Here is a 46,770-nt window from a genome sequence, read left to right on the forward strand (position 1 = left end):
TCGGAGCGGGTGGTGGAGCCGGGCGTGGACATGCGGAGGCCGTCTGCTTTCGGGTCGAGGGGTTCGCGAGTGCGAGCCGCCATCCTATCGGCGGGCGCGGGCCCGGACCGAAACGCGGCAGCCCCTTGTCGGCGTACTCCGTAAGTAGTAACTTACGGTAAGTGCAGACTTACCAGGATGGGCTGGCGGCGCTCGGCGACCCGACCCGCCGCGCCATCTTCGAGCTGCTCGCCGAGGGCCCGACGCCCGTCGGCGAGCTCGCCGCGCTCCTGCCGGTGAGCCGGCCCGCCGTCTCGCAGCACCTCCGGGTGCTCACCGAGGCCGGGCTGGTCCGGGTGCGGGCCGAGGGCACGCGGCGGCTCTACCACCTGGACCCGGCCGGCCTGGCCGCGGTCCGGGACTACCTCGACCGGTTCTGGGCGCGCGCCCTGGCCGACTTCAAGACCGCCGTGGAGGAGTCATGACGATCGTCCCCGTACGCCGCGAGGTGGTCGTCGCGGCCCCGCAGGAGAAGGCGTTCGACGTGTTCGTGCGCCGCATGGGCTCGTGGTGGAACCCCGCCCACAGCATCGGCGAGGAGGACCTGGCCGACGTCGTCGTCGAGCCGCACGTCGGCGGTCGCTGGCTGGAGGTGGGCAGCGGCGGCACGACGTGCCCGTGGGGCCGGGTGCTGGTCTGGGAGCCGCCGGAGCGGGTGGTGCTCACCTGGCAGCTTGACACCCAGTGGGAGTACGCCGCCGACCTCGAGACCGAGGTCGAGGTGCGGTTCGTCGTCGTGGACGAGGGCACCACCCGGGTCGAGCTGGAGCACCGCAACCTCGAGGCGTTCGGCGACGGCGCGGCGGAGATGCGCGTCACCTTCGACTCCGACGGCGGGTGGAACGGCCTGCTCGCGCGGTACGCCGAGGCCACCTGACCGGTTCCCCCCGCCGCCTAGGGTGGGGGGCATGGTCACCATCGCCACCACCACCCGGGTCGACCGCGAGGCGCTCCTCGACTTCGTGCGCGACCGCCACCGGTTCACGCTGATGACGATGCGCCGGGACGGACGACCGCAGCTCTCGCCGGTCACCGGTGGCGTCGACGCGGACGGCCACCTCGTGGTCTCGACGTACCCCGACCGCGCCAAGGCCGTGAACCTCCGTCGCAACCCGGCGACGTCCGTGCTGGTGCACTCCGACGAGTGGAGCGGCCCCTACGTGCAGGTGCACGGGACCGCCGAGGTCCTCGACATGCCCGACAAGGCGGCCGAGGACGGTCTGGTGGAGTACTTCCGCTGCATCTCGGGCGAGCACCCCGACTGGGAGGAGTACCGCCAGGCGATGCGGCGCCAGGGCAAGTCGCTGATCAGGATCACCGTCGACGACTGGGGCCCGATCGCGACCGGCGGGTTCCCACCGGACCGGGCCCCGCAGGGCTGACGGGTCCGAGGGGGCCGGACCGTGGCGTCCGTCGCTGGGCTGGGGTTGCCCGGGGGCATGTCTCGGATCCCGCTGCACTGCTTCGTCCCGCCGTACCTCCTCCGCCAGGTCGCCTCCTCCGTCGGCCTGGGGGTCGCCGTCGACCCGTACGCCGCCGACTGCTGCGGGCGCACGCTGCGCATCGACGAGTCGTTCCGGGCCGCCCGGGCGTCGTCGGCCGACTGGCGGGTGGCCGAGGGCGAGGAGGCGCTGTCCGGTCCTGCCTGGACCGTCCACACCGCGGGCAACGCCGCCACCCTGCCGGGCACCCCGGTCCGCACCGCCGACGACGCCGAGGCGTCCGGTGACGTCGCGGTCGACGAGGCCTGGGACGGCGTAGCCGGCTCGCTGGCGATGTTCCGCGAGATCTACGGCCGCGACTCCTACGACGGCCGCGGCGCGCACGTGTCGGCCACCGTGCACTACGAGCAGGACTACGACAACGCCTTCTGGGACGGCTCACAGCTGGTGTTCGGCGACGGCGACGGTCGCATCTTCGACCGGTTCACCAGGCCCGTCGACGTGCTGGGCCACGAGTTCACGCACGCCGTCACCGAGCACACCGCCGGGCTGGTCTACGAGGGCCAGTCGGGGGCGCTCAACGAGTCGGTCTCCGACGTGTTCGCGGCCTGCCTCAAGCAGCGTGTGCTCGGCCAGACCGCCGACCAGGGTGACTGGCTGATCGGCGCCGGGCTGTTCCTCCCGTCCGTCCACGGGCAGGCGCTGCGCTCGATGAGTGCTCCGGGCACGGCGTACGACGACCCGGCGCTGGGCAAGGACCCGCAGCCCGCCGACATGTCCGGCTACGTCGACACCACCGACGACAACGGCGGCGTGCACATCAACTCCGGCATCCCCAACCGCGCCTTCCACCTCGCTGCCACCGCGATCGGCGGTTCGTCGGCGGAGGGGGCCGGCCGGATCTGGTACGCCGCGCTGGGCAGCGTCGCCCCCGACGTCGACTTCACCGGGTTCGCCGACGCCACGGTGGCCGCGGCCGGGGAGCACGCCGACGCGATCCGGGCCGCGTGGGAGACCGTCGGTGTCCTCGGCGGCCCGGGGGCCGGCCCCGGTCCGGCCCCGGTGCCGGTCGGCGCCGACGTCGTCGAGGTACGCCGCTCCGGCGGTTTCGCCGGCCGCACGGTGACCGGCACCCTCGACCTGGCGGGCGACGACCCTCGGGTCGCCGAGGTGCGCGGCCTGCTCGACCGGGTCGACCTGGCCGCCGTCGCCGGCGGTCGCATGCACCCCGACGCCTTCGTCTACGACATCCGGGTCGGTGAACGCTCGGTCCGCGTGGTCGGCAGCGACCTCCCCGACGACCTCCGCCGGCTGGCCGAGCTCGTGCTCGCCGACGAGCGCTGACCGGAGCCGACCGGAAGGGAGCACCCCTGCGCGTCGTGGTCGTCAACCACCTCACCCTCGACGGCGTCCTGCAGGGGCCGGGACGTCCCGACGAGGACACCCGCCACGGGTTCCGGCGCGGTGGTGGGCTCAGCAGGCAGCGGCCGATCCAGCCATCGGCACCGCCCTCGGCGAGCGGATGGGACCTGAGTTCTGCTGGCTGTTCGGCCGGCGGAGCTACGAGGAGATGCTCGGCCACTGGAACGCGGTGGGAGGTCCCGGCGACGACACCACGGAGCGGAGGCTCGTCGACAGCTCCTCAACGTCGACGGGCATGATCATGGCGACGTACCGCCCCTGAGCATCTCGACGGACCGGCCGGGGCGAGGGTCGGATCAGGCCAGCGCGCGGTCCAGCGCGGCGGCGACGTGCAGCGTCGTGCACGGGAAGACGGGGATGTCGACGTCCGGCTGCTTCACCAGCAGCTCGAGCTCGGTGCAACCGAGCAGCACGCCGCCGACGCCGGCGTCCCACAGCTCGTCGATGATCTCGACCACCCGGCTGCGGGTGCGCGGCAGCACGTGCCCGTGCACGAGCTCCTCGTAGATCGCAGAGTTGAGCCACTCGTGGTGCTCGGCGGCGGGCACGACCGTCTTCACGCCGTGGGTGGCGAGCCGCTCGGTGAAGAACGCGTCCTCCATCGCGACCTTGGTGCCGATGAAGCCGACCGTGGTCACGCCCTGCGCCACGCAGGCCCGGGCGACCACGTCGCCGAGGTGGACCAGCGGGATCCCGACCGCTGCCTCCACCTGGTCGGCGACCTTGTGGAACGTGGTGGTGCAGAGCATCAGGAAGTCGGCGCCGGCGCGCTCGACCCCCCGGGCGGCCTCGGCGAGCAGCTCGCCGATCTGCTGCCAGCGCTCCTCGTCCTCGAGGTGGGTGACCTCGGCGAAGTCGACGGTGCTCAGCACGAGCTTGGGCGAGGACAGTCCGCCCAGCCGCTGCTGCACGCCGAGGTTGAGGTCGCGGTAGTAGACGGCGCTGCTCTCCCAGCTCATGCCGCCGATCAGTCCGATGGTCTCCACGTCGGCAGTCTGCCACTGGCAACCGTGGTCGTGCCCGGCTCAGTTCACCCGGTGGACCTTGTGCTGCGCGGCCTGGGCGCGCGGCCGGATCACCAGCTCGTCGATGTTCACGTGGCTGGGCCGGGTCGCGACCCACGCGACGGCGTCGGCGACGTCCTCGGCCAGCAGCGGGTCGGGTACGCCGGCGTACACGGCGTCAGCCTTCTCCCGGTCTCCCGCGAACCGCACCATCGCGAACTCGTCGGTGCGCACCATGCCCGGTGCGATCTCGGAGATCCGGATCGGCTCGCCGACCAGCTCGAGCCGCAGGGTCTCGGTCAGCACCTGGGTGCCGTGCTTCGCCGCGGTGTAGCCGCCGCCGCCCTCGTAGGCGATCCGCCCGGCGGTGGAGCCCATGTTGACGATCAACGCGTCTCCGCTGGCGCGGAGCGCCGGGAGCAGGGCCTGGGTGACGTGAAGGGTGCCGAGCACGTTGACGTCGTACATCGCGCGCCACTGCTCGGGGTCGGCCTTCTCGACCGGGTCGGAGCCGAACGCGCCGCCGGCGTTGTTGACCAGCACGTGCACGACCGGGCCGGCGGCCTCGGCGAGCCCGGCGACCGAGGTGGCGTCGGTGACGTCGCAGGTGACCGCGAGGCCGTCGATCTCCGCGGCCAGCTCGGCCACCCGGTCCGCGCGGCGTGCGGCGCAGACCACCCGGAACCCTTCGGCCGCGAGCGCCCGGGCGGTGGCCGCCCCGATCCCGCTGGAGGCCCCGGTCACCACGGCAGTGCGCTGCGTTCCCATGTCGAGTGATTGTGCCGGACGGGTCAGTGACGGCAGACTCGGGTGGTCTCGTTGACCGGTGAGGGGTTGAAGATGCGTGCGCTTGCCTGCGCCACCGCGATCCTGGGTGGTGCCTGCTGGGTGGTCCAGTACTTCGTGGACCAGGACATCCTCTACTGGATCGGACTCGGGTTGCTGGGGATCACGGCCCTGCTCGCGGGGCTCGCCTCGGTGCCTCATGCGCCGATCTGGCTGCAGCTGATCGTGGGGGCCGGGTCGGTCGGGCTGTTCGCCGCCGTGCTCACGACGCTGCACTCCGCGGCCGACGAGACGACGGTCAACCTGGCCCTGGGGGCGGTCGCGATCGTGGTGTTCGCGATCGTTGCGTTCCGGCTCCCGCGCGCCGAGAAGCCGCCACGCCACGTCGGCACCCACGCCCGCTGACCCGGCACATCCTGTGCCGACTCACCCTGGTTCGGTTGGGTCAGGCGGCGTCGCGGGGCGGCAGGCCGCAGGCGTCGCTGGCGCCGGGGAGCCGGTGCCGGTTGCGGGCCACCCACGCGTAGACCGGTACGGCGAGCGGCCGGGCCGCCCGGCTGCCGACGAACGCACCGAGCCAGCGGACCGGGGCGTGCCGGGAGGTCCGCAGCGTGGCCGCGATCGCCTCGTGCCCACGCAGGCGCCGGTCACCCTCGACGAACCAGGCGGCCTCGATGACGTCGTCGAAGGTCAGGTCGTACGCCGCGAGGTCGACCGCGTGGGCGGGGCGGTGCTCGCAGGTGACCCCCAACCGCAGCGCCCAGCCGAGGCTCCACTGGCAGAAGCCGCAGTCGCCGTCGTAGATGAGCATGCCCACGGCTCCAGCCTAGGTCCGGCGGCCGTCAGCCGTCCGGGGATCGGGCCGTGAGCCGGGCAACTTTGCCGAAGGTAAGCCTTACCTAATAAAGTGCAACCGTGCCCCGCCCGCTCTCGCTCACCGCGCGCCCGGGCCTGCGGACCTCGCTGCCGCCGGCCGGCGACCGGACGCGCCTGGCGGGACGGGTGGCCGGCCACCTCGCCGGCTTCGGTGACCGGGTCGCCCTGGTCGGCAGCGGCGCCGGGCCGGGCCTTTCCTACTCCGCGCTGGCCGGCCGGGTGCGCGACGCTGCCGCCCGTCTCGGCACCACGCGCCGGCTGGTACTGGTCGAGGGCGCCAACCACGCCGACGCGCTGGTGGCCTACCTCGGGGCGCTCGAGGCGGGCTGCCCGGTGCTGCTGACCGCACCCGGTGCCGCGCCGGCGCTCGCGGCGGCGTACGACCCCGACGTCAGCTGGAGCCTCGAGGCCGGCCTGGCCGAGCACCGCGACGCACCCGCCACCGACCTGCACCCCGACCTGGCGCTGCTGCTGTCGACCTCGGGGACCACCGGCTCCCCGAAGCTGGTCCGGCTCTCGCACGCGAACCTCCTCGCCAACGCCCGCGCGATCGTGGACTACCTCGCGATCACCGTCGACGACGTCGCGCCGACCGTGCTGCCGATGCACTACTGCTACGGCCTGTCGGTCGTGCACAGCCACCTGCTGGCCGGCGGTCGGCTGCTGCTCACCGAGGCCTCCGTGGTCGAGGACGGGTTCTGGGAGCAGGCCCGCGAGCAGCGGATCACGTCGATGGCGGGCGTCCCCTACACCTTCGAGCTGCTGGACCGGGTCGGGTTCGGCAGCCTCGACCTCCCGCACCTGCGCTACGTCACCCAGGCCGGGGGCCGGCTCGCTCCCGACGACGTACGCCGTCATGCCCGGCTCGGGCGCGAGCGCGGCTGGGAGCTGTACGTCATGTACGGACAGACCGAGGCGACCGCCCGGATGGCCTTCCTGCCGCCGCTGCTGGCCGAGGACGCACCCGAGACCATCGGGATCCCGGTCCCCGGCGGGTCGTTCACGGTCGAGCCGCTGCCGGAGCGCCCGCTGGCCGGTCCGTCCGAGCCGGAGGTCGGCGAGCTCGTCTACCACGGCCCCAACGTGATGCTCGGGTACGCCGAGTCCCCGGCCGACCTGGCCCTCGGCCGGACCGTGACCGCGCTGCGCACCGGCGACGTCGGGCGGCAGCGCGAGGACGGGCTGTTCGAGATCGTCGGCCGCCGGAGCCGGGTCGCCAAGGTCTTCGGGCTGCGGGTCGACCTCGACCACGTCGAGACCCGGCTGGCCGCTCGGGGCGTGGTCGCTGCCGCCGCCGACGGCGGCGACCGGCTGGTGCTCGCGGTGTGCCGGGGGGCGAAGCCCGTGGACGCGTCCGCGGTGGCGGCGGTCGTCGAGGCCGAGACCGGGCTGCCGCCGAGCGGCGTCCGCCTGGTCACGCCCGACGAGCTGCCCCGCCTACCGACCGGCAAGACCGACTACCGCGCGGTGCGCGCGCTGGCCGACGCCCCGGAGCCGGTGCGGTCGGCCGACCCGGCCGGCGTCGACGTCGTCGGCCTGGTCGGCGGGCTGCTGCGCCACCCCGACGCCACCGCCGACGACACCTTCGTCGGCCTCGGCGGTGACTCGCTGTCCTACGTCGAGGTCTCGCTGAGCCTGGAGGCCGTGCTCGGCACCCTCCCGTCGGACTGGCCGACCCGACCACTCGGGACGCTGACCGGCGCCGGACCGCGCCGCGGACGCCGGGTCGAGGGCAGCGTGCTGCTCCGCGCGCTCGGCATCGTCGCGATCGTCGGCACCCACGCCAACCTGTTCACCCTGGCCGGCGGCGCGCACGTCCTGCTGGCGGTGCTCGGGTTCAACTTCGCGCGGTTCCACCTCCGCACGGAGCGGCGGCAGCGGACCCGCCACGTGCTCCGGGCGGCCGCGCGCATCGCCGTACCCTCGATCGCGGTGATCGGCCTGGTCTCGCTGTGGACACCCGGGCTGGGGTGGCGACAGGCGCTGCTGCTCAACGGGCTGGTCGGGCCGGACTCGTGGGCGGAGCCGGCCTGGCACTACTGGTTCATCGAGACCGCGCTGGTGCTGATGCTGGCCGCGGCCGCGCTGCTCGCCGTACCCCGCGTCGACGGGTGGGCCCGCCGGGCACCGTTCTGGCTCCCGTTCGCGCTCTGCGTGGCCGGGCTGCTGACCCGCTACGAGCTGGTCGAGCCGTTCGACGGCGACAACCGGCACCGAGCCCACGTCGTCCTCTGGCTGTTCGCGCTCGGCTGGGCGGCCGCCGAGGCCACCCGCCGCCGGCACCGGCTGCTGCTCTCGCTGGTCGCCGCCGCCACCGTCCCGGGCTTCTTCGAGGACCCCGCCCGCGAGGGGATGGTCGTCGCCGGACTGCTGGTGCTGGTCTGGATGCCCGCGGTCCGCCTCCCCGCCCTCGCCGCCCGTACCGTCGGCGTGCTCGCCGCCGCCTCGATGTGGATCTACCTGCTGCACTGGCAGGTCTACCCCTACTTCGAGTACTCCCACCCCTGGCTGGCCACCCTGCTCGGCCTGGGCATCGGGGTCGTCGGCTGGCACCTCGCCGAGGGCCTCCGGGCCCGCCTCGCCCGTTGAGTCGCGCCTCCCTGACCGTTGAGTTGCGCCTCTCTGGCTGGTGTCTCCTGCGAGGCGCGACTCGACCCCCAGCGAGGCGCCACCCAGCCCCTAGCGGGGCGCGACTCAACCCCCAGCGAGGCGCAACTCAACGACGGGGTGTGGGGGAGGTAACGCAGGGGCGGTGGAATGAGATCGGGGCGTGCGTGGTTGTGCACTCTCGGACGAATGACGCACCGGCAACGGAGGTACGACGCACGTATGGGTCGCATCGCGATGATCAGCCTGCACACCTCCCCCCTCGACCAACCGGGCACCGGGGACGCCGGCGGCATGAACGTCTACGTGATCGAGCTCGCCAAGCAGCTGGCGCGCCGTGACATCGGCGTCGACATCTTCACGCGCGCCACCTCCTCGTCGCTCCCGCCCATCGTCGAGGCCTCCGACAACGTGCTGGTGCGCCACGTGCACGCGGGCCCGTTCGAGGGCCTCACCAAGGGCGAGCTGCCCGGGCAACTGTGCACCTTCGCCCGTGAGGTCATGCGCGCCGAGGCCATGCACCTGCCGGGCCACTACGACGCGATCCACTCCCACTACTGGCTCTCCGGCCAGGTCGGCGCGCTGGCCCGTGACCGCTGGGGGGTGCCGCTGGTCCACTCCATGCACACCATGGCCAAGGTCAAGAACGCCGCGCTCGCCGAGGGTGACACCCCCGAGCCGAGCGCCCGGCTGATCGGCGAGGAGCAGGTGGTCGAGGCCGCCGACATGCTCATCGCCAACACCGACGACGAGGCCCGCCAGCTGATCGACCTGTACGACGCCGAGCCGGCCCGCGTGGACGTCGTCCACCCCGGCGTCGACCTCGGCCTGTTCACGCCCGGCCCCCGCAAGGACGCGCGCCGGCGCCTCGGGCTGCCGGTCGACGCCGACGTCCTGCTGTTCGCCGGCCGGATCCAGCCGCTGAAGGCCCCCGACGTGCTGCTCAAGGCCGTGGCCGTGCTGCTGCACGAGGACCCGTCACTGCGTGACCGTCTCGTGGTGCCGGTCGTGGGCGGCCCCTCCGGCTCCGGCCTCGAGCACCCCGAGGCGCTGGCCGACCTCGCCGACGACCTCGGGCTGGACGGCGTGGTCCAGTTCGTGCCGCCGGTCGACCAGGCCGAGCTCGCCGAGTGGTGCCGGGCCGCGACGCTGGTGGCCGTGCCGTCGTACAACGAGTCGTTCGGGCTGGTCGCCGTCGAGGCCCAGGCCACCGGTACCCCGGTCGTCGCCGCCGCGGTCGGTGGCCTGCCCACCGTGGTCCGCAACGGCCACTCCGGGCTGCTGGTCGACACCCACGAGCCGCGCGACTGGGCGCACGCGCTGCGCCAGGTGATCGACGACCCCGGCTATCGCGACGCGCTGTCCGCCGGCGCGCTGGAGCAGGCCCGCCAGTTCTCGTGGGAGCGCACCGCGGACCGCACGCTCGACGCCTACCGTCGTGCCGTGGAGATGATGCGCGACGAGGTGACGGTCGGTGGCTGATGCCGCGGACACCGGGTCCGCAGCAGCGGAGACGGTCCGTGCCTGGCTGACCGAGAACGACGTCGCCTACGACGAGGGCACCGCTGGCGTCTTCTCGTTCGCGCTGCCGGGCGAGCGCAAGCTGCAGACCCCGGTCCGCGTCGACGTCGGCAACCACGCGCTGGGCGTGCACGCGTTCGTCTGCCGCAACCCCGACGAGAACCACGAGGCGGTCTACCGCTGGCTGCTGGAGAAGAACCTCCGGCTGTACGCGGTGGCGTTCGCGGTCGACGCCACCGGCGACATCTACCTCGACGCCCGGCTACCGCTCGACGCCGCGATCGCGGACCTCGACCGGATCCTCGGCACCGTGCTGGCCACCGCCGACGAGTCGTTCAACACCATCCTCGAGCTCGGCTTCGCGTCCTCGATCCGCAAGGAGTGGGCGTGGCGCAACGCGCGCGGCGAGTCGACCGCCAACCTCGAGGCGTTCCGCGGCTGGCTGGAGGCCGAGGACGCACAGCGCGACGGGTGAGCGTCAGGCCGCCGCAAGCACTGCGAGCAGCGCCAGCACCGCCGGCACCGCCTGCACGACGAGGATGCGCCGGTTGACCGTGGCCGCGCCGAACACGCCGGCCACGACCACGCAGGCGAGGAAGAACACCTGGACGTCGGTCTTGTCGGCGAAGAGGCCCCACATCAGGCCGGCGGCGAGGAACCCGTTGTAGAGCCCCTGGTTCGCGGCCAGCACCTTCGTCTCCTCCGCGAACGCCGGCTCGAGGCGGAAGACCTGCCGTCCAGCGGGACGCGTCCAGAGGAACATCTCGAGGATCAGGAAGCCGACGTGCAGCGCGGCGACGAGGCCGATGAGGAGAGCGGCGAGCGCGGTCACCTCTTCAGCATGGCAGCCTCGGGCGCCGCCGCGACCTTCTTCGACGCGCTGCGTGGCTTGCGGCGCGCGACCGCGACGCCGACCAGCGCGAGCGCGCCCCCGGCGTACGCCATCGTGGGCGGTGCCTCGCTCAGGAAGACCACGCCCATCACGATCGTGATCGGGGGGACGAGGTACGTCGTGACGCCCAGGTTGCCGGCGGTCATGTGCCGCAGGGCATAGGCGTACGTCGTGAACGCGATCGCCGTCGGGAACACCCCGAGGTAGACCAGCCACCAGATCGAGGCCGCCGGTGCGTCGGCCGCCTCGGACACCAGTTGTCCCGCGAACGGCAGGCACACGATCGCGCCGATGGTGCAGGCCAGCCAGGTGACGTGCACCGCGGCCAGCCGGCCGACCAGCGGCTTCTGCAGGATCAGGCTGACCGAGTAGACCGCGGCCGACAGCAGGCACAGCGCGACACCGAGCACGTCACGATCGCCGCCGGGGGAGGTGGAGAGCGCGATCACCGCGACGCCGCTGAACGCCAGGGCCAGCCCGACGCCGAGGTGGACGGTGAACCGCTCGCCGAGGAAGACCGCCGCCAGCAGCGCGATCAGCACCGGCGAGACCTGGATCAGCATCGCGGCGGTGCCGGCGTCGACCCGGCGCTCGCCCTCGTTGAGCGCGACGTTGTAGACCCCGAACCAGAGGATCCCGATCGCCACCAGCGAGACCCAGTCGCCCTTCGACGGCCGCGGGACGCCCCGGCCGAGCGCGACCACCCCGAGGCACAGCGACCCCACCACGAGCCGGCCCAGCGACAGCGCTCCCGGGGAGAAGTCGTGGCCGAGGTGCCGGATCGCGACGAACGCGGAGGCCCAGAACACCAGCGTGCAGCTGACCGCGGCCACGGGCAGCCAGGCGCGAGGGGTCGTCGTACTCACCGGACCAGCGTAGGTACCACCACTGACACCGGACACGCGGTTTTCAGACGTCGATGCGCGACATCCGGCCAGCCACATCCGTCACACCGGACAGGCAGTTCTGTCGCATGTCGGGCGTTGCACTGCCCGTCGAGTGACGGATCCCCCGGTCAACCGGGGAATCCTGCAGCTGCGGCCGTCACAGGTCGAGCTTGTAGCCGAGCCCACGCACGGTGACGAGGTACTTCGGCTCGCCCGGGTCCGGTTCCAGCTTCGCCCGCAGTCGCTTCACGTGCACGTCGAGGGTCTTGGTGTCGCCGACGTAGTCGGTCCCCCAGACCCGGTCGATCAGCTGCCCGCGGGTGAGCACCCGGCCGGGGTTGCGCAGGAACATCTCGAGCAGCTCGAACTCCTTGAGCGGGAGCCGCTGCTCGGTGCCGTCCACGGTGACCACGTGCCGCTCGACGTCCATCCGGACCGGCCCGGCCTCCAGCGTGGGCGGCGCCTGCTCGGGCTCCTGGCCGCGGCGCAGCACCGCACGGATCCGGGCCACCAGCTCGCGCGGGGAGTAGGGCTTGGTGACGTAGTCGTCGGCGCCGAGCTCGAGGCCGACGACCTTGTCGACCTCGTCGTCCTTCGCGCTGACCATGATCACCGGCACCGACGAGGTCTGCCGGATCTGGCGGCAGACCTCGGTGCCCGGGAGGCCGGGGAGCATCAGGTCGAGCAGCACGATGTCGGCACCGTTGCGCCCGAACTCCGTCAGCGCGTCCGGTCCGGTGTTCGCGACCGCCACCTCGAACCCCTCCTTGCGCAGCATGTAGGCCAGCGCGTCGGAGTAGCTCTCTTCATCCTCGACGACGAGTACCCGCGTCACGGGCTTCCCTCCTGGTTCTTGCGGGGGAGGGTCAGGGTGAAGGTGGATCCCTGCCCCTCGACGGACCACACGCGGATGTCTCCGCCGTGGGTGGCTGCGACGTGCTTGACGATGGACAGGCCGAGCCCGGTGCCACCGGTGGAGCGGTGCCGGGCGGGGTCCACCCGGTAGAACCGCTCGAAGATGCGGTCGATCTCGCCGGAGGGGATGCCGATGCCCTGGTCCGTCACGGAGATCTCGACCATGTCGTCGTCGGCTGCCCGGGTGGCCACCAGCACCGACGACCGGTCGGGGGAGTAGTTCACTGCGTTGGCCACGAGGTTGCTGATCGCGACCGTCACCTGCTCCCGGTTGCCGAGCACCTTGAGGCCCTTCTCGCCGGAGGCGACCACCGAGATCCCGCGCGCCTGCGCGTCGATGGCGGTGGTGTCGACCGCGGTCGCCACGGCGTCGTCGAGCGAGACCGGCACCGGCTCGTCGAGCGGGTCGTCGGACTGGAGGCGGGACAGCTCGATGATCTGCTGCACCAGCCGGGTCAGCCGCTCGCTCTCGGTGATCATCCGGCCGGCGAAGCGCTCGACCGCCTCGGGGTCGCCGCTCGCGTCCTGGACGGCGTCGGCCAGCAGCCGGATCGCGCCGACCGGGGTCTTCAGCTCGTGGCTGACGTTGGCGACGAAGTCACGGCGGATCGCCTCGACCCGGCGTTCGCGGGTGCGGTCCTCGACCAGCGCGAGCACCAGGCGGCTGCCGAGGGGCGCCACGCGTGCGGTGACGTGCCGTGGCGGGGACGTCGGCGTACGGCCGATGACCAGCTCGGTCTCGCGGATCTGCCCGTCGCGGCGTACGGAGCGGACCAGGTCGGCCAGCTCCTGGTCGACCATCTCGTTGTTGCGCACCAGCCCGAGGGCGAACGCCGGCGCGGAGGCCTTGAGGACCACGTCCTCCTCGTCCACGATGACGGCACTGGAGCGGAGCACCGACAGCACGGCCCCCACCTCGGGGGGTACGGCGGGAGCGTCAGCGGCCTCGATCCGCTGCTGCTGCCTCTCGCTGACGTACCACGCCAGGAAGACGCCACCGGCGAGGACGGCTCCGAGCAGCGCAAACAGCAGTGCCTGCGTCGTCGTCACGCCCCGATCGTACGCAGGGTTTCACGGCGAGTTCGCCCACGGACCGCCGCGCTGCCCACTGTTCATTCCTCGTTCACCGGACTTCGCCTGCCCGTCACCTGGGGCGCCTAGAGTCAGTCCTATGCGCGAGGCTTTCCACGACCAGCTCGACTCCATCTTCATCGACCTCTCCGGCATCGCCCGGCAGGTGCAGGAGGCGGTGGCCCAGGCCACCGAAGCCCTGCTCGAGGGCAGTGCGGAGATCGCCGAGCAGGTGATCAGCAACGACGTCAAGATCGACCTCGCCCGCGAGCGGGTCGAGGACCAGACCTTCAGCCTGCTCTCCCTGCAGCAGCCGGTGGCAGGCGACCTGCGGACGCTGGTGGCCGCCCTGCGCATGGTCAGCGACCTCGAGCGCATGGGAGACCTGGCGGTGCACGTCGCCAAGATCGCCCGGCTCCGCGTGCCCGAGCGGGCGGTCCCGGAGGACGTCGAGCCGACCATCCGCAAGATGGCCATGGTGGCCGAGCTGATGACCGGCAAGGTCGCCGACATCATCGCCGACCGTGACGTCGCGGCCGCCGCGGACCTGCACGAGGTCGACGAGAAGATGGACCAGCTGCGCCGCAAGTCCTTCCGCGAGCTGCTCGGCGCCAACTGGACGCACGGCATCGAGCCTGCCGTCGACCTGGCGCTCCTCGGTCGCTACTACGAGCGGATCGCCGACCACGCGGTCTCCGTGGCGGACCGGGTCCACTACGTCGTCACCGGCGAGCTGGCCAGCACCGACGCCTGACCCTGCCCGGCGGCGCCCGTTCTTGCGCGTCGGGCGGCCGGGTCGCGCACCCCCCGGCCGCCCGACGCGCAACTCCTGGCCGCTCGGGCCGCAATGGTTGGCCGCTCGTCGCGCTGGCTTCGAGACGCTCGCTGGGGCTCGCTCGTCGACCAGCGGCCGACCGGCGGTGAGGGTCAGCGGCCCTGGTTGGCGACCGCGGCAGCGGCCGCGGCGGCCGCCTCGGGGTCGAGGTACTCGCCACCGGGGACGGTCGGCTTCATCTCCTCGTCGAGGCGGTAGACCAGGGGCATGCCGGTCGGGATGTTGAGCCCGGCGATGTCGGCGTCGCTGATCCCGTCGAGGTGCTTGACCAGCGCCCGCAGGCTGTTGCCGTGCGCGGCGACCAGGACCAGGTGGCCGTCCTGGAGGTCCGGCACGATGTCGGACTGCCAGTAGGGCAGGAAGCGGGCGATGACGTCCTTGAGGCACTCGGTGCGCGGCATCTCGTCGCCGAGGTCGGCGTAGCGGGGGTCGCCCACCTGGCTGAACTCGTCGTCGTCGGCCAGCGGCGGCGGGGGTACGTCGAACGAGCGGCGCCAGAGCATGAACTGCTCCTCGCCATACTGCTCGAGCGTCTGCTTCTTGTCCTTGCCCTGGAGCGCGCCGTAGTGCCGCTCGTTGAGCCGCCAGGACCGGCGTACCGGGATCCAGTGCCGGTCGGCCGCGTCGAGCGCGAGGTGCGCGGTGGTGATCGCGCGACGCTGCAGCGAGGTGTGGACGACGTCGGGCAGCAGACCGGCCTCGACCAGCTGTCGACCGCCCTCGACCGCCTCGGCCCGGCCCTTGTCGGTCAGGTCGACGTCGACCCAGCCGGTGAAGAGGTTCTTGGCGTTCCACTCGCTCTCGCCGTGGCGGAGCAGGACGAGCGTGTGGGTCATGCCGTCACTCCTCGCCCTCGCCGACCGTGCCGTTGCCGGGCTCGTACCCCGACGGGATCTCGGTGGGGGTCAGGGAGCTGCCGTCCTGGTCGGCGAAGTCGCCCGCGTTGGCGACCACAGGGATGGTCATCGTGACCGGGTCGGCGTTGGAGAACGTGAGCTGCACGGTCACGAAGTGGCCGAGCTTGATGCTGTCGCCCTCGACCGGGATGCCGTTGCCGTCGGCGAGCTTCACGAGGCTGGCGCTGGGGATGTCCACCGGGGCCGACAGGTCGGCGGTCACCGTGGAGCCGTCGACGCCCGTGAGCCCGGTCAGGGAGTCGTCGTTGTCGGAGACCTGACCGTTCTCGACCGTCGGGACCTCGTTGTTGACCAGGCTGGCGACGAACGTGCCCTTGCCGTCCTCGGTGGCCACGATGACGGCGTTGAGCACGTCGACGCGGCTGTCGCGCTGGTTGACGCCCTCGGCCGGCGTGTAGACCTTGTCGGTCGCGTAGTTGAAACCGCACGCGGACAGGGCGGTGGTGGCGAGCACGAGCACGCCGGCCGCGGTCACGCGGGTGATCCTCGAGCGAGTCAGCATCTGTGGGCCTTCGGTTGTCGTCGGCGGCCCGGTCCTCCGGGGCGCAGCGGCAAGGTGCGGGTCACAGCCTAGCGTTCACCGGACCAGCCCGACCCTCAGGGCCGCGACCACGATCCCGGCGCTCACGGCGGCGGTCCACAGGCCCCCGATCACCAGCAGGCGCGGGGCGCCGGTGTGCAGCGCGACCCGCAGCGGGAAGGTGCGCCACCCGTCCTTGTTGTCGTCGACCAGGCCCGGCAGCGAGCGCAGCACGTGCACCCCGATCCCGAGCAGCGCGGCCAGCACCGTCACCTCGGTCGTGGGCGGGCCGCCGGCGCCCTCGCCCGCGTAGCCGCCGTACGACAGGAACGCGGGGAGCAGCGCGAAGCCTGCCGCCCAGGGCAGGAACGAGAAGGCGGTACGGCGCAGCACGCCGGCGTTGGTCAGCAGCGCCAGCAGCAGGAACCCGCCGTGCGCGCCGGCCGCCTCGAGCCCGTTCGCGACGGAGAGGGGTACGACGAGCAGCAACGCCAACGCCATCGCGAACGTGGCCGTCCCCTTGTCGAGGATCCCCAGCGCGATCGGCTTGTCGTCGCGGGCGTGGGACCGGTCCCGGGCGGCGTCGACGACGTCGTTGTGCCAGCCGACCAGCAACTGCCCGACCAGGATCGTGGCCGCCACCAGCCCGACCTCCGGAAGGCTGCGCCCGGTCAGCGCGGCGGCCGTGCCCATGACCAGCGTGAGCAGCAGCGCCTGCCGGAGGTGCCCGGCACGCAACAGTGCCACCGGCCACGACCGGCGTACGTCGAGTCCCCGCTCGGCGCGGGGGCGGTGCGGGTCCTTCCCGGACCGGGCGCGAGGACGCTGTGCCCGCGCCTGCGCGGGCTCGTCGATGGTCGGCGACACGGTGCCCAGTATCGACCAGATGGACTAGTCATGTCGTCCGGTCCGGACCATCCGATGGCCCCGGAACCCGGCCTTTCCGTCCTGTTGCAGCACGCAAGTGCCCGTTCTGTCAAGCCCTGAAGTGGCCCCTGACCTGCGCAAACGTGGCGGGACCACCCGTCCGGGCGTGTTAGACTAGTCACCTAGGAAGGGGTACTTGGCACATGACATTCACCGTCGGCGAAACGGTTGTTTACCCAAATCACGGAGCAGCGGTCATCGAGGACATCGAGACCCGCACCATCAAGGGAGAGGACAGGCAGTACCTGGTTCTCCGCATCGTCGCCCAGCAGGACCTGGTCGTCCGGGTCCCTGCCTGCAATCTCGATCTCGTGGGTGTGCGTGACGTCGTCGACAAGGACGGTCTCGACCGTGTCTTCGACGTCCTGCGGGCTGCGCACGTCGAGGAGCCGACCAACTGGTCGCGCCGCTACAAGGCGAACCTGGAGAAGCTCCACTCGGGAGATGTGATGAAGGTGGCCGAGGTCGTCCGCGACCTGTGGCGCCGGGAGCGTGACCGTGGCCTGTCGGCCGGCGAGAAGCGGATGCTGGCGAAGGCCCGCCAGATCCTCGTCTCCGAGCTGGCGTTGGCCGAGCACACCAACGAGGACAAGGCCGAGGCCCTGCTCGACGAGGTGCTCGCCTCCTGAGGCACCACATCTGACGACATCGAGGACCCCCGGGCACGGCCCGGGGGTCCTCGTCGTTCCCGGTGCTCGGCGGCCGCTGTGAGGTCGTGAGCACAAGTTGACACCTGCGTGAAACAAACGCGCGATCCTCCGAAACGCGCGGTTCCTAGGTTCCTCGGCAACCCGTTCCCGAGGAGGACCCGTGACCGCGACCGAGACCCCGACCGCCCCGGCCCCGCCGACCGGCGCGACCGCCCGCGGCGGCACCTGGATCGACGACTGGCGCCCCGAGGACCCGGCGTTCTGGGAGGCCGGCGGCCGCCGGGTGGCCCGCCGGAACCTGCTCTGGTCGATCTTCGCCGAGCACCTCGGCTTCTCCGTCTGGCTGCTGTGGAGCGTCAGCGCGGCCATGCTGCTCAAGGTCGGCTTCGACTTCACCCCGCAGCAGCTGTTCCTGCTGGTGGCGGTGCCGAACCTGGTCGGGTCGCTGATCCGGCTGCCCTACACGTTCGCGGTGCCGAAGTTCGGTGGCCGCAACTGGACCGTGGTGAGCGCCCTGATGCTGCTGATGCCCACGCTGCTGTTCGCGTGGGCAGTGCAGCGGCCGGAGACGCCGTACTGGGTGTTCGTGGTGATCGCCGCGACCGCCGGTGTCGGCGGCGGCAACTTCGCCTCGTCGATGGCGAACATCAACTTCTTCTACCCCGCTGCCCGCAAGGGCACCGCGCTCGGCCTCAACGCCGCCGGCGGCAACCTCGGCGTCGCGGTCATCCAGCTGTTCCTGCCGGTCGTGGTCGGCGCGGCCGGGATCTTCGGCCTGGTGAAGGCCAGCGAGGACGGGCTGGCGCTGCAGCGTGCCGGCTACCTGTACGCCGGGCTGGCGCTGCTCGCCGCTGCCGGCGCCTTTCTCTTCATGAACAACCTGACCACTGCCAAGTCCTCGCCGCGCGAGCAGCTCGCCGTGCTCCGGTACAAGCACACCTGGGTGATGTCGTTCCTCTACATCGGCACGTTCGGCTCGTTCATCGGCTACTCCGCCGCCATGCCGCTGCTGATCAAGCTGAACTTCTGGGTGCCCGAGCCGGAGCCGCTCGGCACCGGCATCAACTTCGCCTACTACGCGTTCCTCGGCGCCCTGGTCGGGTCCGTCGCGCGGCCGTTCGGCGGCTGGCTGGCCGACCGGTACGGCGGGTCCCGGGTCACCTTCTGGACCTTCGCCGCGATGATCGTCGGCACCCTCGCGGTGCTCGCCACCCTGAGCCGACTGACCCCGAACCCCGGTCAGGACCCGGCGATCGCACAGGACAACGCGGCCCTCTTCCCGTGGTTCCTCGCCGCGTTCCTGTTCGTGTTCGCCGCCACCGGCATCGGCAACGGGTCGACGTACCGGATGATCCCGCTGATCTTCCAGAGCCAGGCGAAGCGCACGGCCACGCCCGGGACGCCGGAGTACGACGCCGCGCTGGGCCGCGCGACCAAGGAGTCCAGCGCGGTCATCGGGATCGCCGGCGCGATCGGCGCCCTGGGCGGCTTCCTGATCCCGCTCACGTTCGGGGCGCCGTGGATCGACGACCCGGCCGGCGCGGTGACCGGCGCGTTCGTGGCCTTCACCAGCTTCTACGTGGTGTGCCTGACGGTGACCTGGTTCTTCTACACCCGCCGCACCTTCCTGGTCTCCCGAGCGCCGAGCCTCGCCTCGGCCCGCATCTGACGTCCCCGGAGGACACCATGACCGCGACCGAGACGCACTGCCCCTACTGCTCGCTGCAGTGCGGCATGCGGCTGGAGGGTGCCCGCACACCCGAGGTCGTGGCGTGGGAGGAGTTCCCGGTCAACCGGGGCGGGCTGTGCCGCAAGGGCTGGACGGCGGCGGGCCTGCTCCGGCACCGGGAGCGGCTCACCCGGCCGCTGGTCCGCGACCCGGCCACCGGAGAGCTGGCCCCGGCGACCTGGGACGCGGCGCTCGACCTGGTCGCCGGCCGGTTGGCCGCGCTGCGGGCCGAGCACGGCCCGGACACCGTCGGCGTGTTCGGCGGCGGCGGGCTCACCAACGAGAAGGCCTACCAGCTCGGCAAGCTGGCCCGGGCCGCGCTCGGCACCAGCCAGATCGACTACAACGGCCGCTGGTGCATGTCGTCCGCGGCGTCGGCCGGCACCCGGGCGTTCGGGCTGGACCGCGGGCTGCCGTTCCCGCTCGCGGACCTGGAGCGGACCGACGTGCTGGTGCTGGTCGGGTCGAACCTCGCCGAGACCATGCCGCCGGCGGCCCGGCACCTCGACGCCCTCCGCGAGCGCGGCGGGCGGGTCGTGGTGGTCGACCCGCGGCGCACCCCGACCGCGGACCGTGCCGACGTCTTCGTCCAGCCGGTCCCCGGCACCGACCTCGCCCTCGCGCTGGGGCTGCTGCACCTCGTGGTCGCGGCGGGCGTGGTCGACGAGGAGTACGTCGCCACGCGGACCTCCGGGTTCGACGACGTGAAGCGGTCGGTGGCCGCCTGGTGGCCGGAGCGCGTGGAGCGGGTGACCGGGGTGCCGGTGCCCGAGCTGCGGGCGCTCGCCCGCCTGCTGGTCGACGCGGAGCGGGTCATGGTGCTCACCGCGCGCGGTGCCGAGCAGCACGCGACCGGCTCCGACACCGTGCTGGCCTGGATCAACCTGGCGCTGGCGCTCGGGCAGCCGGGCACGCCGTACGCCGGCTACGGATGCCTGACCGGGCAGGGCAACGGCCAGGGCGGGCGCGAGCACGGGCAGAAGGCGGACCAGCTGCCCGGCTACCGGATGATCGACGACCCGGCGGCCCGTGCGCACGTGGCTGCGGTGTGGGGCGTCGACCCGGACACCCTGCCGGGCAGGGGGCGCTCGGCGTACGAGCTGCTCGACGCGCTGGGCACCGACAGCGGACCGAGGGCGCTGCTGGTGTTCGGCAGCAACATCGTGGTGTCCGCCCCCAACGCGCGGCACGTCTCCGAGCGGCTCGACGCGCTGGACCTGCTCGTGGTCGCCGACGTGGTGCTGTCCGAGACCGCGGCCCGCGCGGACGTGGTGCTGCCGGTGACCCAGTGGGCCGAGGAGACCGGCACCATGACCAACCTCGAGGGCCGGGTGCTGCTGCGGCAGCGCGCAACCCGGGCGCCCGAGGGGGTGCGCAGCGACCTCGACGTGATCGCGGGCCTGGCCGAACGGGTGGGCTCCCCGGTGCCGTTCGCGACCGACCCGGAGGAGGTCTTCGCCGAGCTGGGCCGGGCCTCGGCCGGCGGGAAGGCCGACTATGCCGGCATCGACTACTCGCGGATCCGGGCCGAGCACGGCGTGTTCTGGCCCTGCCCGTCTCCCGACCACCCCGGCACGCAGCGGATGTTCCTGGACGGGTTCGCCCACCCCGACGGCAGGGCCCGCTTCCATGTCGTCGAGCACCGCGGGCCGGCCGAACAGCCCTGCGCGGACTACCCGGTGCACCTGACCACCGGCCGGGTGCTCGGGCAGTACCAGTCCGGCGCCCAGACCCGCCGGCTCCGCGACCTCCCCGACTCCGGCCCGTTCGTCGAGATGCACCCCATGCTGGCGCGGCGACTGGGCACCGCGGACGGCGAGCCGGTCACGGTCGCCACCCGACGCGGCGCGATGACCGCGGCCGCGCGGGTGGTCGGCACCATCCGGCCGGACACGGTCTTCGTGCCGTTCCACTGGGTCGGGGCGAACCGGCTCACCAACGACGCCCTCGACCCAGCATCGCGGATGCCGGAGTTCAAGGTGTGCGCCGCGGTGGTGAGACCGGCATGAGCGCGCACGAGCGCCTGGTCGTGGTCGGCAACGGCATGGCCTCGGTGCGGCTGTGCGAGGAGCTGGTCGCCCGCGGTTACGACGGCCACGTCACGGTGCTGGGCGACGAGGCCGGGCCGGCGTACAACCGGATCCTGCTGTCCGCGGTCCTCGAAGGCACGCACCCGCTGGACGCCCTGGTCCTGCGCGAGCCGGGATGGTACGCCGGCCACGGGATCGACCTACGCACCGGCGCCCGGGTGCTGGAGGTGGACCGGGACGCCGCCGAGGTGATGCTGGTCGACGGCACCCGCATCCCCTACGACCGGCTGGTCCTCGCCACCGGCGCGATCCCGACCCTGCCGCCGATCCGCGGGCTGGTCCGGCTCGACGGCAGCCTGCACCCCGCGGTGCACACGTTCCGCTCGATGGCCGACTGCCTCCGCCTGCTCGGCGCGGTCCCCGAGGCCGGCCGGGCGGTCGTCGTGGGCGGCGGTCTCCTCGGGCTCCAGGTGGCGCGGGCACTGTCGGTGCGCGGCGTGGCCACCGAGGTCGTCGAGGGCACCGACCACCTGCTCAGCCGGCAGGTCGACGAGCGCGGCGGCGCGGTGCTGGAGCGGGACCTGCGCCGGCTGCGCACCGAGGTCTACACGGGCTCGCGGGCGGTGCGGCTGACCGACGCCGGGCTCCGGCTGGACAACGGGTTCACGCTCGAGACCGACCTGGTGGTGCTCGCCGCCGGCGGCCGTCCGTCGACCGCGCTGGCCCGGCGGGCGGGCCTGTACTGCCGCCGCGGGATGGTGGTCGGTCGGCACCTGGAGTCGGTCACCGACGACAGGGTGCACGCGATCGGCGACTGCGCCGAGCACGCCGGACGCGCACCCGGGCTGGTGCCGCCGGCCTGGGAGCAGGCGGCCGTCCTCGCCGACCACCTCACCGGCGGGGACGCGAGGTACGACGGGTCCCGGACGGTCGCGCGGCTCCGGGCCACCGGACTCGACGTGGCGGTCCTCGGTGATCCCGAGCGCACCGACGGCGAGGTGGTCGAGGTGACCAACCCGATCGCCCGCACCCACCGCAAGCTCGTGGTCCGCGGCGGCGTGATCGTCGCGGGCACCCTGGTCGGCGACCTGTCCAGGGTCGGGCTGATCACCCAGCTCTACGACCGGCGCACGGTCCTCGGGCCGCACGAGCCGGGTGAGCTGCTCATGGCCGAGCGGCCACCCGGCGACTCCTCGACCCTGCTGCCCGACGACGCCGAGGTGTGTGCGTGCGCCGGTGTCTCGGCAGGCCGGATCCGGGCCTGCGCCTCCCTCGAGGAGGCCCGGACGACGACCCGTGCCACCACCGGCTGCGGGGGCTGCACCTCCGCGGTCCGCGACCTGCTGGGCGCCCGCGACCCCGCCGCCGTGTGAACACCTGTTTTCACGCGCGAAACAAACCGAAAACCGCCCCTTGACACACCGACCCCAGACTCGGTCCATCGAAAGGAACCTCCCATGACGCACACCCGCAAGACGTTGGTGGTCGCCGGACACGGCATGGTCGGCCACCGCTTCGTGCAGGCGGCGATCGAGCGCGGGCTCACCGAGCGCTTCGACGTGGTCGTCGTGGGGGAGGAGCCGCGGCCGGCGTACGACCGGGTCGCGCTCACCTCCTTCTTCTCCGCGTCGACCGCGGACGAGCTCTCGCTGCTCCCCGAGGGGCAGTACGACGACCCGCGGGTGCGGCTGCTCCTCGACACGACGGTCACCGCCGTCGACCGCGACACCCGGACCGTCGCGCTCGACGACGGGCAGCTGCTCGGCTTCGACGTCCTGGTGCTGGCCACCGGGGCGGCGCCGTTCGTGCCGCCGGTCCCGGGCCGGGACCTCGACGGGTGCTTCGTCTACCGCACCATCGAGGACCTCGAGGCGATCCGGGAGGCGGCAGCCATGGCCACCACCGGCGCCGTCATCGGCGGCGGCCTGCTCGGGCTGGAGGCGGCGAACGCGCTGGTCCAGCTCGGGCTCGACACGCACGTCGTCGAGATGGCGCCGCGGCTGATGCCGGTCCAGCTGGACCCGGCCGGCGGCGCCACCCTGGTGCGGCACATCGAGAAGCTCGGCGTCACGGTCCACACGGGGGCGGCCACCTCGTCGGTGCTCGGGTCCGACGAGGCGGCCGGCGCACCGGCCGGCCGGGTGACCGGGCTGGCGCTGGCCGAGGGTGCCACGGTCCCGGCCGAGGTCGTCGTGTTCTCCGCCGGCATCCGGCCCCGCGACGGCCTGGCCCGCGAGTGCGGCCTCGACGTCGCCGAGCGCGGGGGCGTGCTGGTCGACGAGCAGTGCCGCACCCGTGACGCCGGCATCTTCGCGATCGGCGAGTGCGCTGCGCCGGCCGGGCGGATGTACGGCCTGGTCGCGCCGGGCTACCAGATGGCCGAGGTGGTGGTCGACGTGCTGCTCGACGGGCTCGGCGGGTTCACCGGCGCCGACATGTCCACCAAGCTCAAGCTGCTCGGCGTCGACGTGGCGTCGTTCGGCGACGCCTTCGCGACCACCGACGGCGCGCTGGAGCTCGTCTTCGCCGACGCCGTCGCCGGCATCTACAAAAAGCTGGTGGTCTCCGCGGACGGGAGCCGCCTGCTCGGAGGCGTCCTGGTCGGCGACGCGTCGGCGTACGGCGTGCTCCGGCCGATGGTCTCCTCCGGCATGGACCTGCCCGAGAACCCCGAGGAGCTGATTCTCCCCGCAGCCCGCGGGACTGCTCAGGTGGGCATGCCCGACGGGGCGGTCGTGTGCTCGTGCAACAACGTCACCAAGGGCACGATCTGCTCGACCATCGACGCGCAGGGCTGTGCCGACCTGCCGTGCGCCAAGGCGTGCACCCGGGCCGGTACCACGTGCGGCTCCTGCCTGCCGGTGGTGAAGAACCTGCTGACCGAGCGGCTCGAGGCCGGCGGCCGCAGGGTCGCGACCGGCATCTGCGAGCACTTCGACCTGACCCGGCAGGAGCTCTTCGACCTGGTCTCGGTGCACGGCTACCGCAGGTTCGACGACATCGTCGAGGCGCACGGCCGCGGGCGCGGCTGCGACGTGTGCAAGCCGGCGATCGCCTCGATCCTGGCCAGCCAGCTGAACGGCCACGTGCTCGACGCCGACACCGCGGCGCTGCAGGACACCAACGACGCCTACCTCGCGAACATCCAGCGCAACGGCACCTATTCCGTGGTGCCGCGGGTCCCCGGCGGCGAGATCACGCCCGAGAAGCTGATCGTGATCGGCGAGGTGGCCCGCGACTTCGGGCTCTACACGAAGATCACCGGCGGCCAGCGGATCGACCTGTTCGGCGCCCGGATGGAGGAGCTGCCGGCGATCTGGCGGCGGCTGGTGGACGCCGGCTTCGAGTCCGGCCACGCCTACGGCAAGTCGCTGCGCACGGTGAAGTCCTGCGTCGGCTCGACCTGGTGCCGGTACGGCGTGCAGGACTCCGTACAGCTGGCCATCGACCTCGAGCTCCGCTACCGCGGGCTCCGGTCGCCGCACAAGCTCAAGGGCGGCGTGAGCGGCTGCGCCCGCGAGTGCGCAGAGGCCCGGAGCAAGGACTTCGGCGTCATCGCCACCGAGAAGGGCTGGAACCTCTACGTCTGCGGCAACGGTGGCGCCACCCCGGCGCACGCCCAGCTGCTGGCCGGCGACCTGTCGACCGAGGACCTGGTCCGCTACCTCGACCGGTTCCTCCTCTACTACGTCCGCACCGCCGACCGGCTGCAGCGCACCTCGACCTGGCTCGGGACCATCGACGGCGGCCTCGACCGGGTCCGGGAGATCGTGGTCGACGACGCGCTCGGGCTCGGCGCCCAGCTCGAGGCCGACATGGCCCGGCACGTGGACACCTACGTCGACGAGTGGAAGGCGACGCTCGACGACTCCGACAAGCTGGCCCGCTTCGTCTCGTTCGTGAACGCCCCCGGGACCCCCGACCCCAACATCACGTTCACCACCGAGCGCGGCCAGATCCGTCCGGCGACCCTCGACCAGCCGGTCGACCTGGGCGCCTCGATCCCCGTGGGAGCCCCATGACGCAAGAGGAATGGCAGCCCGTGTGTCCCGTGGAGGAGCTCGAGGTCGAGCGCGGCGTCACCGCGCTCGTGCACGGCCAGGCACTCGCGATCTTCCGGACCCACGACGACAGCGTCTACGCGCTCGGGAACTACGACCCGTTCGCGAAGGCCTCCGTGCTGGCACGCGGCATCGTCGGCACCCGGGGTGACGTGCCGTTCGTGGCGTCCCCGATGCACAAGCATGCCTTCGACCTGCGCACCGGACGCTGTCTCGACGACGACCACGTCGCGGTGCCGTCGTACGAGGTGAAGGTGGTCGACGGGCTGGTCCACGTCGGTCCGCGGCTGCTCGCATGAGCGGCACCGAGGCGGCGCCGCTGCGCGACTACCGGATCGGCGTCACCGCCGCCCGCAAGGCCGACGAGCAGACCGCGCTGCTGGTACGGCGCGGGGCCGAGGTCGAGTGGGCGGCCGCGCTGTCGGTCGAGCCCAACCGGATCGACGAGGCGGCGCTGCGAGCGGCCACCGAGGCCGTCCTCTCGGCACCGGTCGACATGTTCATCGCCACCACGGGCATCGGGGTGCGGTCGTGGATCGCGGCCACCCAGCCGTGGGGGCTGCAGGTGCCGTTGCTCGAGGCACTGGACCGTGCCGAGATCCTGGCCCGCGGTCCCAAGTCGGTGGGCGCGCTGCGCCGGGCCGGGCTGCGCGAGCTGTGGGCACCGGAGTCCGAGTGCTTCGAGGACGTGCTCGCACACCTGCGGGGCCGGGACCTCAGCGGGCTGCGGATCGTCGTGCAGGAGCACGGGCAGTCGCTCTCGACCGTCGCCCACGCGCTGCGCCGGCAGGGCGCGACCGTCGAGGTGGTGACCGTCTACCGGGTCGAGGGGGCGGCGGACCCGGCGCCGGTGTTCCGGCTCGTCGACCTGATCGCGGAGCGCAAGCTGGACGCGGTCACCTTCACCTCGGCCCCCGCCGTGGCCGCGCTGATGGAGGTGGCCGGTGCCGTGGGGCGCCGCGACGAGGTGGTCGCCGCCTTCCAGGCCGACGTGGTCGCCACGTGTGTCGGGCCGGTGACCGCGGCGGCGTTCGAGCTGTGGGGCGTGCCCACCATCCAGCCGGAGCGGTCGCGGCTGGCCGCGATGGTCAAGCTCATGGAGACCGAGCTGCCGCTGCGCCGGTGCGGCCAGGCCATCGAGACCGGCGGCCACCAGCTGCTCCTGCACGGCGACACCGTCTACCTCGACGGGGTCGCGCTGCGGCTCTCCCCGGCTCCGCTGGCAGTGCTGCAGGCGCTCGCGGTCAACCCCGGCCACGTCGTCGGCCGGCGCGAGCTGCTCGCGGCCCTGCCTACCGGACAGGCGGCCACCGAGCACGCCGTCGAGATGGCGGTCGCCCGGCTGCGGGCGGCGGTCGGCACCCGGGTCGTGCAGACCGTGGTCAAGCGCGGCTACCGGCTGGCGGCGGCATGACCGCGCCCTCCCTCGTCACCGTCGCCCACGGCACCCGGGTCGCCGCCGGCAACCGGGTCGCGGCAGCGGTCACCGCGCACGCAGCCCGCCGGCTCGGCGTCCCCGCGACAGGTTCGTACGTCGAGCTGTGCGCGCCGAGCCTCGACTCCGTCGCCCGGTCCCTCGACGCTCCGGCGGTCGTGGTGCCGCTGCTGCTCTCGACCGGATTCCACGTCCGCTGCGACCTGCCCGCCGCGATGTCGAGGGCAGGCGCACCCGTGCAGCTGGCTCGCCCGCTCGGGCCGCACCCGCTGCTCGCCGAGGTGATGTGCCTGCGGCTGCGCGGCGCCGGCGCCCGCCCCCGTGACCCCGTGGTGCTGGCGGCGGCCGGCTCCCGCGACCCCGACGCCCTCATCGACCTGGCCTCCGCCGGCCGCATGCTCCAGGCCCGTTGGGGCGCGCCGGTCCGGGTCGCCACCGTCAGCGGCGACGGGCCGCCGGTCGGCGACACGGTGGCGGAGGCGCGGGCCGACGGTCGGGTGGCCGTGGCGCCGTACCTGCTCGCGGACGGGCACTTCGCCCGGCTGGCCGCCCATCTCGGCCGGCTCGCCGGCACCGGAACCGTCGCCGGCGTGCTCGGGCCGCACCCGCTGCTCGTCGAGCTGGTCGTACGCCGCTACCGGGCGCTCGCCGCCCGACCTGAGGCGGGCCGGGTCACCACAGCCGCGTAGCGCTCAGTCCCGGGTGAGCAGGGCGGTCGCGATCGCGGCCACGCCCTCGCCCCGCCCGGTCAGCCCGAGCCCGTCGGTCGTGGTCGCCGCCACCGAGACCGGCGCGCCGACCACGTCGGTCAGCACCCGCTCCGCCTCGGCCTTGCGGGCGCCCATCCGGGGCCGGGTGCCGATGACCTGGATCGCGACGTTGCCGACCTCGAAGCCCGCGGCGCGCACGCGGCGCACGGTCTCGACGAGCAGCGCGCTGCCCGCGGCGCCCGCCCACTCCGGCTCCGCGGTGCCGTAGTTCGAGCCCAGGTCGCCGAGCCTCGCGGCCGAGAGCAGCGCGTCACAGGCGGCGTGTGCAGCGACGTCGCCGTCGGAGTGGCCGACCAGGCCGGCCGTCTCCTCCGGCCACGCCAGGCCGGCCAGGCGCATGGGCACGCCGTCGGCCAGCCGGTGCACGTCGGTCCCGATGCCGACACGGAGAGTCGGGTTCACGGGACGATCATGCCTGAGCAAGGATGGGTGGGTGAGCGCGCCCCGCGGCATCTGGAGTGCCGCCGGAGTCCTCGCGGGCCTGGCGGGGCTGGCGGTCAGCCATGCCGCCACCATGGCGCTCACGCTCCGGGTCTCGCCGCCGGTCGCGGTGGCCGAGCTGGTCGTGCAGTACGTCCCCGGCGTCCTTGCCGAGAAGGCGATCGCGATCCTCGGCCACTGGGACAAGCCGGTGCTCGTGCTGATCATCTTCCTGCTGCTGGTGGCCTGCTGGGCGTACGCCGGCACGCTCGCCGCGCGCTCGTGGTGGCAGCCGATCATCGTGTTCGCGGTGCTCGGCGGGATCGGCCTCTACGCCGCGATGACCCGGTTCGACGCCCGAGCCGTCGACACGCTGCCCGTCGCCGCCGGGACCGTCACCTCGATCGTGGTGCTCTCGTTCCTCACCGACCCGCTGAGGGTCGCCCACGAGGACGACGCGCGCCGGGCCCGGGAGGACACCGAACGCATCCCGGAGCAGCGCCGGCACACCCGTCGTACCTTCCTGGTCCGGGCCTCGGTGGTCGCCGTGCTCGCCGGCGCGGTCGGGAGCTTCGGCGAGCGGCTGGGGCGGCGCCGCCGGCACGTGGAGATGAGCCGTCGACTGCTGAAGCTCCCGATCAGCGACCCGGCGACCCCGGCGGGTGCCCGCGTCGACGTCGAGGGCATCAGCCGCTGGAAGACCCCGAACGAGCGGTTCTACCTCATCCACACGGCGATCGCAGCACCGGCGATCGAGCCGTCGGAGTGGAACCTGCGCATCCACGGGATGGTCGACCGCGAGGTGAACCTGACCTACCAGGCGCTCATCGACCGCGAGATCACCGAGGACTGGATCACGCTCAACTGCGTCTCCAACCCGGTCGGCGGGCCGCTGATCGGCAACGCGTGGTGGAGCGGCGTGCGCCTGGACGCGCTGCTCGCCGAGGCCGGCGTCCGGCCCGGCGCCGACGCCGTGCTGCAGACTTCCTGGGACGGCTGGACCTGCGGGACGCCGATCGACGTCCTCACCGAGACCGGCCGCAACGCGATGCTGGCCATCGCGATGAACGGCCAGCCGCTGCCCATCGACCACGGGTTCCCGGTGCGCACGATCGTGCCCGGCCTCTACGGCTTCGTGTCGGCGTGCAAGTGGGTCACCGACATCGAGGTGTCCCGCTTCGAGGACTTCACGGCGTACTGGACCGACAAGGGCTGGTCCGAGCGTGCCCCGGTCAAGATCGCCTCGCGCATCGAGTCGCCCCGCGGCGGCGACGAGGTCCCGGCCGGCCGGGTTCGGGTCGGTGGCTCCGCCTGGGCGCAGAGCGTGGGCATCCGGGCCGTGGAGTACTCCCTCGACGGCGCCGGCTGGCGCGAGGCCGAGCTCGGCACCGTGCCCAACAACGACACCTGGCGGCAGTGGGTGGCCACCCTCCACCTCGACGAGGGCGACCACCGGCTCCGGGTGCGTGCCGTCGGTGCCGACGGCCAGGTGCAGACCGGCGTCGAGCAGGACGTGCGCCCCGACGGTGCAACCGGGTGGCACGAGGTGGAGTTCTCGGCGACGCAGGCATGAGGGGCTGCAGGATCCCCCGGTCGACCGGGGAATCCTGCACATGACGGGCAGAACTCCGCCCGACATGTGCGGCTTCTGCCCGTCAAGTCTGGATTCCGGGCAGGGGCCGCACCGCCCTTAGGATTGGCGAGTGCCTCTCCGCTTCTACGACACCGCCACCCGCGAGGTCCGTGACTTCGTGCCCCTCGAGGAGGGGAAGGTCGGTATCTATCTGTGTGGGCTGACCGTGCAGTCCGAGCCGCACGTCGGGCACATCCGGTCCGGGGTGAACTTCGACGTGCTCCAGCGCTGGCTGCGCGTGAAGGGGTACGACGTCACGTTCATCCGCAACACCACGGACATCGACGACAAGATCCTCGCGAAGTCCGCCGAGCAGGGCCGCCCCTGGTACAACCTCGCCTACGCGATGAACCGCGAGCTGCAGAAGGCGTACGACGCGCTCAACGTCGCCCCGCCGACCTACGAGCCGGCCGCGACCGGGCACGTGCCCGAGATCATCGAGCTGATCAACGAGCTGATCGCCCGCGGCAACGCCTACGCCGCCGAGGACGGCTCCGGTGACGTCTACTTCGACGTCCGCTCCTGGCCGGCGTACGGCGAGCTGACCCGCCAGCGCATCGACGACATGGAGGCGGCCACCGACGCCGACCCGCGCGGCAAGCGCGATCCGCGCGACTTCGCGCTCTGGAAGGGTTGGAAGAAGGAGACCGAGCCCGAGACCGCGGCCTGGCCGTCCCCGTGGGGACCGGGCCGGCCGGGCTGGCACATCGAGTGCTCGGCGATGGCCGGGAAGTACCTCGGGCCGGCGTTCGACATCCACGGCGGCGGCGTCGACCTCCGCTTCCCGCACCACGAGAACGAGCAGGCGCAGTCCCGGGCCGCGGGCCGCCCGTTCGCGTCGTACTGGCTGCACAACGCGTGGATCACCACCTCCGGCGAGAAGATGAGCAAGTCGCTCGGCAACTCGCTGCTGGTGCCGTCCGTGCTGGAGCGCGTGCGCGCGATCGAGCTGCGGTTCTACATGGTCGCCGCGCACTACCGCTCGCACGTGGAGTTCTCGTTCGAGGCGCTGGACGAGGCGGCGGCGGGCTTCCGTCGGATCGAGGGGTACCTCGACCGGGCCGCCTCGGTGCTGGGCTCCGTGCCGGACGGCGGGATGCTGTGCGCGGAGTTCCTCGAGGCGATGGACGACGACCTCGGCACCCCGGCGGCGGTCGCGGCCATCCACGACGTCGTGCGTGAGGGCAACAAGCTGCTCGCGGGTGGCGCGTCCGAGGCGCTGCGCGGCAACGCCGCCTCGGTGCGCGCGATGCTCGACGTGCTCGGGCTGGACCCGGCCGACCCGGCGTACGCCGGCTCCGGCGGGTCCGACGACGGCAAGCTGTCCGCGGTGGTCGACGCGCTGGTGGGCGGCCTGCTCGCCGAGCGCGACGCGGCTCGGGCGGCGAAGGACTACGCGGCGGCCGACGCGATCCGCGACCGGATCAAGGCCGCCGGGATCGAGATCGAGGACACTCCCAACGGGCCGAGGTGGACCGTCTGATGGCAGGCAATTCGCAGCGCAAGGGCGCGATCCGCAAGTCCGGCAAGGGCAACCCGACCGCCGGGTCCGGCGGCCGGGTCAAGCGCGGGCTCGAGGGCAAGGGCCCGACGCCCAAGGCAAAGGACCGCCCGAACCACAAGGCGTACAAGTCGCGCCAGCGGGCCGAGGCGGCCGCCGCGCGCGGTCCGAGGAAGCGCGTGGCCAAGGGCGGCGACTCCGAGTGGGTGGCTGGTCGCAACTCCGTGGTCGAGGCGCTGCGGGCGCAGATGCCGGTGACCGGGCTGTACGTCGCCGAGGGCACCGAGCGCGACGGCCGGCTGCGCGAGGCGTTCCACCTGGCCGCCGAGCGGGGGCTGTCCCTGCTCGAGGTGCCGCGGGCCGAGCTCGACCGGCTGACCGGTGGGGCGGTGCACCAGGGGCTCGCGGCCCGGGTCCCGCCGTACGAGTACGCCCATCCCGACGACCTCCTCGACGCCGCCTCCGAGGCCGGTGAGCCGCCGCTGATCGTGGCTCTGGACTCGGTGACGGACCCGCGCAACCTCGGCGCCGTCGTACGCTCGGCTGCCGGGTTCGGCGCTCATGGCGTGCTCATCCCCGAGCGCCGCGCGGCCGGCATGACCGCGGCCGCGTGGAAGACCTCCGCCGGTGCCGCGGCGCGCGTCCCCGTGGCGCAGGCGGTGAACCTGGTGCGACAGCTGAAGGCGTACCAGGACGCCGGCTGCATGGTGATCGGCCTCGCCGCCGACGGCGACGTCTCGCTGCCCGACCTCGACCTCGCCGACGGCCCGCTCGTCGTGGTGGTCGGCGCCGAGGACAAGGGCCTCTCCCGCCTCGTCGCCGAGACCTGCGACCAGCTCGTCTCCATCCCCATGGCTGGTGAGCTGGAGTCCCTCAACGCCGGCGTCGCCGCTTCCGTCACCCTCTATGCCGTCTCCCAGTCCCGCCGAGGTGCCCGGTCTTGATGGTCGAGGTGCCCGGTCTTGATGGTCGAGGTGCCCGGTCTTGATGGTCGAGGTGCCTGGTCTTGACGCGTGACCGGTGTCAGAAGGTACGTCGGGAAGCGCGCTCGCCGCGGGCGTAACGAGCCTTGATCTTGCGCGGCATCCGCTCGTCGAGGGCCGCGCGCAGCTCGTGGAGCCATGATCCCGACGCCTCGGTGCGGAAGTCCTCCTTGGTGACGACGATGACGATCCACCCGTGCCGCCGGAGCCAGTCGCGTCGCGCGGCGTCGTGCGCTCGGTCATCCGGCGACGTGTGGTGGTCGGCGCCGTCGTACTCGATGGCGACCTTCCACTGCGGGTAGGCCAGGTCCAGCCGGAACTTCTCCACCCCATTCACCCTGATCGAGCACTGCGGCGTGGGTGCCGGGAGCCCGGCATCGATGATGTCGGTGCGCGTCCAGGACTCTCCGGTCGATTCCGCCAGCGGTGTCGCAATGGGAACGAGGTTGCGGAGCTGGGTCACTCCGCGACGGCCGGCAAACCGTGTGACCAGAAGGTCGAGCTCGTCCCGCGTGACATGGCATGTGCGCATGAAGGCATCGAGTACGGCGACGGCCTCGCGTCGGCCGAACAGGCACGCAAGATCTGCAGCTGTGCGCGCCGGCGTCGTGGCCCGCACACCTGCGATCTGGCAGATGTCGCTCGGATCGAGGTCCCGCTTGCCACCGCGAGCACCCCGTCGCCGGGTCGCGTTGGGACCACCCACCGAAACGACGTCGAGACTGGGAACGCCCGAGAGATCGTCCAGTCGGTAGTGGTCCACGCCGTGCAACCACGCAGCAGTCCGGTCAGCCAGGACCATGTGGTCCGCCAGCACGAGCGCGGCTCCCGCAGCGCGAAGCTCGATGGTGTCCTCGAGGTCGGCGGGTGCGTAGATGCCCTGGATCATACGGCGAATGGCCCGGCTCTCGAGGAGGTGCCGCAGCTCGTATTGGGAAACGCCCAGCTGAGGCAGCTCGAACCAGGCGAACGGTCGTTGAGGAATCGTCATGGCGTTGGGATCCCCGGCCGCGCCGTACCGAATCACGTGCTTTGCGCCGCTGTGGAGAACCAGACCACTCTCCTCGCCCGTGCACGAAAAGTGGTCCGGTACTGGGTGCTTGTGAGCAATTGGAGGCACTTCGGCCATCAAGACGGGGCACTTCGGCGGAGAATTCGGGGGACCGCGACGAGCGGTGGTTAGGGTCGATGACGTGACGGACACGGGCCAGCGGGCGGAGACGGCGGAGGAGTCACGGGCTTCTCGCGCCAGCCGGTCGAGCGCGGCCGCACGGGCCGCGGGGCGTGGGGCGCGGGGCGCTGGACGGGCCGCCGGGAACGGTGCGCGGGCCACCCGGCAGGCCGGTGGGTGGGTGCGCGCCCGGATCACCCGGCGGCGGGCCCTCGTCGCCTGCGCGTACGCCGTCGCGTGGCTGGCGTTCGCGGTCCCGATCGCGCTGGTCCTGTTCTTCACCTCGTCGGCGACCACCACCGTGGCCAGCCACGACTCGGTGGTGCGGCCGACCACCGACCACTACGCGACGCTGCACACCGGCCCGTTCCTGCCCGACGTGCGGGCGCCGGTGTCGGGACCGGTCGGCGTCGACATCACGCTCGGCAAGACCGAGACCACCTCGGCCGAGGGCCTCGTCGAGCGCTACGCGTTCATCGCCAGCCAGCCCGACGCCCAGGTCGAGCGCGTGGAGCGGCTGGTCAGGCGGATGGCGTACGACGCGGCGCTCCGCGGCGCGGTCCTCGGGGCCGTACCGATCCTGGTCTGGGTCGCGGTCGGCAAGCGGCGGCGCCGCGAGCTGGTCGGCAGGCTGGACCCCCGCCATCCCACGGGGGTGCTGCTCGGCGTGGGCCTGGCGCTGGTGCTCGCGGCGGTGCTGGTCTCCCAGCCGTGGGAGTCCCGCGACCCGATGCTGGCCGACACCACGGACTGGCAGTCGCTGCCCGACTACGTCCCCGAGGTCACCGTGCCCCGGGAGGCGCAGCAGGTCCAGGTCTCGGTCAACTCCACGACGTACGAGACGAAGCGGCTGGTGCTCAGCGCCATCGACACGTTCCGGCGGAGCAAGCAGTTCTACGCCGCGGCCGCGCTGGCCACCGAGAACCTCGACCTGCGCCAGCCGGCGGAGGGCGAGACCGTCGCGCTGATGGTCTCCGACCGGCACGACAACATCGGCATGGACCCGGTGGCCCGGGCGATCGCCGACAAGGCGGGTGCGACCGCGATCCTCAACGCCGGCGACGACACCTCCACCGGCCAGGCGTGGGAGGCGTTCAGCCTGGACTCGCTGGACAAGGCGTTCCGCGACTACGACCAGCGGTTCTCAGTGCTCGGCAACCACGACCACGGCAGCTTCGTCGAGGCCTACCTCGAGGACCTCGGCTGGACCGTGGGCACCGGCGAGGTCGTGGAGGGCCCCGGCGGCGGCCGCCTGTTGGCCTTCAACGACCCTCGCTCCAGCGGGCTCGGAAACTGGCGCGACGAGCCCGGGCTCTCCATCGACGAGCTGGCGTCGAAGATCGCGGACGTCGCCTGCGAGTCCGACGTGCGCGTCAACACGCTCCTCGTGCACGACTCCGACATGGCGACCGAGGCACTGCGCCGCGGCTGCGTCGACATCGCGCTCTCCGGCCACGTGCACGTGCAGGTCGGCCCGAACCCGGTCCGCGGCCTCGACGCGCGCCGCGGCTACACCTACACGAACGGTACGACGGGTGGCGCGGCGTACGCCCTCGCCGTCGGGTCCAAGCTGCGCCGACCGGCCGAGGTGACCCTCGTGACCTACCGCGACGGACGCCCCGTCGGGCTGCAGCCGGTGACCCTCCAGACCAACGGCGTCTTCGAGGTCGGCGATTGGCTGCCCCTGCACTTCGACTGACAGGATGGACGATCGTGACCACGACCGTTGACCGTCTGCTCCCCAGCGAGGACGCGGAGGCACTGCTCGCCCTCACCCGCGAGATCTGCACCAGGGAGCTCGCTCCGCAGGTGCCCGCGATGGAGGAGAAGTCGGAGTTCCCCGAAGCGGCGTACCGCCTGCTCGGCCGCAGCGGCCTGCTCTCGCTTCCGTTCGACGAGGAGCAGGGTGGCGGCGGCCAGCCGTACGAGGTCTACCTCCAGGTCATCGAGGAGATCGCCACCGCCTGGCCGAGCGTCGGCGTCGGCACCAGCGTGCACAGCCTCACCGCCAACGTGGTCGCCACCAACGCGGCCGACGCGATGCGCGAGCAGTGGCTGCCGCGGCTGCTGTCCGGCGACTGGCTAGGTGCCTACTGCCTGAGCGAGCCGCAGGCCGGCTCGGACGTCAGCGGGATCCGCACCCGGGCGGTCAGGGACGGCGACCACTACGTCGTCAACGGCACCAAGCAGTGGATCAGCAACGGCTCCTGCGCCGACTACTACATCCTCTTCGCCCGCACCTCCGACGACGCCAAGCGCGGTCTCTCGGCGTTCCTGGTCCCGGCCGACACCCCGGGCATGTCGTTCGGCGCTCCCGAGAAGAAGATGGGCCTGGCCTGCGACGTCACCACCCAGGTGATCTTCGAGGACGCCCGGATCCCGGCCGGGCAGCTGATCGGCGAGGAGGGCGCGGGCATGCGCTACGCCCTCGGCGCGCTGGACGCCGGCCGGCTCGGCATCGCCGCCTGCGCCACCGGCATCGCCCAGGCGGCGCTGGCGCACGCGGTCACGTACGCCGGGGAGCGGCAGCAGTTCGGACGCTCGATCGGTGACTTCCAGGGGATGCAGTTCCTGCTCGCCGACATGGCCGCCGAGGTCGAGCGGGCCCGCGCGACGTACCTCCTCGCGGCCCGGCTCAAGGACGCCGGCCGCCCGTTCAGCCGCCAGGCCAGCATCGCGAAGCTGACCGCGACCGACGCCGCGATGCGGGTCACCACCGACGCGGTGCAGGTGCTCGGCGGCAACGGCTACACCCGCGAGTACCCCGTCGAGCGGCTGTTCCGCGACGCCAAGGTCACCCAGATCTTCGAGGGCACCAACCAGATCCAGCGCATGGTGATCGGCCGCGACCTGCTGCGCTGAACCCCCCGCACCCGTCGTACGGCGGGTCCCGGCGTCAGGCAGGCACCACCCGCGGCTTCTCCGGCAGCACGTTCGCGATGTAGTCGCGCGCGCTGTCGAAGATGCCGATCTCGCGGCCGGCCCGCTCGGAGAGGTACCACCGGTGGTCGAGGATCTCGTGGAAGATCTCGGCCGGCTCCAGCTTGCCGCGCAGCTCGGAGGGCACCATCGCCATGATCGGCTCGTACACCTTGGTCATCCAGCGGCTGGCAGTGACCGTCGGCTCCTCGTCCTGCATCCCGAAGTGGTGGGTGAACGCCGCGAGGTCGTTGAGCAGCCGCCGGGCCTGGTTCTCCTCGACCGACAGGCCGGTCAGGCCCTGCAGCTCGCGGGAGTGGTGGCCGAGCTCGACCACCTTGGGCCGCAGCAGCATCCGGTCGCCGGCGTCGGTGGAGTCCATCTCGATCTCGTCGACGTCGAAGCCGAGGTCGTTGAGCCGCTGGATCCGCTGCTCGACCCGCCACATCTCGGTGCTCCCGAACTCCTCCTCGCTGGTCAGCTCGGTCCACAGCGCGGCGTACTGCTCCTGCAGCCGCTCGATCACGTCGTGCGGGTCGACCGAGGCATGGACGTCGCCGCTCTCGAGCAGGTCGAGCATCTCGGCGAAGACGTTCTCGTAGGCGATGGTGAGGTCGTACTCCCGCATCTGTTCCGACATCGTCGGTCGCAGCTCTCCGGTCTCGGCATCCACGAGGTACGCCGCGAACTCGCCGGCGCTGCGCCGGAACAGGACGTTGGACAGGGAGACGTCGCCCCAGAAGAAGTTGGCCAGGTGCAGGCGGACCAGCAGCACCACCAGCGCGTCGATCAGTGCCGGCAGCTTCGCGGAGTCCAGGCCGTGGGAGAACAGCCAGCGGTAGGGCATGGAGTACTGCAGGTGCCGGGTCACCAGCATCGCCGGCAGCTCGTCGCCCCCGGAGGTCTCGCGGCCGGTCACCACGCACTGCGGCACCACGACGGGGAGCCCGAGCCGGCCGAGCTCGCGCAGCACGCGGTACTCCCGGTGCGCCATCTCGGCCTGCGTCTCCTTGGCGACGTACGTCGTGCCGCCGGGGCCGGTCCGGATGATGCGGACGATGTGTCGGGACAGGCCGCGCGGGAGCGGCACGAGGTAGCGCTCGTCCCACTCCTCCAGGGGTGTGTCCCAGGGCATGGGGAAGAGCGCGGGATCGGGTCGGGTCGCCACGAAGTGGAGCGCCATGGCGCTCATTATGGCGAGTGCGGCCGGGCGGGGGCCGGTCGTGTCAGGTCGCGGGTCAGTGCGCGCGTCAGGGCTCGGGTCAGGGCTCGAGGCGGACCGGGCCCGGGCCTTCCTCGGCGAGCGCGTCGTCGGGGTTGTAGAGCCGGCACTTCTGGAGGCTGAGGCAGCCGCAGCCGATGCACCCGTCGAGGTTGTCGCGGAGCTTCTCGATCCGGTGGATCTGCTGGTCGAGGCGGGACCGCCACGAGGAGCTGAGCCGGCCCCAGTCGGCCTTGGTCGGGGTGCGCCCGCGGGGCAGCGTGGCCATCGCGTCGGCGATCTCGTCGAGGGTGAGGCCGACCCGCTGGGCGGCCCGGATGAACGCGACCCGGCGGAGCGTGGCCTGGGCGTAGCGGCGCTGGTTGCCGGTGGTGCGCTCGGACTCGAGCAGCCCGCGTGACTCGTAGAAGCGGATGGCGGAGGTCGCCACCCCGGAGCGCTCCGACAGCTGCCCGATCGTCAACATGCCTCCACTATCCCTTGACTTCAAGCGAACTTCAAGTTCCATGATCGTGCGCATGACGATCATCGACGAGCGCATGACCGGCCCGGACGGAGCCGCCGACCGCGGCGACCGGGCCGCCGAGCTGCACCGGCTCATGTCCCTCATGACCGGGGACGAGAAGCACACGGCGGCGGCCACCTCGACCCTCGACGTGGTCCGGGTGCTCTACGAACGGGTGCTCGACGTCAGCCCCGACCGGGCCGGCGACGCTGCGCGCGACCGCTTCTACCTCTCCAAGGGGCACGGGCCGATGGCCTACTACGCGGTGCTGGTCGACCGGGGGTACCTGCCCGAGGCGTGGCTCGAGGACTGGGGGTCGTGGGACTCGCCGCTGGGCCACCACCCGGACCGCAACCTGGTGCCGGGCGTCGAGATCTCCAGCGGGTCGCTCGGCCACGGCCTGCCGCTCGCGGTCGGCACCGCGCTCGGCCTGCGCGCCCAGGGCCTGCCAGCACGCGTCGTCGTTCTCGTCGGCGACGCCGAGCTCGACGAGGGCAGCAACCACGAGGCGCTCGAGCTCGCAGCCGCACTCGCCCTGTCCAACCTCACCGTCGTGGTCGTCGACAACGGCTCGTCGTCGTACGCCGTGCCCGGGCGGATCGCCGAACGGTTCACCACCGAGGGCTGGCACACGGTGACCGTCGACGGCCGGGACCACGACGAGCTCGAGTCCGCGCTCGCCGCCCGACCCGGCCGCCCGAACGCCGTGGTCGCCGTGGTGGAGGAGAAGCGATGAACCCCCGCATCCAGTTCGCCCGCACCGCCGCCGACCTGGTCGAGACCGACCTCTCCGTCGCGCTGGTGTACGCCGAGATCTCCGGCCAGTTCTGGGGCGACGTCGAGCGCCGCCACCCCGACCGCGTGATCAACGTCGGCATCCGCGAGCAGCTGCTGGTCAACGTCGGCGCCGGGCTGGCACTGACCGGGATGCGGCCGATCGTCCACACCTTCGGCTCCTTCCTGGTCGAGCGGTCCTTCGAGCAGGTCAAGCTCGGGTTCGGCCACCAGGACGTCGGCGGCGTGCTGGTCGGGTCCGGCGGCTCCTTCGACATCGCGTCGGGCGGCCGCACCCACCAGGTCCCCGGCGACGTCGCGCTCATGGACACGCTGCCCGGGGTGCACGTCCACGCGCCGTCGAACTCGCGCGAGGTCGACGTGGTCCTGCGGCGGGCGGTCGCCTCCGACGGGTTGCACTACGTGCGCGTGGTGGGCCAGACCAACGCGGTCGCCCATGCCGGCGAGGGCTTCCACGTCGTACGCCGAGGGGCCGGGGCCACGGTCATCGCCCTCGGGCCGGTCCTCGACGAGGTGCTGGCCGCCACCGAGGGGCGGGACGTCACCGTGCTCTACGCCCACGGGGTCCGTCCGTTCGACGCCCGCACCCTGCGGTCCGTGCTCGCGGCACCCGAGGTGGTGCTGGTCGAGCCGTGGCTGGTCGGGACCTCCGCACACGTGGTGGCCGACGCGCTCCGCGACGTGCCGCACCGCCTGCTGGCACTCGGCGTACGGCGAGAGGAGCTGCGACGCTACGGCACCGCCGAGGACCACGTCCGGGCGCACGGCCTGGACGCCGCGGGAATCGCCCGCTCGCTGGACGGGTTCCTCGGAGCGGGGGCGGCGTGAGGTGAAGCGATTCGGGGAGGTCCAGGCTGCGGCACTACGATGTGCCCGCCGCGCACGCGGCGTCGCCGGTGTAGCTCAGTTGGTAGAGCGCTTCTCTTGTAAAGAAGATGTCGCGGGTTCGAATCCTGTCACCGGCTCCCTGATCGGGGCGGTGTCGTGATCGCCCGCTCGTGGCCCGCGCTCCGCTGGTGCCCCGCGGGCAGCACCGGCCAGTGCCCGGGCGCGCTGGCTGCGGCGGCCGCACGTCCCGCGCGTGTCCCACGGTCCGGCGGCCCGCCGGCCCCACCGGCAGCCGCAACGCGCGACATGCGGGGGAAGCGTCAGGCCTGACCCGGGTGGTCCTCGTCGCCGTACGCCGCCCGTAGCTGCCCGATCACCCGCCCCAGGGCGACGCGGTCCCCACCCGAGGTGGTGGTCGCGGCCACCAGGTCCACGAAGAACTCCTCGAACCCGGCCGGCGAGAACATCGCCAGCATCCGGGCGGGGTGGTCGGACTCGTTGGCCCAACGGAACCAGGCGCCCGCGGGCAGGTGCACGACGTCACCGGGGCCGACCCGGTGGTCGCCGTCCTCGAACCAGTAGTGCAGCTCGCCCTCCAGCAGGTAGAGAACCGCCCCCTCTTGCGTGTGACGGTGCAGCGTCGGCGGCGGGGTGAAGCCCGCGGGCACGGCGTACTCGAGGAGCGAGAAGCCCGCGCGGTCGGCGGCATCCACCCGCACGTCGATCGTCGGCAGCGCGGGGTCGGGGAAGTCCGCCCGGCGGGCGTCCCGCCGGGTCAGCACGCGGGGGACGGTGGTCTGGATGGTCGTGTTCGTCATGCTCCGACGATGACCCGGGTCGAGGGGCACCCGACATCCCCGGTTCCGGGGGTGTCCGTCCGGGTGCCGTACCGTCGGGGTGTGCCGACCCGCAGCCGCAGGATCCGTGACCGGCTGGTCGCCGGACTGGCGGAGGCGGACACCCTCGAGGACACGATGGCGGCCGCACACGTGGTGCTGGCCGACGCAGTCCGTGCGCAGTCCGGCGTCTGGAGCACCGTCGACCCGACCACCACGTTGAGCACCAGCTGTGGGCTGCACGGGTTGCTCGGAGCCTCCCGGGACGCGCAGGCGGAGGCGGTGCGCGAGCGACGGCTGTTCCAGCTCGAGTGGGCCGACGACGCACCGAACACCTTCTGGGCCCTGGGCCGCGCGGGGCGCACCGCCGCCGGGCTCGCCGTGGACGTGGACGACCCGCGGCGGGTGCAGAGGTACGCCGAGCTGCTGTCGCCGTTGGGCATCCGGGACGAGCTGCGGATCCTGCTCGAGGTCGACCGGCGGCCGTGGGCGACCGCGATCCTCTACCGCCACGAGCCCGGCGCGTTCACGCCGGAGGACGTGGCGACCGCGGCCGGTGCGGCCGACCTCGTGGGCGCCGCCGTACGACGGGCGCTGCTGCGGGCCGTCTGCGACGCCCGGGTGGTCGCGTCCCCGCCGGGGTCACTGCTGGTGACGCCAGGGGGCGAGGTGGTGACGAGCTCGGCCGCAGCCGAGGAGCTGCTCGCCGCGCTGGCGCCGGAGCAGGTCCCGGTGGTGCTCACGAGCCTCGCGGTCGCGACCCGGATGGAGGGCTCGGCCTCGGTCACCGTGACCGGGCCTGAGGGGGTGGTGACGCTGCACGGGTCGCCGGCCAAGGGCCTGGACGACGTGGCGGTGGTCCTCGAGCGGCCGCGGCCCGTCGAGCTGGCGCCGCTGATCATGGAGGGGCTCGGGTTCACGGCACGCGAGCGGCAGGTCACCGAGAGCCTGCTGCAGGGCCTGTCCCGCCGGATGATCGCCTCGGCAGTGGGGGTCTCGGAGGCCACGCTGGGCGACCACCTGAAGCAGGTCTACCGCAAGGCCGACGTGACGAGCCGCAGCGAGCTGGCCGCGCTGCTGTACGGCCGCTACTACGAGCGGCCTCGTGCCCAGGGCGTCCCGCCCGGCCCCTACGGCTACTTCGCAGGGCTCAGCTGACCTGGGTGACGTCGAACTGCATCCGCGGCGCGGCGAACGTCTCCTGCGACTCCACCAGCTGCAGCTCGCGCTCGCCGGAGTCGTGGGTGTTCTGCAGCAGGTCGAAGACGCTGCTGACGGTGCGGCCGAGGGCCTCCGCGCTGGAGCCGGTCGCGTGCCGGTGCGCGGTGAACAGGGCCGCGGTCACGTCGCCGGAGCCGTTCGCCTTCAGCGGCAGTCGCGGCGTCTGCACGATCCAGGCGCCGTCGTCGTCGACGGCCATCATCTCGAGGGTGTTCTCGGGCGCGTCCGGCCGCTCGACGCTGGTGACCAGGATGGTGCGCGGGCCCATCGCGCGGGCCAGGTCGGCGGAGGCCAGCGTCTCGTCCAGGGACCGCGGCTCGGTGCCGGTGAGGAAGCCGAGCTCGAACTGGTTCGGGGTGATCAGGTCGGCCTGCGGGACCACCCGCTCGCGCAGCAGCGGCGGGATCGCGGGGTTGACGAAGCAGCCCGACTTCGCGTTGCCCATCACCGGGTCGCAGGTGTACGTCGCCGCCGGGTTGGCCGACTTCACCCGCGCGACCGCGTCGAGGATGACGTCGCCGATGTCCTCGCCGCCCTGGTAGCCCGACAGCACCGCGTCGACCTGGTCGAGCACCCCGCGTTCCTCGATCCCCGTGATCACGTCCCGCACGTCGTCGGCGGCGAGCAGCGGCCCGCGCCACGCGCCGTACCCGGTGTGGTTGGAGAAGTGCACCGTGTACACCGGCCACACCTCGACGCCGAGCCGCTGCAGCGGGAACACCGCGGCGGAGTTGCCGACGTGGCCGTAGGCGACCGAGGACTGGATGCTGAGGACCTTCACGCCCGGCAGTCTCGCACGACGTCCGCGGGGCACCGTACGGCGTGGCCTCAGGCGACCTGCAGCGACCGCTTCGAGAGGCCCATCCAGAACCCGTCGACCTTCTGGTCGCCCGGGGTGTCCGCGGCGGTGGCCGCGCCGAGGGTGATGAACAGCGGCGTGTAGTGCTCGACGGTCGGGTGCGCGTAGGGCATCCCCGGCGCCTTCGAGCGGTACGCCGCGAGCTCGTCGACGTCGCCCCGGGCCAGCGCGTCCGCGGCCCAGGCGTCGAACTCGGTCGACCAGCCCGGGGCCTTGGCCTCGATCCGGAACTCGGTGAGGAACGGGAGGCCGTGGGTGAGGAAGCCGGAGCCGATGATCAGCACGCCCTCGTCGCGCAGCGGGCGGAGCCGCTCGCCCAGCCTGAGCAGCTTGTAGGGGTCCTGGGTGGGCAGCGACATCTGGAGGACCGGGATGTCGGCGTCGGGGTACATGATCTTGAGCGGCACCCAGGCGCCGTGGTCGAGTCCGCGGCTGGCGTGCTGGTGGACCGGCTCGCCGTCCGGCATCATCGCCGCGACCCGCTGCGCCAGCGCCGTGGCGTCGGGCGTCGCGTAGGTCATCCGGTAGTACCTCGGCGCGAACCCCCCGAAGTCGTAGACCAGCGGTGCGGCGGACGCCGACAGGCTGACCGGTGCGGACTCCCAGTGCGCGCTCACGATCAGCACCGCGGTCGGGCGGGGGAGGTCCTGCGCCCACGTCGCCAGCTGGCCCGACCAGAGCGGGTCGTCGAGCAGCGGCGGAGCGCCGTGGCCGATGTACAGGGCCGGCATGCGAGTGTTCATGCCCTCCACAATAGTTGATCCTTCAACTTTATTCCAGGTAGTCCCAAACGTATGAGGGGTCGATCGGCCGGATTCGGGACCGGTTCGTTTGGGAGTATCCGGGGCTGGGGCGGGACGTCGCTATCCTCGGGCGCCATGGGCGCGCTGGCGGGACTCGTGGAGAAGGGCCTCGTCGCCCCCGACTGGGCCGAGGCGCTGGCCCCCGTCGACGGGCGGATCGCCGCGATGGGCGGGTTCCTCCGGGAGGAGATCGCGGCCGGCCGGGGCTACCTCCCCGCCGGTGACCACGTGCTGCGCGCGTTCCAGCGGCCCCTGGCCGACGTACGGGTGCTCGTGGTCGGGCAGGACCCGTACCCCACGCCCGGCCACCCGGTCGGGCTCAGCTTCTCCGTGGCGCGCGACGTACGCCCGATCCCGCGGAGCCTCACGAACATCTACCAGGAGCTGAGCACCGACCTCGGCATCGCTCCGGTCGCGCACGGCGACCTCACCGCGTGGGCCGACCAGGGCGTGATGCTGCTGAACAGGGTGCTCACGGTCCGCCCCGGCGAGCCGGCGTCGCACCGGGGCCATGGCTGGGAGGAGGTCACCGAGTGCGCGATCACGTCGTTGGTACGGCGCGGTGGCCCGCTCGCCGCGATCCTCTGGGGCTGCGACGCCCAGTCGCTCAAACCGATGCTCGGCCAGGTGCCGTCGGTCGAGTCCGCGCACCCGTCCCCGCTGTCCGCCTCCCGCGGCTTCTTCGGCTCGCGGCCCTTCAGTCGGGTGAACCGGCTGCTCGAGGAGCAGGGCGGCAAGCCCGTCGACTGGCACCTCGCCTGAGCGAGGTGGTTTCGAGCGTCTCGAAACCATCGCCCATTGCGGACGGTCTGCCCACCACTCCGGACGGTCGGGCCGGTCAGCGTGCGGGCCGGGAGAGCCGGTCGAGGAACGCGGTGAGCAGGGCCTCGCGCATCGCGGGGGAGGCGACGTCGAGCAGGGCGTTGACCTCGGCCATCCGGTCCGGCAGCACGAGCCCGGCTCCCGTCGACGCGGCGTCGCCGAGCAGCCCGCTGGCGGCGAGCAGCCCATCGAAGTCCTCGTCGGAGAGCGCGGCCGGGTCGAGCGCCTCGATGAACGCCACCACCTCGTCGTCGACGGTCACCGGGCCGGCTTCGACCGCCGCCTGCACGGAGGCGCCGAGCGCGGTCAGGAAGTCGTCGACCACGTCCAGCGTGGCCGCGCTGACCGAGAGGTGGATCGTGGCGGGGGCGCCGGCGTACGACATCTGGGGCTGGACGTACCACCCGCGCGCCGCCATCTCGTCGCACACCGTGAACGGGTCGCACGAGTCGTCGGTGGCGAGCGCGACGAGCGTCGAGTCCGGCGGTACGACGACGCGGAGCGGGCCGCCGATGCCGGCCACGATGCGGTCGACGGCCTCGAAGACCCGCCCGGCCAGCGCGGCGTACCCGTCGTCGCCGATCTCCTGGACCACCGCCCACGCCGCGGCGAGCGGGCCGCCCGACTTCGTGGACTGCATGGTCGCGTTGAGCATCGTGTAGCCCGGCCAGGCGGCGCTCGCGAAGAACTGCGGCTTCCGCAGCGCCGGGGTGCGGTGCAGCAGCAGCGAGGTGCCCTTGGGTGCGTAGGCGTACTTGTGCAGGTCGACAGAGATGCTGGTGACGCCCTCGACCGCGAACGTCCACGTCGGCACCGGCCGGCCGAGCCGCGCGGCGTACGGCAGCACCCAGCCGCCGATGCACGCGTCGACGTGGCAGCGCACGCCACGGGCGGCGGCCGCGGCGGCGACCTCGGTGACCGGGTCCACCACGCCGTGCGCGTACGACGGAGCGCTGACGGCCACCAGCACCGTGCGGTCGTCGATCGCCGCGGCCATCGCGGCGGCGTCGGCCCGGAAGTCCGGCCCGACCGGCACCACGACCGCCCCGACCCCGAAGTAGTGCGCGGCCTTGTGGAACGCGGCGTGCGCCGTGGACGGGATCACCATGCGCGGCGCGGTGATCTCGGGGTGCGCGTCGCGGGCTGCCTGCACCGCCAGCAGCACCGACTCGGTGCCGCCCGACGTGACCGTCCCGACCGCCGTCCGCGGCGCGTCGAGCAGCCCGCACGCGAAGCCGACCAGCTCGTTCTCCATCGTCAGCAGCGACGGGAACGCGGTCGGGTCCAGCCCGTTCGACCCGGCGTACGCCGCCACGGCCGCGCGCCCGATGTCGTCCACCTCCGCCAGCCCCGAGTCGTAGACGTAGGCGAGCGTGCGCCCGCCGTGCACCGGCAGGTCACCCGCCTGCAAGTCCCGCAGCCGGGCCAGCACGTCGGTCATCCGGAAACCTCCTCGAGCTCCTTCGCGGTCAGGGAGTACCGCGCCAGCCACCACAACGACCCCAGCACCAGGACGGCGGGGACCACCGAGAAGCCGAGCACGATCGCGTTCAGCGCGGAGTCCGGCTGCACCGCGTCGCCGTCGGTCGACGAGCGGTAGCCGCCGACCGCGAGCAGCAGCGCGAACAGTCCGGGTCCGAGCGCCAGCCCGAGCGTCTCGCCCGCGGTCCAGACGCCGGTGAAGACCCCGGCCCGGTTCTCGCCGGTACGGCGGGCGTCGGCCGCCGCCGCGTCCGGCAGCATCGCCATCGGGAACACCTGCGCCCCCGCGTAGCCGACGCCGATCAGGCCGGTCGCGACGAACACCACCCAGGCCGGGGCCTCGCGTGCGGCCAGCGTGCCCACCGCGCCGGTGGCCAGCACGAGCGAGGCGACGACGTACCCCTGCTTCTTGCCGACCCGGGTTCCGAACCGCGCCCACAGCGGGGTGAGCAGCAGCGCCGGCCCGACGAAGCAGACGAACAGGATCGTGGCCGCGCCCGAGCGCCCGAGGACGTCGCCGGCCAGGTAGTCGACGCCCGCGAGCATGCAGCCGGTGGCCAGGGCCTGCAGCACGAACGTGGTCAGCAGCAGCCGGAAGTCACGGGCGCCGCCGACGATCCGGAGCTGGTCGCGCAGCGTCCCGGCGCCCGGCTGGACCTCGAGGTGCGGCGCCGAGCGGGTGCCGGCGTACGCCCCGATCACACCGGCCAGGATGATCACCGCCATCGCGACGCCCATCACCCGGTAGCCGTCGCGACCGCCGACCGCGTCCCTGATCAGCGGGGCGGTGGCGCCGGCGAGCATGATCGTGAACGCCAGGATCGCGACCCGCCAGGACATCAGCCGGGTCCGCTCGTCGTAGGAGTCGGTGATCTCGGCCGGCATCGCGACGTAGGGCACCTGGAAGAACGCGTACGCCGTGGCGCAGCCGAGGAAGCAGACCAGCACCCAGGCCGCGTCCACCCAGCGGGATCCGACGTCCGGTCCCGCGAACAGCAGCGCGAACAGCACCGCGAGGGAGATGCCACCGCGCAGCAGCCACGGGCGGCGCGAGCCGCGCGGGTCGATGGTGCGGTCGCTGATCCGCCCGGCGACCGGGTTGAGCACCACGTCCCAGGCCTTGGGCGCGAAGACGATGCAGCCGGCCCAGATCGCCGCGATCCCGAGCGAGTCCGTCAGGAACGGCAGCAGCATCAGGCCGGGCACGGTGCCGAACGCGCCGGTCGCGACCGATCCCGTGGCGTACCCGAAGCGCACGCTGCGGGGTAGAGGGCCGGGCATGCGGGGACTCTAGCGATGACAGCGCCGCTGGTTGAGGAGCGAGCGCAGCGAGCATCTCGAAACCAAGGCGTCCTGGTTTCGAGACGGGCGCAGGACGCCCTCCTCAACCAGCGGCGGGCGGTCTAGGGCGTGTCTCCTAAGTGGTCAGCCAGA

Annotated in this window: 47 protein-coding genes and 1 tRNA gene (1 of these 48 cut by a window edge); 28 read left to right on the top strand and 20 right to left on the bottom strand. The window is 72.7% G+C overall.

What is annotated here, in order from left to right; all coding sequences use genetic code 11:
* Positions 1–32: the start of a translational GTPase TypA gene (gene typA / locus EKO23_RS13310; protein ID WP_134718061.1), read on the bottom strand. The gene continues 1,864 nt to the left of window position 1, outside the view; 32 of the gene's 1,896 nt are visible here — the first part of the coding sequence; the start codon lies at positions 30–32; its stop codon lies beyond the left edge, outside the window.
* Between the two features lie 129 nt (positions 33–161).
* On the opposite strand from typA, the gene EKO23_RS13315 reads away from it, so the two are divergent.
* The 5 genes from EKO23_RS13315 (at position 162) to EKO23_RS25840 (ending at position 3,165) form a co-directional block, all read left to right on the top strand.
* On the top strand, positions 162–464 hold the full coding sequence (locus EKO23_RS13315) for an ArsR/SmtB family transcription factor (RefSeq protein ID WP_134718063.1): 303 nt from the start codon (positions 162–164) through the stop codon (positions 462–464).
* Positions 461–916, top strand: a complete 456-nt coding sequence (locus EKO23_RS13320; protein WP_134718065.1) for an SRPBCC family protein — start codon at positions 461–463, stop codon at positions 914–916. The genes EKO23_RS13315 and EKO23_RS13320 overlap by 4 nt, the downstream gene beginning before the upstream one ends.
* A 31-nt stretch (positions 917–947) precedes the next feature.
* The gene (locus EKO23_RS13325) at positions 948–1,421 is read left to right on the top strand and encodes a PPOX class F420-dependent oxidoreductase (protein ID WP_134718067.1); all 474 of its coding nucleotides are present in this window, start codon (positions 948–950) and stop codon (positions 1,419–1,421) included.
* A gap of 57 nt (positions 1,422–1,478) precedes the next feature.
* Positions 1,479–2,825 carry a protealysin inhibitor emfourin gene (locus tag EKO23_RS13330; protein WP_134718069.1) on the top strand — a complete coding sequence of 449 codons (1,347 nt, stop codon included), beginning with the start codon at positions 1,479–1,481 and terminating at the stop codon, positions 2,823–2,825.
* Between the two features lie 178 nt (positions 2,826–3,003).
* On the top strand, positions 3,004–3,165 hold the full coding sequence (locus tag EKO23_RS25840; protein ID WP_217702614.1) for a hypothetical protein: 162 nt from the start codon (positions 3,004–3,006) through the stop codon (positions 3,163–3,165).
* A 34-nt stretch (positions 3,166–3,199) separates the two neighbouring features.
* Here the strand turns inward: EKO23_RS25840 and EKO23_RS13340 are convergent, their stop codons facing one another.
* Both EKO23_RS13340 and EKO23_RS13345 read right to left on the bottom strand, forming a co-directional pair.
* Positions 3,200–3,889: an aspartate/glutamate racemase family protein gene (locus tag EKO23_RS13340; protein ID WP_134718071.1), complete on the bottom strand. Its 690-nt coding sequence runs from the start codon at positions 3,887–3,889 to the stop codon at positions 3,200–3,202.
* A 39-nt stretch (positions 3,890–3,928) separates the two neighbouring features.
* Complete coding sequence (locus EKO23_RS13345) at positions 3,929–4,675, bottom strand: SDR family NAD(P)-dependent oxidoreductase (protein WP_134718073.1); 747 nt, start codon at positions 4,673–4,675, stop codon at positions 3,929–3,931.
* A 72-nt stretch (positions 4,676–4,747) separates the two neighbouring features.
* Here EKO23_RS13345 and EKO23_RS13350 point away from each other — a divergent pair, with 72 nt between their 5' ends.
* Entirely contained in the window at positions 4,748–5,098 is a 351-nt protein-coding gene (locus EKO23_RS13350) for a hypothetical protein (protein ID WP_134718075.1), read from the top strand.
* A gap of 40 nt (positions 5,099–5,138) precedes the next feature.
* On the opposite strand, the gene EKO23_RS13355 is transcribed toward EKO23_RS13350, so the two are convergent.
* The gene (locus tag EKO23_RS13355; protein ID WP_246051074.1) at positions 5,139–5,504 is read right to left on the bottom strand and encodes a thiol-disulfide oxidoreductase DCC family protein; all 366 of its coding nucleotides are present in this window, start codon (positions 5,502–5,504) and stop codon (positions 5,139–5,141) included.
* 104 nt (positions 5,505–5,608) lie between these two features.
* On the opposite strand from EKO23_RS13355, the gene EKO23_RS13360 reads away from it, so the two are divergent.
* From EKO23_RS13360 to EKO23_RS13370, 3 genes are all read left to right on the top strand, one after another.
* A complete protein-coding gene (locus EKO23_RS13360; RefSeq protein ID WP_134718079.1) occupies positions 5,609–8,158 on the top strand; it encodes an AMP-binding protein in 2,550 nt (849 codons plus the stop codon).
* 240 nt (positions 8,159–8,398) lie between these two features.
* Positions 8,399–9,658, top strand: coding sequence for a D-inositol-3-phosphate glycosyltransferase (gene mshA / locus EKO23_RS13365; protein WP_134718081.1), 1,260 nt, complete (start codon positions 8,399–8,401; stop codon positions 9,656–9,658).
* The gene (locus EKO23_RS13370; RefSeq protein WP_134718083.1) at positions 9,651–10,172 is read left to right on the top strand and encodes a type III secretion system chaperone family protein; all 522 of its coding nucleotides are present in this window, start codon (positions 9,651–9,653) and stop codon (positions 10,170–10,172) included. The genes mshA and EKO23_RS13370 overlap by 8 nt, the downstream gene beginning before the upstream one ends.
* 3 nt (positions 10,173–10,175) lie before the next feature.
* Here EKO23_RS13370 and EKO23_RS13375 read toward each other — a convergent pair whose 3' ends face one another.
* The 4 genes from EKO23_RS13375 to EKO23_RS13390 all read right to left on the bottom strand — a co-directional run bounded on the left by EKO23_RS13375 (position 10,176) and on the right by EKO23_RS13390 (position 13,441).
* A complete protein-coding gene (locus tag EKO23_RS13375) occupies positions 10,176–10,529 on the bottom strand; it encodes a DUF1304 domain-containing protein (protein WP_134718085.1) in 354 nt (117 codons plus the stop codon).
* A complete protein-coding gene (locus tag EKO23_RS13380) occupies positions 10,526–11,455 on the bottom strand; it encodes a DMT family transporter (RefSeq protein WP_246051070.1) in 930 nt (309 codons plus the stop codon). The genes EKO23_RS13375 and EKO23_RS13380 overlap by 4 nt, the downstream gene beginning before the upstream one ends.
* Positions 11,456–11,633: 178 nt before the next feature.
* The gene (locus EKO23_RS13385; protein WP_134718089.1) at positions 11,634–12,311 is read right to left on the bottom strand and encodes a response regulator transcription factor; all 678 of its coding nucleotides are present in this window, start codon (positions 12,309–12,311) and stop codon (positions 11,634–11,636) included.
* Positions 12,308–13,441: a sensor histidine kinase gene (locus tag EKO23_RS13390; protein WP_134718092.1), complete on the bottom strand. Its 1,134-nt coding sequence runs from the start codon at positions 13,439–13,441 to the stop codon at positions 12,308–12,310. The genes EKO23_RS13385 and EKO23_RS13390 overlap by 4 nt, the downstream gene beginning before the upstream one ends.
* Positions 13,442–13,562: 121 nt before the next feature.
* Here EKO23_RS13390 and phoU point away from each other — a divergent pair, with 121 nt between their 5' ends.
* Positions 13,563–14,216: a phosphate signaling complex protein PhoU gene (gene phoU / locus EKO23_RS13395; protein WP_134718094.1), complete on the top strand. Its 654-nt coding sequence runs from the start codon at positions 13,563–13,565 to the stop codon at positions 14,214–14,216.
* 173 nt (positions 14,217–14,389) lie between these two features.
* Here the strand turns inward: phoU and EKO23_RS13400 are convergent, their stop codons facing one another.
* The 3 genes from EKO23_RS13400 to EKO23_RS13410 form a co-directional block, all read right to left on the bottom strand.
* The gene (locus EKO23_RS13400; protein ID WP_134718096.1) at positions 14,390–15,133 is read right to left on the bottom strand and encodes a phosphoglyceromutase; all 744 of its coding nucleotides are present in this window, start codon (positions 15,131–15,133) and stop codon (positions 14,390–14,392) included.
* 4 nt (positions 15,134–15,137) lie between these two features.
* Complete coding sequence (locus EKO23_RS13405; RefSeq protein WP_134718098.1) at positions 15,138–15,689, bottom strand: hypothetical protein; 552 nt, start codon at positions 15,687–15,689, stop codon at positions 15,138–15,140.
* A 102-nt stretch (positions 15,690–15,791) separates the two neighbouring features.
* The gene (locus EKO23_RS13410) at positions 15,792–16,601 is read right to left on the bottom strand and encodes a UbiA prenyltransferase family protein (protein WP_134718100.1); all 810 of its coding nucleotides are present in this window, start codon (positions 16,599–16,601) and stop codon (positions 15,792–15,794) included.
* Between the two features lie 203 nt (positions 16,602–16,804).
* Here EKO23_RS13410 and EKO23_RS13415 point away from each other — a divergent pair, with 203 nt between their 5' ends.
* The 8 genes from EKO23_RS13415 (at position 16,805) to EKO23_RS13450 (ending at position 27,255) form a co-directional block, all read left to right on the top strand.
* Complete coding sequence (locus EKO23_RS13415; protein WP_134718102.1) at positions 16,805–17,290, top strand: CarD family transcriptional regulator; 486 nt, start codon at positions 16,805–16,807, stop codon at positions 17,288–17,290.
* A 181-nt stretch (positions 17,291–17,471) separates the two neighbouring features.
* Positions 17,472–18,980, top strand: a complete 1,509-nt coding sequence (locus EKO23_RS13420) for an MFS transporter (protein ID WP_134718104.1) — start codon at positions 17,472–17,474, stop codon at positions 18,978–18,980.
* A 17-nt stretch (positions 18,981–18,997) separates the two neighbouring features.
* A complete protein-coding gene (locus tag EKO23_RS13425; RefSeq protein ID WP_134718106.1) occupies positions 18,998–21,049 on the top strand; it encodes a molybdopterin oxidoreductase family protein in 2,052 nt (683 codons plus the stop codon).
* Positions 21,046–22,443: an FAD-dependent oxidoreductase gene (locus tag EKO23_RS13430; RefSeq protein ID WP_134718108.1), complete on the top strand. Its 1,398-nt coding sequence runs from the start codon at positions 21,046–21,048 to the stop codon at positions 22,441–22,443. The genes EKO23_RS13425 and EKO23_RS13430 overlap by 4 nt, the downstream gene beginning before the upstream one ends.
* Before the next feature lie 84 nt (positions 22,444–22,527).
* On the top strand, positions 22,528–25,092 hold the full coding sequence (gene nirB / locus EKO23_RS13435) for a nitrite reductase large subunit NirB (RefSeq protein WP_134718110.1): 2,565 nt from the start codon (positions 22,528–22,530) through the stop codon (positions 25,090–25,092).
* On the top strand, positions 25,089–25,430 hold the full coding sequence (gene nirD / locus EKO23_RS13440) for a nitrite reductase small subunit NirD (RefSeq protein ID WP_134718112.1): 342 nt from the start codon (positions 25,089–25,091) through the stop codon (positions 25,428–25,430). The genes nirB and nirD overlap by 4 nt, the downstream gene beginning before the upstream one ends.
* Positions 25,427–26,545 carry a uroporphyrinogen-III synthase gene (locus tag EKO23_RS13445; RefSeq protein ID WP_134718114.1) on the top strand — a complete coding sequence of 373 codons (1,119 nt, stop codon included), beginning with the start codon at positions 25,427–25,429 and terminating at the stop codon, positions 26,543–26,545. Before nirD ends, EKO23_RS13445 begins: the two co-directional genes overlap by 4 nt.
* The gene (locus EKO23_RS13450; RefSeq protein WP_134718116.1) at positions 26,542–27,255 is read left to right on the top strand and encodes a sirohydrochlorin chelatase; all 714 of its coding nucleotides are present in this window, start codon (positions 26,542–26,544) and stop codon (positions 27,253–27,255) included. The genes EKO23_RS13445 and EKO23_RS13450 overlap by 4 nt, the downstream gene beginning before the upstream one ends.
* A 3-nt stretch (positions 27,256–27,258) precedes the next feature.
* Here the strand turns inward: EKO23_RS13450 and ispF are convergent, their stop codons facing one another.
* Positions 27,259–27,738 carry a 2-C-methyl-D-erythritol 2,4-cyclodiphosphate synthase gene (gene ispF / locus EKO23_RS13455; protein ID WP_281280933.1) on the bottom strand — a complete coding sequence of 160 codons (480 nt, stop codon included), beginning with the start codon at positions 27,736–27,738 and terminating at the stop codon, positions 27,259–27,261.
* Between the two features lie 31 nt (positions 27,739–27,769).
* On the opposite strand from ispF, the gene EKO23_RS13460 reads away from it, so the two are divergent.
* The 3 genes from EKO23_RS13460 to rlmB all read left to right on the top strand — a co-directional run bounded on the left by EKO23_RS13460 (position 27,770) and on the right by rlmB (position 31,834).
* Complete coding sequence (locus EKO23_RS13460) at positions 27,770–29,329, top strand: molybdopterin-dependent oxidoreductase (RefSeq protein WP_246051071.1); 1,560 nt, start codon at positions 27,770–27,772, stop codon at positions 29,327–29,329.
* A 130-nt stretch (positions 29,330–29,459) separates the two neighbouring features.
* Positions 29,460–30,872, top strand: coding sequence for a cysteine--tRNA ligase (cysS, locus tag EKO23_RS13465; protein ID WP_134718122.1), 1,413 nt, complete (start codon positions 29,460–29,462; stop codon positions 30,870–30,872).
* Positions 30,872–31,834, top strand: coding sequence for a 23S rRNA (guanosine(2251)-2'-O)-methyltransferase RlmB (gene rlmB / locus EKO23_RS13470; RefSeq protein WP_134718124.1), 963 nt, complete (start codon positions 30,872–30,874; stop codon positions 31,832–31,834). The genes cysS and rlmB overlap by 1 nt, the downstream gene beginning before the upstream one ends.
* A gap of 79 nt (positions 31,835–31,913) precedes the next feature.
* Here rlmB and EKO23_RS13475 read toward each other — a convergent pair whose 3' ends face one another.
* Positions 31,914–32,900, bottom strand: a complete 987-nt coding sequence (locus tag EKO23_RS13475; RefSeq protein ID WP_167880464.1) for a DUF559 domain-containing protein — start codon at positions 32,898–32,900, stop codon at positions 31,914–31,916.
* 166 nt (positions 32,901–33,066) lie between these two features.
* On the opposite strand from EKO23_RS13475, the gene EKO23_RS13480 reads away from it, so the two are divergent.
* Positions 33,067–34,743: a metallophosphoesterase gene (locus tag EKO23_RS13480; RefSeq protein WP_246051072.1), complete on the top strand. Its 1,677-nt coding sequence runs from the start codon at positions 33,067–33,069 to the stop codon at positions 34,741–34,743.
* Between the two features lie 14 nt (positions 34,744–34,757).
* On the top strand, positions 34,758–35,906 hold the full coding sequence (locus EKO23_RS13485) for an acyl-CoA dehydrogenase family protein (protein WP_134718128.1): 1,149 nt from the start codon (positions 34,758–34,760) through the stop codon (positions 35,904–35,906).
* Between the two features lie 34 nt (positions 35,907–35,940).
* Here EKO23_RS13485 and EKO23_RS13490 read toward each other — a convergent pair whose 3' ends face one another.
* Both EKO23_RS13490 and soxR read right to left on the bottom strand, forming a co-directional pair.
* Complete coding sequence (locus tag EKO23_RS13490) at positions 35,941–37,146, bottom strand: DUF4032 domain-containing protein (protein ID WP_134718130.1); 1,206 nt, start codon at positions 37,144–37,146, stop codon at positions 35,941–35,943.
* Positions 37,147–37,225: 79 nt separating this feature from the next.
* Positions 37,226–37,651 (bottom strand): redox-sensitive transcriptional activator SoxR, encoded by a 426-nt coding sequence (gene soxR / locus EKO23_RS13495; RefSeq protein ID WP_134718132.1) that lies wholly within the window; start codon positions 37,649–37,651, stop codon positions 37,226–37,228.
* Between the two features lie 52 nt (positions 37,652–37,703).
* On the opposite strand from soxR, the gene EKO23_RS13500 reads away from it, so the two are divergent.
* The 3 genes from EKO23_RS13500 (at position 37,704) to EKO23_RS13510 (ending at position 39,450) form a co-directional block, all read left to right on the top strand.
* Complete coding sequence (locus tag EKO23_RS13500; RefSeq protein WP_217702615.1) at positions 37,704–38,426, top strand: thiamine pyrophosphate-dependent enzyme; 723 nt, start codon at positions 37,704–37,706, stop codon at positions 38,424–38,426.
* The gene (locus EKO23_RS13505) at positions 38,423–39,313 is read left to right on the top strand and encodes a transketolase family protein (protein WP_134718134.1); all 891 of its coding nucleotides are present in this window, start codon (positions 38,423–38,425) and stop codon (positions 39,311–39,313) included. The genes EKO23_RS13500 and EKO23_RS13505 overlap by 4 nt, the downstream gene beginning before the upstream one ends.
* 64 nt (positions 39,314–39,377) lie before the next feature.
* Positions 39,378–39,450 (top strand) — tRNA-Thr (locus EKO23_RS13510).
* Positions 39,451–39,633: 183 nt separating this feature from the next.
* On the opposite strand, the gene EKO23_RS13515 is transcribed toward EKO23_RS13510, so the two are convergent.
* The gene (locus tag EKO23_RS13515; RefSeq protein WP_134718136.1) at positions 39,634–40,131 is read right to left on the bottom strand and encodes a cupin domain-containing protein; all 498 of its coding nucleotides are present in this window, start codon (positions 40,129–40,131) and stop codon (positions 39,634–39,636) included.
* An 81-nt stretch (positions 40,132–40,212) separates the two neighbouring features.
* On the opposite strand from EKO23_RS13515, the gene EKO23_RS13520 reads away from it, so the two are divergent.
* Positions 40,213–41,307 (top strand): helix-turn-helix transcriptional regulator, encoded by a 1,095-nt coding sequence (locus tag EKO23_RS13520; protein ID WP_134718138.1) that lies wholly within the window; start codon positions 40,213–40,215, stop codon positions 41,305–41,307.
* On the opposite strand, the gene pdxY is transcribed toward EKO23_RS13520, so the two are convergent.
* Both pdxY and EKO23_RS13530 read right to left on the bottom strand, forming a co-directional pair.
* Positions 41,300–42,151, bottom strand: a complete 852-nt coding sequence (gene pdxY, locus EKO23_RS13525; RefSeq protein WP_134718140.1) for a pyridoxal kinase PdxY — start codon at positions 42,149–42,151, stop codon at positions 41,300–41,302. The genes EKO23_RS13520 and pdxY overlap by 8 nt on opposite strands.
* Before the next feature lie 47 nt (positions 42,152–42,198).
* Positions 42,199–42,972: a dioxygenase family protein gene (locus tag EKO23_RS13530; protein WP_134718142.1), complete on the bottom strand. Its 774-nt coding sequence runs from the start codon at positions 42,970–42,972 to the stop codon at positions 42,199–42,201.
* 135 nt (positions 42,973–43,107) lie between these two features.
* Here EKO23_RS13530 and EKO23_RS13535 point away from each other — a divergent pair, with 135 nt between their 5' ends.
* Complete coding sequence (locus EKO23_RS13535; protein ID WP_134718144.1) at positions 43,108–43,794, top strand: uracil-DNA glycosylase; 687 nt, start codon at positions 43,108–43,110, stop codon at positions 43,792–43,794.
* 76 nt (positions 43,795–43,870) lie between these two features.
* Here EKO23_RS13535 and EKO23_RS13540 read toward each other — a convergent pair whose 3' ends face one another.
* Together EKO23_RS13540 and EKO23_RS13545 are read right to left on the bottom strand one after the other, a co-directional pair.
* Complete coding sequence (locus tag EKO23_RS13540) at positions 43,871–45,295, bottom strand: pyridoxal phosphate-dependent decarboxylase family protein (protein ID WP_134718146.1); 1,425 nt, start codon at positions 45,293–45,295, stop codon at positions 43,871–43,873.
* On the bottom strand, positions 45,292–46,617 hold the full coding sequence (locus EKO23_RS13545) for an MFS transporter (protein ID WP_134718148.1): 1,326 nt from the start codon (positions 46,615–46,617) through the stop codon (positions 45,292–45,294). Before EKO23_RS13545 ends, EKO23_RS13540 begins: the two co-directional genes overlap by 4 nt.
* Between the last annotated feature and the right edge of the window lie 153 nt (positions 46,618–46,770).

Source organism: Nocardioides guangzhouensis, from assembly GCF_004519545.1.
Lineage (GTDB): Bacteria > Actinomycetota > Actinomycetes > Propionibacteriales > Nocardioidaceae > Nocardioides > Nocardioides guangzhouensis.

Excerpts from the sequence above, each read along its gene's own strand:
- EKO23_RS13320 (WP_134718065.1), top strand. The coding sequence starts at position 461 with ATGACGATCGTCCCCGTACGCCGCGAGGTGGTCGTCGCGGCCCCGCAG.
- EKO23_RS13325 (WP_134718067.1), top strand. The coding sequence starts at position 948 with ATGGTCACCATCGCCACCACCACCCGGGTCGACCGCGAGGCGCTCCTC.
- EKO23_RS13330 (WP_134718069.1), top strand. The coding sequence starts at position 1,479 with ATGTCTCGGATCCCGCTGCACTGCTTCGTCCCGCCGTACCTCCTCCGC.
- EKO23_RS25840 (WP_217702614.1), top strand. The coding sequence starts at position 3,004 with ATGGGACCTGAGTTCTGCTGGCTGTTCGGCCGGCGGAGCTACGAGGAG.
- EKO23_RS13345 (WP_134718073.1), bottom strand. The coding sequence starts at position 4,675 with ATGGGAACGCAGCGCACTGCCGTGGTGACCGGGGCCTCCAGCGGGATC.
- EKO23_RS13350 (WP_134718075.1), top strand. The coding sequence starts at position 4,748 with ATGCGTGCGCTTGCCTGCGCCACCGCGATCCTGGGTGGTGCCTGCTGG.
- EKO23_RS13355 (WP_246051074.1), bottom strand. The coding sequence starts at position 5,504 with ATGCTCATCTACGACGGCGACTGCGGCTTCTGCCAGTGGAGCCTCGGC.
- mshA (WP_134718081.1), top strand. The coding sequence starts at position 8,399 with ATGGGTCGCATCGCGATGATCAGCCTGCACACCTCCCCCCTCGACCAA.
- phoU (WP_134718094.1), top strand. The coding sequence starts at position 13,563 with ATGCGCGAGGCTTTCCACGACCAGCTCGACTCCATCTTCATCGACCTC.
- EKO23_RS13400 (WP_134718096.1), bottom strand. The coding sequence starts at position 15,133 with ATGACCCACACGCTCGTCCTGCTCCGCCACGGCGAGAGCGAGTGGAAC.
- EKO23_RS13415 (WP_134718102.1), top strand. The coding sequence starts at position 16,805 with ATGACATTCACCGTCGGCGAAACGGTTGTTTACCCAAATCACGGAGCA.
- EKO23_RS13425 (WP_134718106.1), top strand. The coding sequence starts at position 18,998 with ATGACCGCGACCGAGACGCACTGCCCCTACTGCTCGCTGCAGTGCGGC.
- EKO23_RS13430 (WP_134718108.1), top strand. The coding sequence starts at position 21,046 with ATGAGCGCGCACGAGCGCCTGGTCGTGGTCGGCAACGGCATGGCCTCG.
- nirB (WP_134718110.1), top strand. The coding sequence starts at position 22,528 with ATGACGCACACCCGCAAGACGTTGGTGGTCGCCGGACACGGCATGGTC.
- nirD (WP_134718112.1), top strand. The coding sequence starts at position 25,089 with ATGACGCAAGAGGAATGGCAGCCCGTGTGTCCCGTGGAGGAGCTCGAG.
- EKO23_RS13445 (WP_134718114.1), top strand. The coding sequence starts at position 25,427 with ATGAGCGGCACCGAGGCGGCGCCGCTGCGCGACTACCGGATCGGCGTC.
- EKO23_RS13450 (WP_134718116.1), top strand. The coding sequence starts at position 26,542 with ATGACCGCGCCCTCCCTCGTCACCGTCGCCCACGGCACCCGGGTCGCC.
- rlmB (WP_134718124.1), top strand. The coding sequence starts at position 30,872 with ATGGCAGGCAATTCGCAGCGCAAGGGCGCGATCCGCAAGTCCGGCAAG.
- EKO23_RS13490 (WP_134718130.1), bottom strand. The coding sequence starts at position 37,146 with ATGGCGCTCCACTTCGTGGCGACCCGACCCGATCCCGCGCTCTTCCCC.
- soxR (WP_134718132.1), bottom strand. The coding sequence starts at position 37,651 with ATGTTGACGATCGGGCAGCTGTCGGAGCGCTCCGGGGTGGCGACCTCC.
- EKO23_RS13500 (WP_217702615.1), top strand. The coding sequence starts at position 37,704 with ATGACGATCATCGACGAGCGCATGACCGGCCCGGACGGAGCCGCCGAC.
- EKO23_RS13505 (WP_134718134.1), top strand. The coding sequence starts at position 38,423 with ATGAACCCCCGCATCCAGTTCGCCCGCACCGCCGCCGACCTGGTCGAG.
- EKO23_RS13515 (WP_134718136.1), bottom strand. The coding sequence starts at position 40,131 with ATGACGAACACGACCATCCAGACCACCGTCCCCCGCGTGCTGACCCGG.
- EKO23_RS13530 (WP_134718142.1), bottom strand. The coding sequence starts at position 42,972 with ATGAACACTCGCATGCCGGCCCTGTACATCGGCCACGGCGCTCCGCCG.
- EKO23_RS13535 (WP_134718144.1), top strand. The coding sequence starts at position 43,108 with ATGGGCGCGCTGGCGGGACTCGTGGAGAAGGGCCTCGTCGCCCCCGAC.
- EKO23_RS13540 (WP_134718146.1), bottom strand. The coding sequence starts at position 45,295 with ATGACCGACGTGCTGGCCCGGCTGCGGGACTTGCAGGCGGGTGACCTG.
- EKO23_RS13545 (WP_134718148.1), bottom strand. The coding sequence starts at position 46,617 with ATGCCCGGCCCTCTACCCCGCAGCGTGCGCTTCGGGTACGCCACGGGA.